Source organism: Allobosea sp. Root670, assembly GCF_001429415.1.
Lineage (GTDB): Bacteria > Pseudomonadota > Alphaproteobacteria > Rhizobiales > Beijerinckiaceae > Allobosea > Allobosea robiniae.
Window position 1 is genome coordinate 152,331 of the sequence record NZ_LMJU01000016.1, and the last position, 56,660, is coordinate 208,990.

The 56,660-nt window shown below is 65.3% G+C and carries 53 protein-coding genes and 2 tRNA genes; 30 read left to right on the plus strand and 25 right to left on the minus strand.

Annotation, left to right across the window (positions count from 1 at the left end):
- The 3 genes from ASE61_RS27215 to ASE61_RS16160 form a co-directional block, all read left to right on the plus strand.
- A partial coding sequence (locus tag ASE61_RS27215; protein WP_244492895.1) for a SulP family inorganic anion transporter occupies positions 1 to 675 on the plus strand: 675 nt, incomplete at both ends.
- Positions 676 to 734: 59 nt separating this feature from the next.
- Positions 735 to 860, plus strand: a complete 126-nt coding sequence (locus ASE61_RS27220) for a hypothetical protein (protein WP_413813544.1) — start codon at positions 735 to 737, stop codon at positions 858 to 860.
- Between the two features lie 412 nt (positions 861 to 1,272).
- A complete protein-coding gene (locus ASE61_RS16160; protein WP_061968578.1) occupies positions 1,273 to 2,091 on the plus strand; it encodes a transglutaminase-like domain-containing protein in 819 nt (272 codons plus the stop codon).
- A gap of 312 nt (positions 2,092 to 2,403) precedes the next feature.
- Here the strand turns inward: ASE61_RS16160 and rsgA are convergent, their stop codons facing one another.
- Positions 2,404 to 3,417, minus strand: coding sequence for a ribosome small subunit-dependent GTPase A (rsgA, locus tag ASE61_RS16165; RefSeq protein ID WP_061968579.1), 1,014 nt, complete (start codon positions 3,415 to 3,417; stop codon positions 2,404 to 2,406).
- A gap of 281 nt (positions 3,418 to 3,698) precedes the next feature.
- Here rsgA and ASE61_RS16170 point away from each other — a divergent pair, with 281 nt between their 5' ends.
- Entirely contained in the window at positions 3,699 to 5,252 is a 1,554-nt protein-coding gene (locus ASE61_RS16170; protein WP_061968581.1) for an EAL domain-containing protein, read from the plus strand.
- Between the two features lie 385 nt (positions 5,253 to 5,637).
- Here the strand turns inward: ASE61_RS16170 and ASE61_RS16175 are convergent, their stop codons facing one another.
- The 5 genes from ASE61_RS16175 to ASE61_RS16195 form a co-directional block, all read right to left on the minus strand.
- A complete protein-coding gene (locus tag ASE61_RS16175) occupies positions 5,638 to 6,090 on the minus strand; it encodes a DUF2721 domain-containing protein (protein ID WP_061968582.1) in 453 nt (150 codons plus the stop codon).
- A gap of 429 nt (positions 6,091 to 6,519) precedes the next feature.
- A complete protein-coding gene (locus ASE61_RS16180; RefSeq protein ID WP_061968584.1) occupies positions 6,520 to 7,752 on the minus strand; it encodes an HlyD family secretion protein in 1,233 nt (410 codons plus the stop codon).
- The gene (locus tag ASE61_RS26550; protein WP_320409878.1) at positions 7,745 to 8,107 is read right to left on the minus strand and encodes a hypothetical protein; all 363 of its coding nucleotides are present in this window, start codon (positions 8,105 to 8,107) and stop codon (positions 7,745 to 7,747) included. Before ASE61_RS26550 ends, ASE61_RS16180 begins: the two co-directional genes overlap by 8 nt.
- Positions 8,108 to 8,134: 27 nt before the next feature.
- The gene (locus ASE61_RS26555; protein WP_061968587.1) at positions 8,135 to 8,659 is read right to left on the minus strand and encodes an SH3 domain-containing protein; all 525 of its coding nucleotides are present in this window, start codon (positions 8,657 to 8,659) and stop codon (positions 8,135 to 8,137) included.
- An 89-nt stretch (positions 8,660 to 8,748) separates the two neighbouring features.
- The gene (locus ASE61_RS16195) at positions 8,749 to 9,063 is read right to left on the minus strand and encodes a cysteine rich repeat-containing protein (protein ID WP_061968589.1); all 315 of its coding nucleotides are present in this window, start codon (positions 9,061 to 9,063) and stop codon (positions 8,749 to 8,751) included.
- A 418-nt stretch (positions 9,064 to 9,481) separates the two neighbouring features.
- Here ASE61_RS16195 and ASE61_RS16200 point away from each other — a divergent pair, with 418 nt between their 5' ends.
- Both ASE61_RS16200 and ASE61_RS16205 read left to right on the plus strand, forming a co-directional pair.
- Positions 9,482 to 10,198, plus strand: coding sequence for a response regulator (locus ASE61_RS16200; RefSeq protein ID WP_061969131.1), 717 nt, complete (start codon positions 9,482 to 9,484; stop codon positions 10,196 to 10,198).
- A 50-nt stretch (positions 10,199 to 10,248) separates the two neighbouring features.
- Positions 10,249 to 11,550, plus strand: coding sequence for a sensor histidine kinase (locus ASE61_RS16205; RefSeq protein WP_244492880.1), 1,302 nt, complete (start codon positions 10,249 to 10,251; stop codon positions 11,548 to 11,550).
- Positions 11,551 to 11,863: 313 nt separating this feature from the next.
- Here the strand turns inward: ASE61_RS16205 and ASE61_RS16210 are convergent, their stop codons facing one another.
- The 5 genes from ASE61_RS16210 to ASE61_RS16230 form a co-directional block, all read right to left on the minus strand.
- Complete coding sequence (locus tag ASE61_RS16210; RefSeq protein WP_061968592.1) at positions 11,864 to 12,631, minus strand: anti-sigma factor family protein; 768 nt, start codon at positions 12,629 to 12,631, stop codon at positions 11,864 to 11,866.
- Positions 12,628 to 13,143, minus strand: coding sequence for an RNA polymerase sigma factor (locus ASE61_RS16215; protein WP_061968594.1), 516 nt, complete (start codon positions 13,141 to 13,143; stop codon positions 12,628 to 12,630). Before ASE61_RS16215 ends, ASE61_RS16210 begins: the two co-directional genes overlap by 4 nt.
- Before the next feature lies 1 nt (position 13,144).
- Positions 13,145 to 13,585, minus strand: coding sequence for a DUF305 domain-containing protein (locus ASE61_RS16220; protein WP_113584816.1), 441 nt, complete (start codon positions 13,583 to 13,585; stop codon positions 13,145 to 13,147).
- A gap of 12 nt (positions 13,586 to 13,597) precedes the next feature.
- Positions 13,598 to 14,983 carry a YncE family protein gene (locus ASE61_RS16225; RefSeq protein ID WP_061968596.1) on the minus strand — a complete coding sequence of 462 codons (1,386 nt, stop codon included), beginning with the start codon at positions 14,981 to 14,983 and terminating at the stop codon, positions 13,598 to 13,600.
- Positions 14,984 to 15,377: 394 nt separating this feature from the next.
- On the minus strand, positions 15,378 to 16,265 hold the full coding sequence (locus ASE61_RS16230; RefSeq protein WP_061968598.1) for a LysR family transcriptional regulator: 888 nt from the start codon (positions 16,263 to 16,265) through the stop codon (positions 15,378 to 15,380).
- A 142-nt stretch (positions 16,266 to 16,407) separates the two neighbouring features.
- Between ASE61_RS16230 and ASE61_RS16235 the strand changes: the two genes are divergently transcribed.
- From ASE61_RS16235 to ASE61_RS16265, 7 genes are read left to right on the plus strand one after another with little or no spacing between them, the layout of a single operon-like run.
- Positions 16,408 to 17,781 carry an acyclic terpene utilization AtuA family protein gene (locus tag ASE61_RS16235; protein WP_156407130.1) on the plus strand — a complete coding sequence of 458 codons (1,374 nt, stop codon included), beginning with the start codon at positions 16,408 to 16,410 and terminating at the stop codon, positions 17,779 to 17,781.
- On the plus strand, positions 17,778 to 18,158 hold the full coding sequence (locus ASE61_RS16240) for a hypothetical protein (RefSeq protein ID WP_061968601.1): 381 nt from the start codon (positions 17,778 to 17,780) through the stop codon (positions 18,156 to 18,158). Before ASE61_RS16235 ends, ASE61_RS16240 begins: the two co-directional genes overlap by 4 nt.
- Positions 18,155 to 19,558, plus strand: a complete 1,404-nt coding sequence (locus ASE61_RS16245; protein ID WP_061968603.1) for a dipeptidase — start codon at positions 18,155 to 18,157, stop codon at positions 19,556 to 19,558. Before ASE61_RS16240 ends, ASE61_RS16245 begins: the two co-directional genes overlap by 4 nt.
- Before the next feature lie 22 nt (positions 19,559 to 19,580).
- The gene (gene ggt, locus ASE61_RS16250) at positions 19,581 to 21,179 is read left to right on the plus strand and encodes a gamma-glutamyltransferase (RefSeq protein ID WP_200959659.1); all 1,599 of its coding nucleotides are present in this window, start codon (positions 19,581 to 19,583) and stop codon (positions 21,177 to 21,179) included.
- 43 nt (positions 21,180 to 21,222) lie between these two features.
- Entirely contained in the window at positions 21,223 to 22,800 is a 1,578-nt protein-coding gene (locus ASE61_RS16255) for an ABC transporter substrate-binding protein (protein WP_082617474.1), read from the plus strand.
- A 47-nt stretch (positions 22,801 to 22,847) separates the two neighbouring features.
- A complete protein-coding gene (locus tag ASE61_RS16260; RefSeq protein ID WP_061968607.1) occupies positions 22,848 to 23,816 on the plus strand; it encodes an ABC transporter permease in 969 nt (322 codons plus the stop codon).
- Position 23,817: 1 nt separating this feature from the next.
- The gene (locus ASE61_RS16265) at positions 23,818 to 24,717 is read left to right on the plus strand and encodes an ABC transporter permease (RefSeq protein WP_061968609.1); all 900 of its coding nucleotides are present in this window, start codon (positions 23,818 to 23,820) and stop codon (positions 24,715 to 24,717) included.
- Between the two features lie 102 nt (positions 24,718 to 24,819).
- On the opposite strand, the gene ASE61_RS16270 is transcribed toward ASE61_RS16265, so the two are convergent.
- From ASE61_RS16270 to ASE61_RS16295, 6 genes are all read right to left on the minus strand, one after another.
- Positions 24,820 to 25,665 (minus strand): inositol monophosphatase family protein, encoded by an 846-nt coding sequence (locus tag ASE61_RS16270; RefSeq protein WP_061968611.1) that lies wholly within the window; start codon positions 25,663 to 25,665, stop codon positions 24,820 to 24,822.
- A gap of 40 nt (positions 25,666 to 25,705) precedes the next feature.
- On the minus strand, positions 25,706 to 26,512 hold the full coding sequence (locus ASE61_RS16275) for an inositol monophosphatase family protein (protein ID WP_061968612.1): 807 nt from the start codon (positions 26,510 to 26,512) through the stop codon (positions 25,706 to 25,708).
- Entirely contained in the window at positions 26,502 to 27,230 is a 729-nt protein-coding gene (locus tag ASE61_RS16280; RefSeq protein WP_061968614.1) for an ABC transporter permease, read from the minus strand. Before ASE61_RS16280 ends, ASE61_RS16275 begins: the two co-directional genes overlap by 11 nt.
- A 2-nt stretch (positions 27,231 to 27,232) precedes the next feature.
- Entirely contained in the window at positions 27,233 to 27,931 is a 699-nt protein-coding gene (locus ASE61_RS16285) for an ABC transporter permease (RefSeq protein WP_061968616.1), read from the minus strand.
- A gap of 82 nt (positions 27,932 to 28,013) precedes the next feature.
- Positions 28,014 to 28,811, minus strand: a complete 798-nt coding sequence (locus ASE61_RS16290; RefSeq protein ID WP_061968618.1) for a transporter substrate-binding domain-containing protein — start codon at positions 28,809 to 28,811, stop codon at positions 28,014 to 28,016.
- Positions 28,812 to 28,822: 11 nt separating this feature from the next.
- A complete protein-coding gene (locus ASE61_RS16295) occupies positions 28,823 to 29,599 on the minus strand; it encodes an ABC transporter ATP-binding protein (RefSeq protein ID WP_061968620.1) in 777 nt (258 codons plus the stop codon).
- A 202-nt stretch (positions 29,600 to 29,801) separates the two neighbouring features.
- On the opposite strand from ASE61_RS16295, the gene ASE61_RS16300 reads away from it, so the two are divergent.
- The 10 genes from ASE61_RS16300 to ASE61_RS16345 all read left to right on the plus strand — a co-directional run bounded on the left by ASE61_RS16300 (position 29,802) and on the right by ASE61_RS16345 (position 39,656).
- Positions 29,802 to 31,286: a PLP-dependent aminotransferase family protein gene (locus tag ASE61_RS16300; RefSeq protein ID WP_061968622.1), complete on the plus strand. Its 1,485-nt coding sequence runs from the start codon at positions 29,802 to 29,804 to the stop codon at positions 31,284 to 31,286.
- A gap of 58 nt (positions 31,287 to 31,344) precedes the next feature.
- Positions 31,345 to 32,127 (plus strand): 2-keto-4-pentenoate hydratase, encoded by a 783-nt coding sequence (locus ASE61_RS16305; RefSeq protein WP_061968623.1) that lies wholly within the window; start codon positions 31,345 to 31,347, stop codon positions 32,125 to 32,127.
- 18 nt (positions 32,128 to 32,145) lie between these two features.
- Positions 32,146 to 33,351 carry a PLP-dependent aminotransferase family protein gene (locus tag ASE61_RS16310; RefSeq protein WP_061968625.1) on the plus strand — a complete coding sequence of 402 codons (1,206 nt, stop codon included), beginning with the start codon at positions 32,146 to 32,148 and terminating at the stop codon, positions 33,349 to 33,351.
- 61 nt (positions 33,352 to 33,412) lie between these two features.
- Positions 33,413 to 34,075: an RraA family protein gene (locus ASE61_RS16315; RefSeq protein ID WP_061968626.1), complete on the plus strand. Its 663-nt coding sequence runs from the start codon at positions 33,413 to 33,415 to the stop codon at positions 34,073 to 34,075.
- 102 nt (positions 34,076 to 34,177) lie between these two features.
- Positions 34,178 to 35,674, plus strand: coding sequence for a PLP-dependent aminotransferase family protein (locus ASE61_RS16320; RefSeq protein ID WP_061968628.1), 1,497 nt, complete (start codon positions 34,178 to 34,180; stop codon positions 35,672 to 35,674).
- A gap of 150 nt (positions 35,675 to 35,824) precedes the next feature.
- Positions 35,825 to 36,598 carry an ABC transporter ATP-binding protein gene (locus ASE61_RS16325; RefSeq protein ID WP_061968629.1) on the plus strand — a complete coding sequence of 258 codons (774 nt, stop codon included), beginning with the start codon at positions 35,825 to 35,827 and terminating at the stop codon, positions 36,596 to 36,598.
- Positions 36,599 to 36,629: 31 nt separating this feature from the next.
- The gene (locus ASE61_RS16330; protein ID WP_061968631.1) at positions 36,630 to 37,412 is read left to right on the plus strand and encodes a transporter substrate-binding domain-containing protein; all 783 of its coding nucleotides are present in this window, start codon (positions 36,630 to 36,632) and stop codon (positions 37,410 to 37,412) included.
- 45 nt (positions 37,413 to 37,457) lie between these two features.
- A complete protein-coding gene (locus ASE61_RS16335) occupies positions 37,458 to 38,156 on the plus strand; it encodes an ABC transporter permease (protein ID WP_061968632.1) in 699 nt (232 codons plus the stop codon).
- A complete protein-coding gene (locus ASE61_RS16340; RefSeq protein WP_061968634.1) occupies positions 38,153 to 38,884 on the plus strand; it encodes an ABC transporter permease in 732 nt (243 codons plus the stop codon). Before ASE61_RS16335 ends, ASE61_RS16340 begins: the two co-directional genes overlap by 4 nt.
- A complete protein-coding gene (locus tag ASE61_RS16345; protein ID WP_061968636.1) occupies positions 38,871 to 39,656 on the plus strand; it encodes an inositol monophosphatase family protein in 786 nt (261 codons plus the stop codon). Before ASE61_RS16340 ends, ASE61_RS16345 begins: the two co-directional genes overlap by 14 nt.
- Before the next feature lie 171 nt (positions 39,657 to 39,827).
- Here the strand turns inward: ASE61_RS16345 and ASE61_RS16350 are convergent, their stop codons facing one another.
- A complete protein-coding gene (locus ASE61_RS16350) occupies positions 39,828 to 40,259 on the minus strand; it encodes a hypothetical protein (protein ID WP_413813540.1) in 432 nt (143 codons plus the stop codon).
- Positions 40,260 to 40,777: 518 nt separating this feature from the next.
- Entirely contained in the window at positions 40,778 to 41,650 is an 873-nt protein-coding gene (locus ASE61_RS16360; protein WP_061969135.1) for a PhzF family phenazine biosynthesis protein, read from the minus strand.
- Positions 41,651 to 41,982: 332 nt separating this feature from the next.
- On the opposite strand from ASE61_RS16360, the gene motA reads away from it, so the two are divergent.
- Both motA and ASE61_RS16370 read left to right on the plus strand, forming a co-directional pair.
- Positions 41,983 to 42,840 carry a flagellar motor stator protein MotA gene (motA, locus tag ASE61_RS16365; RefSeq protein ID WP_061968642.1) on the plus strand — a complete coding sequence of 286 codons (858 nt, stop codon included), beginning with the start codon at positions 41,983 to 41,985 and terminating at the stop codon, positions 42,838 to 42,840.
- A gap of 28 nt (positions 42,841 to 42,868) precedes the next feature.
- Positions 42,869 to 43,744, plus strand: coding sequence for a flagellar motor protein MotB (locus ASE61_RS16370; protein WP_061968643.1), 876 nt, complete (start codon positions 42,869 to 42,871; stop codon positions 43,742 to 43,744).
- 386 nt (positions 43,745 to 44,130) lie between these two features.
- Here ASE61_RS16370 and ASE61_RS16375 read toward each other — a convergent pair whose 3' ends face one another.
- The 5 genes from ASE61_RS16375 to bcsN are packed head-to-tail and all read right to left on the minus strand — an operon-like array spanning position 44,131 to position 52,837.
- The gene (locus tag ASE61_RS16375) at positions 44,131 to 46,275 is read right to left on the minus strand and encodes a tetratricopeptide repeat protein (protein ID WP_082617477.1); all 2,145 of its coding nucleotides are present in this window, start codon (positions 46,273 to 46,275) and stop codon (positions 44,131 to 44,133) included.
- Positions 46,266 to 47,285 carry a glycosyl hydrolase family 8 gene (locus tag ASE61_RS16380; RefSeq protein WP_061968647.1) on the minus strand — a complete coding sequence of 340 codons (1,020 nt, stop codon included), beginning with the start codon at positions 47,283 to 47,285 and terminating at the stop codon, positions 46,266 to 46,268. The genes ASE61_RS16375 and ASE61_RS16380 overlap by 10 nt, the downstream gene beginning before the upstream one ends.
- The gene (locus tag ASE61_RS16385) at positions 47,282 to 49,738 is read right to left on the minus strand and encodes a cellulose biosynthesis cyclic di-GMP-binding regulatory protein BcsB (protein ID WP_061968648.1); all 2,457 of its coding nucleotides are present in this window, start codon (positions 49,736 to 49,738) and stop codon (positions 47,282 to 47,284) included. Before ASE61_RS16385 ends, ASE61_RS16380 begins: the two co-directional genes overlap by 4 nt.
- Complete coding sequence (bcsA, locus tag ASE61_RS16390; RefSeq protein WP_061968650.1) at positions 49,735 to 51,918, minus strand: UDP-forming cellulose synthase catalytic subunit; 2,184 nt, start codon at positions 51,916 to 51,918, stop codon at positions 49,735 to 49,737. The genes ASE61_RS16385 and bcsA overlap by 4 nt, the downstream gene beginning before the upstream one ends.
- Positions 51,919 to 51,943: 25 nt before the next feature.
- Positions 51,944 to 52,837: a cellulose biosynthesis protein BcsN gene (bcsN, locus tag ASE61_RS16395; RefSeq protein WP_162260110.1), complete on the minus strand. Its 894-nt coding sequence runs from the start codon at positions 52,835 to 52,837 to the stop codon at positions 51,944 to 51,946.
- A 612-nt stretch (positions 52,838 to 53,449) separates the two neighbouring features.
- On the opposite strand from bcsN, the gene ASE61_RS16400 reads away from it, so the two are divergent.
- From ASE61_RS16400 to ASE61_RS16410, 3 genes are read left to right on the plus strand one after another with little or no spacing between them, the layout of a single operon-like run.
- A complete protein-coding gene (locus ASE61_RS16400) occupies positions 53,450 to 53,779 on the plus strand; it encodes a DUF3489 domain-containing protein (RefSeq protein WP_061968653.1) in 330 nt (109 codons plus the stop codon).
- Positions 53,776 to 54,240, plus strand: a complete 465-nt coding sequence (locus ASE61_RS16405) for a DUF2924 domain-containing protein (protein ID WP_082617479.1) — start codon at positions 53,776 to 53,778, stop codon at positions 54,238 to 54,240. Before ASE61_RS16400 ends, ASE61_RS16405 begins: the two co-directional genes overlap by 4 nt.
- On the plus strand, positions 54,237 to 55,745 hold the full coding sequence (locus ASE61_RS16410) for a recombinase family protein (RefSeq protein ID WP_061968657.1): 1,509 nt from the start codon (positions 54,237 to 54,239) through the stop codon (positions 55,743 to 55,745). The genes ASE61_RS16405 and ASE61_RS16410 overlap by 4 nt, the downstream gene beginning before the upstream one ends.
- Positions 55,746 to 56,028: 283 nt before the next feature.
- Here the strand turns inward: ASE61_RS16410 and ASE61_RS16415 are convergent.
- Positions 56,029 to 56,103 (minus strand) — tRNA-Gln (locus ASE61_RS16415).
- Between the two features lie 148 nt (positions 56,104 to 56,251).
- On the opposite strand from ASE61_RS16415, the gene ASE61_RS16420 reads away from it, so the two are divergent.
- Both ASE61_RS16420 and ASE61_RS26560 read left to right on the plus strand, forming a co-directional pair.
- Positions 56,252 to 56,328, plus strand: a tRNA-Pro gene (locus tag ASE61_RS16420).
- Between the two features lie 21 nt (positions 56,329 to 56,349).
- Positions 56,350 to 56,595, plus strand: coding sequence for a hypothetical protein (locus tag ASE61_RS26560; RefSeq protein WP_156407132.1), 246 nt, complete (start codon positions 56,350 to 56,352; stop codon positions 56,593 to 56,595).
- Positions 56,596 to 56,660 lie beyond the last annotated feature (65 nt).

Below are 56,660 nucleotides of genomic sequence, written 5' to 3' on the forward strand. Positions count from 1 at the left end.
CGTTGTCGACGACCTCACCAAGACGCCGAGCCACAAGAACCGGGAATGCACCGGCCTCGGCCTCGCCAACATGGCGGCCAGCCTGTTCGGCGGCATCGCCGGCTGCGGCATGATCGGACAGACCGTCAGCAACGTGAAATATGGCGGGCGCGGCCGGCTCTCGACGCTGTTTGCCGGCGCCTTCCTGCTCGTGCTGATGGTGGCGTTGAAGCCCTGGGTCTCGCAGGTGCCGGTCGCGGTGCTGGTCGCGATCATGGTGATGGTCTCGGYCGATACCTTCAACTGGTCTTCGCTGAAGGCCGTCGTCGCCCATCCCCGCATGTCGAGCACGGTCATGCTGGCGACGGTGGCGGTGACGGTRGTGAGCCATAATCTGGCGCTGGGCGTCCTCGTCGGCGTCCTGCTCAGCGGCGTCTTCTTCACCTTCAAGGTCGCGAGGCTGATGCAGGTCAGGGCCGAACCGGATGCCGCGACGGGCAGGCTGACTTATCATGTCACCGGCCAGGTCTTCTTCGCCTCGGCCGATGCATTCATCGAGGCCTTCGATCTCGGATCGCACGACGAAACCAGCGTGCGCATCGATGTTAGCCAGGCGCATTTCTGGGACGTGACGGCGGTCGCCGCGCTCGACAAGGTGGTCGGCCGCTACCGTGCCAACGATATTCCCGTCGAGGTNCATCGATGTTAGCCAGGCGCATTTCTGGGACGTGACGGCGGTCGCCGCGCTCGACAAGGTGGTCGGCCGCTACCGTGCCAACGATATTCCCGTCGAGGTCGCGGGCATGAACCAAGCCACCGCAACGATCGTCGATCGCCTGACAAGTCACGACAAACGACGACCGGCGCTCTCGGAACGCTAGTCGCGTTCGTATCATGCACCTAGCCGACTTTGCGCGCATGCCGGGAGTGACGAACGACGCTGGCAGGGCGAGATGCGCCATAAGCTGACCNACCAAGCCACCGCAACGATCGTCGATCGCCTGACAAGTCACGACAAACGACGACCGGCGCTCTCGGAACGCTAGTCGCGTTCGTATCATGCACCTAGCCGACTTTGCGCGCATGCCGGGAGTGACGAACGACGCTGGCAGGGCGAGATGCGCCATGACCTGAATTTGCCAGGCCGCCTGAAAGCCGACATCCAGCTGGACCTGCCCCTTATATGCGATCCAGCCCAGCAGCCTCTATCGCGGTGGCCGGCAACATGCATGATGATCTGGCAGGTCGATCGACCAGCCAACGTTCGCGCGGTCTCCGCGCAGAAGGCATCGCGTGAAACTCAGGATCGGCTACCAGCTCGACTACGATTTTCCGCAACCGACACCCGTCATCCTAATGCTGAACGTGCATTTCAGCCGGGTATCGGACCTAGCCCAACCAGACCATATCCGCATCCAGCCTTCAGTTCCCGTCAGTGCCTATCGTGACGGCTTCGGCAATTGGTGCACTCGGCTGCTGGCGCCACAGGGGCTGATGCGGATCACCGCAGACGCGATCATCTCCGATAGCGGCCTGCCCGAAAGCCATGACCTCAATGCCGGACAGGTTCCCGTTGAACGGTTGCCGGAGGAAAGCCTCATCTTCCTGCTGGCAAGCCGGTTCTGCGACAGCGACCGCATGCTGGATCTCGCCTGGCAGCTCTTCGGGCATACCCAGCCGGGCGCGCCGCGCGTTCAGGCAATCTGCGATTTCGTCCACCAGCGCATCTCCTTCAACTACAATGACGCCAGCGTCACCCGCACGGCGACCGACGCCTATGGTGAAGGCCGTGGCGTCTGCCGCGACTACGCCCACCTCGCCATCGCCTTCTGCCGGGCGATGAACATCCCGGCGCGCTACTGCACCTGCTACCTCGGTGATATCGGTACGCCCCCGCCTTATCCACCCGGCGATTTCGCGGCGTCCTTCGAAGCGTATCTAGAAGGCGGCTGGCAGATGTTCGATCCGCGCAACAACGCGCCGCGCATTGGCCGTGTGCTGATCGCGCGCGGCCGTGACGCCGCCGATGTTGCCATCGCCACCACGTTCGGGCCGAACACTCTGACTGGGTTCAAGGTCTGGACCGACGAGGTGGTGGAAGGGGCGCTGTAACCGCGGCACCCAGAAACGTCCTGGACGGGCCAACACGTCAATCAATCATCCAGAGCTGGGACACCGCGGCAAAGGGCGGGCCCGGAAACGATTCGAGCGTAGGCAGCACTTGGTTGGTCGCGCGACCAAACTACTACCTGCCGCATATCCACCGCGGTCGGAATGGTTTTCCGGATCTGCGTCACAAAGCGATCGACCTGTCTGCTCGGTTCGCGGGCCGAGAGGCAGCCAGGTTTGCGGCTACTTGAGCCCGCCCAGCGAAAAAAGGCGCGAGCGGCCGAGGTTTGGGCTCGGGCGAAGCAAACGGCCCGCCTACCGCCCCTTCCCCCTCGGCCGCTTCACCCCCGGTGCAATTGCCCTGTTCTCTAGGTCGAGCTTGCGCCAGCGTGCCAGACGCTCAGGGTCGATCACGCCCTTGGCGAGTGCCTCCTGAATCGCGCAGCCGGGTTCGTGCTCATGGGTGCAGTCGCGGAAGCGGCAGAGCGGACTTAGTTCCGTGATCTCGGCGAACAGCGTTTCGAGACCAGACGCCGCATCGCTGACATGGAGCGTGCGCATGCCCGGCGTATCAATCACCCAGCCGCCGCTGGCAATCGCATGCAGCGAGCGCGACGTCGTGGTATGGCGTCCCTTAGCGTCGTGGGCGCGGATATCGCCGGTCTGCTGCGGTTCGCCCTCGATGGTGCCGGCAAGCGCGTTCACAAGTGTTGATTTGCCGACGCCCGACGAACCGACCAGCGCCAGAGTGCGGCCTTCACCACACCAGGACGCGAACGCAGCCGCCGCGTGAGGGTCGCGCGGATTGACGGTTGCAACAGCCAGCCCGCGCTGCAGGGCAGTGGCCTGGTCGATGTAGGGCTGCACGTCCGGGACGAGATCGGCCTTGGTCAGCAGAATGACGGGATCAGCTCCGCTCTCATTGGCCAGCGCAAGATAGCGCTCTAGGCGCGCGACGTTGAAATCGGCATTGCAGGAGGTGACAATGAACAGCGTGTTGATATTGGCCCCGGCAAACTGCGGCGTCTTGCTGCCCTCGGTGCGCCGCGCCAACACCGTCGCGCGCTCCAGCCTGCGCTTGAGCAGATACGTGCCGGGCTCCACCAGAACCCAGTCGCCCACAGTGAAGTCGCCTGTATTGGTATGGACCGGCAGCTTGAGTCTGATCGGCCCGTCGGGCGTGAGGGCGCTTATGCGAGCGCGGTGCACAGAGTCGACGCGCGCAGGCTGGAGGCAGGCGTCATCTGGTTCGCATTGATCCGCAAAGAAATCCGTCCAGCCCAGCGCCGCAAGTGACAGTGGTGCGGGGGCCGTGTCGCCTTGTGTCACAGTATCGCCCCACCGCTCGGCGTCCTCGTCATGGCGACGATAGAGCGGGGTTTAGCCCGGCTTGCAAGCCGGGAGGTAAGCTGGCAGCCGCGCTGCGCCATTTGCGGACATTGGAGCTTTGCCCGAGAGCGGGCGTTGGGCCCGTCTACCGTAGGGCCGGCGCGCCCTGTCAAAGGACACGCTGCGGCATTTAGACCCCATTAGCCGCATTCAACCAACCCAATAGAAAGTCCAGTCGTTTCTACGTAGCCTTCCCGCTACGAACGTTGCGAGGATCTTTCATGCGGCGGCGCCTGATCCTTCCTGTCGCAATCGGATTGGGCTTGATCGCGGGCCTGCTACCGCTCGGTGCCGCATTTTACCTGTCACGAGAACGTGCCGTCGCGACTGAGCAGGAGCACCTTCAGGATTACGCCCGCTGGACGTTGCAACGAGCTGACCTGGCCATCTCGCGAGCCAAGGCCGGGCTGCGCCGGCTGGTTATGGAAAATCACGACTTGTGCACGCCGCGCCATCTTCAGCGCCTGCAGCAAATAACGATGGATGTTCTCTCCATCGAAGACATCCGCGTCTTCAGAAACGACCGCCTGGTTTGCGATAGCCGGGGTCCGGCCCAACGGCTTGTTTCAATGGCGAAGCCCAATGTAATGATCTCGGACGACATCGGCCTCACCTTGGGATGGGGCATGGGATCGCCATTTCCGGAAATGCTGGTAGTGTCCTTTGGACCGTATCAGGCTCTCCTCAATCGAGACCGTTTGGTCGATGTCCTTCATGACACGCCAATGACGCTTGGGATCGCCACTCTCGACGGGCGGCTCGTCGCCAAATCCGGTGTGACGAACTCCAGGATGGTGGATCAGCTTTCAAGTTCGGAGATGGGCGGATCGACTGATCGAGAGGTTTTCGCGTCTGTTCGAGGCTCCGATTTCAGGGCCTTCGCTGTTTCGGAACGAAGCGTCGTTGACGCACGCACGAGCGAAGAACTTTGGAAGCTTCTTCCCATCGCGGTGGCCGTGTCCGCGCTCGTGATCGGCCTCATTATCTGGATGTCCCGCCAGCGGATGTCCCTTGCGGGAGAGCTGAGGACGGGCATTGCATATCGGGAATTCATCGCTCACTACCAGCCGATCATCGAGCTGGCGACCGGACGCTGCGTGGGGGCCGAAGCGCTCATCAGATGGCGGAAACCGGACGGCACATGGGTGCGCCCGGACCTATTCATCCCCTACGCCGAAGAGCATCATCTGATTGCTCCGATCACCGACATCATGATCGAGCGGGTGCTGGACGACATGAAAGCAGCCCTGCAATCAGATCCATCACTTCACATCGCGATCAATATCTCCGCCGAGGACATTCAGAGCGGTCGCTTTCTCAACGTCCTCGAAGAAGGTGTAAAGCGTACGGAGATCAATCCGGAGCAGATCTGGCTCGAGGCTACCGAGCGCGGCTTCATGGAAGCCGATGCCGCTCGCGGAACGATCGCGCGAGCTCGCCAGCTAGGTCATGCGGTCGCGATCGACGATTTCGGAACGGGATATTCGAGCTTGTCCCTTCTTGAAAGCCTACCCCTCAACGTTCTGAAGATCGACAAGTCCTTTATCGACGCCATCGGGCGTGAGGCTGCAACGAGCATCGTCACACCTGCGATTATAGAAATGGCGCACAGGCTAAAGTTCGTCCTCGTTGCGGAGGGCATCGAGACTGAGCAGCAGGATCGCTACCTGAAAAAGGCCGGCGTCGAGTTTGGACAAGGTTGGCTTTATTCGAAGGCGCTTCCGCCCAAGGACTTCCTGCTGTTCTACTCCACGCACAACAAGCCCTTTATCTGATTTAGAGCGCGATAGCTTCGGTAGTCCGACTGTGAGGGCCGCTCTCGATACATTGTGGACTTCAAAAAAGTTCCCCGTCAGCGTCGCGCCACAAGCGGACTCTGCCTCCTTGCCCGAAACCGGACGCTGCCCGTCTGACCGTGTGGATGCTCTCTCTTTTTACCCTTGGCAGACCAGGCAGCGGCTAACCGCAACGCCCGTCGCGCCAGATGCCCTTTCGGGATCCATGCCCTTTCGGGATCCGCTGCCCTGCACGGGTCAGCTCGCGAGATTACCCTCTGCCGTCGTTCTCCTAAGCTGGTTCAACGGGCCGGTTCCGCCTTGGTGCGGTCACCACCCTCGACGAGTCCCGGCAATCCCGCTCGCGCACCACCGCAGAGAAAAGTTAGTCCTGCCCGGCGGTTGTTCGAGCCATCTGCATCTGTCGCAACATGTTCCGTGCAGCAATGAGCAGCTCAACCAGGAATGCGGCAAGGGACCCGATGAGCAAGGCTATGGCGCCACCAAAGAACCAGAAGACATTCTGCTCGCGAAGACCGAACTGCAGTGCTCCGGCAAGCAGGTTTAAGATCGCACCGCCCGTGCAGAACCCTGCCCCTACGCCCATGACCAACGCTATCTCGAGCGCGAGCACTCGCCGCCGTAGATAGGCAAGTTGAACGAGCGACATCCTGTTCTGTTCGGTCCGGTCCGCGACATCGTTCAAGCGATCCGATACCCTGCCAAGACGCATCGCGAAAATATTTACAAAACCCGCCGTGCCCGCCAATAGGAACACGGGTGCGAGAGACGTTTGTATGATCGAAGCAAAATCTCTAACAACAGTCGGTGTGTCCATAAGTACCCTTTTTACCCCGAGCCTATGCCTAAGACAAAGGCGCGCAGTGCTTCCGTGCGAAATAACTTAGTCACCCTCCTTTTTGGCAACGAAGGCAACCGCCGTCGCCTTCGTCGAGCGGATCGCTCCGGCAACGGATCGGCCCCGCGAAACCAGAGTTTATCTAGCGTAGCTTCGCGACGTTCTCCTGGTTTATGGCAATTCCTCAGCGCGACCTCTCTGCCTCGAGACATAACTTCACGTTGAACCAATTCGACGAGGGGCACGCGATGTATCGTCCCTCCAAAGGTCCCGGAGCGCAGCGGTCGCCCCCTGAGCTGATATCCCCAACGCGCCGTCCGTTCGAGTGCGATCGCCCGGCGTGACCTGCAGGAGACGCTCTCGTGGTCTGCGGCCACGCTGGCGACGTTCCGCCGTGGTGTCTGGCCATCAGTGGCCGCTGAAGACGAGTGTCCGGATCGGCAGCACCAGCGCCTGGATTCGAAGCAGAAACGCGTGGACGATCCCGACCGCATCGACCGCATGCAAGGCGATCCGCCGCGAGGCGCCGGTCTCCTTCGCCTCGATCTCCTCATGGTTGCTGGAATAGGCGTTGGCGATACAGCTACTGCCTGGCTTGACGCCCTCGAGTCCACCGGCATACAGGGGTTCGAGGAAGGTCAGGATCGTTCCCGGCCGCGCCACCTGCCGGGGATCGATCAGGAGTTCACCGCCCCGGAACTGCCCGGCCGCGATATAGTCCTGGACATTGCTCACCACCATCGGGATGACCGTCCAAGGCTTGGACATGCAGGTCACTTCGGCGACCATACCCACCTTCATGACCTGCGCCTCGATCTGCGAGAATCCGGCCTGCAGGACCTTGCGCCCCGCCTCCTGTGGAATCAGTACTCCGGCGGGACGCATCACCGGGTTTACGAGATCTCCGACCCGCAAGACGAACTGCTCGACGCGTCCGTCCACCCCGGCGCGGATCACCCTCTTGTCGAGATCGACTTGAGCCTGGGCGAGCGCAGCCTCTGCGCTGGCGCGTTCGGCCGGAAGCAAGGTCGAGATCTTGACCTGGACGGTGTTGCGGGCGGCGACGGTCGCGTCCATGGCCGCCTGGCGTCCGGCGACAAGGTTTTCGAGCTTTTCGATCTCGCGGGTGGCGACGATATCGCCATTGCGACGCCGCAATTCCTGCTTCGTGCGCAATTCGTCGAGCGCCTGCTGATGCGCGCTCCTGGCTTCGAGGATCCTGCTCTCGCTCTGCAGGATCTCGACCCGCGCGACGACGAGGGCTGCATCGACCTCGGCGATCCTGCGCCGGGCTGTCTCGACGGCAGCCTCCTGCTTCGTGCTGTCGAGCCTGAAGATCGGCGCGCCCTTGGCGACCATGCCGCTGGTGCCGACATGGACCTCGGCGACCCGCCCGATCGTCTCGGGCATGATCGGGATCGTCCGATAATACAGCGTCGCACTGGTCGTGGACGGATGGTAGTAGAAGATCACCGTGATGAGCGCGATTGTCAGCATCACGCAGGCGGTAATGCCCCAGCGCAGCTCGAACCAGACCGAGTAGAGCGTGATCTCCTTACCGATCCGCTTTCCCTGACGAAACCGGCGATAGAGATAATCGGGGCAAACGGTCAAAAGCGCACAGAAAAGGAGCTCAAGCACGCGTCAGCTCCTCCGGAGCGTCTGCGTGATCCGCCGCGGAGTGCGAAGTGAGGTTCGGTGCCGGCTGGGGCAGCGCGACGTCTTCGTTTCGTCCGGACCTGACGCCTGCCATCTTCTCGAGCGCACCGGCCATGCGGCCGAACAGCCCGGAGAAATCGGGAAGGTCGATCAGGGCGAGCAGCAGGCCCGCGACCCAGAGGACATGAATATGCGTGAACAGGGCCAGTAGCCCTAGGACCGCGACGATCTCGAACTGGATCTTCTTCGATTTGTGCGCGATGCGCTCAGGCAAGGTGTGCAGATGTAGAAACAGCACCCCGACCAGGAGCACCGCCACCACCAGGAGCGCCGCCATCGCGACCATCGGATAGTCGGTCTGCCGTCAGGGCCGCGTGATGCGCCCGTGGCGCACCGTCGTGCCGTAGGGGCCCCGGCGAATCGCGCCGTAGCCGCACGCATTCGGTCCGCAAGTGGCGCCGCTGACCCGGCCGACCGGGGCTGGGTGCGGCCGGCCATAATAGCGATGCCAGGCGCCGTACCAGGGCTGGGCGGGATAGTGGGTCGCCCAATAGGCCCGGTTGAAGGCAACGATGGCGAGCCCGGCGCCCGCAATCACCGCTGGCGTCACCGCAACAGGGCGGCCGGCATGGAACAGCTGGATCATCGAGGCCGCCATCCAGCCCCGGTTCGGCCCCCAGGCGACATCGCACCAGCTGTAATTCGCGATGCAGCCGAAGGTGGTGATCCGGGTCCCGGCCGGAACGGTGACAATGGCCGGATAATGTGTGCCCGGACCGGCGCGCAGATTGACCGTGTTGACCGCACGCGCCGGGCTCGCGGCCTGTGCCGCAGCCGGCAACAGCGCCGTCGCCGCCAGGACAACTAAGTTCGTAATGAACCGGTTCATCGGCTTCTCGCTTCCTTGCGATGGCATATGGCATAGGGATTGGACGGGCGCGGGACCAAGGGGTGATGGATGGCCCGCGCCGGCCCCACTCACCGCGGCATGGCGCCGGCAGCGGTGGCTTTCGATTGCTGGGCTGCGCCCTCCGGCAACGCCTCGCGGCAGGACGAGGACAGGCGTTGGCGATCCAGCGCGCGCAGACAGGCCAGACTTCGCCCGCCGCCGGGTCGCACGCCGGAGCAGTGCCGGACATAATCCGGAGAACAGGCTTGTATGAAGGCTTTCGCTTCCGTCGGTATCGCCGGGTTCGCGCGCTGCTGGGCGCAGGCGGTTTCGGCGGAGCCGATCGTGAGGACAAGCGCTGCCCAGGCGAGGCGGAGGTCGGCGGGATGCCGGGTCGTGATCATTGGGAGTGCTCTTGCAGCACCGGCCGCGGGCATGAGGACATGGTCATGTCGCTCACCGCCTGTGATCGGCGAGGTTCCTTGTCAGCCGATGCGAGGAGGCCGATATGGTTGCGTCCGCACACCTCAGCGGCGCGCATCGGCGTGATCGATGGCCCGGGCAAGCCGCCGTGCGATGGCGACGCCGACGAAGGTCAGTGTGGCGGCGCCGGCTGTGAGCATGAGGAAGTGCGTCATGTCCGTGTCTCCTGTGATCGACGAGGGCTGGTCGTCGGCCGATGCGAGGAAACTGGCGTGGCTACGTCAGCAGCGTTTGAACGGCGCGCATCGTTTTGTCGGATCACGTCAACCGTCTGTAACGAAATGTAAAAGCCGGCCGGCGGTGCTTGCCATCGCGCTGCGTATCCTCAAGAACGTCATCATGATCATGAATGCTGCCACGATCCTGATCGTCGAGGATGATCCCGATATCCGCCAGCTCGTCGCGGAACTGATGCGCCAGGAAGGATACGTGGTGGATGAGGCCGAGGACGCTCCGGCCATGGACGCCGTCCTCGCCAGAAGTCGGCCCGATCTCATCATTCTCGACCTGATGCTGCCGGGCGAGGATGGCCTCTCGATCTGCCGACGCATCCGGGCCCGTGACGGGGTCCCGATCCTGATGCTGACGGCCAAGAGCGAGGAGATCGACCGCGTCGTCGGGCTCGAGATGGGAGCCGACGATTACCTGCCCAAGCCGTTCGGGCCGCGCGAGTTGCTGGCCCGGGTGCGTGCCGTATTGCGGCGCGGCTCTGCCGGCCCGGCTGCGCCGCCGACGCGCCGCTTCGGCTTCGAAGGCTTTGTCATCGATCTTGACGCGCGCCAGCTCACGGATGGCGGTGGCAGCATGCTGATATTGACCAGCGCGGAGTTCGATCTGCTCGCCTGCTTCGTACAGCGGCCGCGCCGGGTACTGACCCGCGACCAGTTGCTGGACGGGATGCGCGGGCGGACGGCAGACCCGTTCGACCGGACCGTCGACATGCTGGTCTCGCGCCTGAGACGCAAGCTCGACGCCGCCAGCCCTGGCTTGAGTCTGATCAGCACGGTGCGCAATCGCGGCTACCTCTTCACAGCTCCGGTGCGGACCCTGCCATGACGCCGCGCTTCAGCATCGCGACCCGCATCACGCTGATCGTCTTCAGCGCCGTGCTGGCGGTGTGGATCGTGTCACTGGGCTTCTACTACCGCTCGCAGGATGGCGAGCGCGAGGGCATGCCGCCCGCACCGTCCCAGGTCGCGGCGATGGCGGACCTGCTCGAGCGCCTCTCTGGCCGGGAGCGCGAGCTCGCGCTCGCCGCCTTCGGCAGCGAGTACCTCGGTGTAAGGCTGGAGGCGGCCGATATCCCGTCCGCACCGAACGAGAATCCGCCGGCGCGCGCCGCGATGCGGGAGGCCTACGGCGCCGCGCTCGGCGGCCGACCGGTGACCATCGTCTCGCCGGTGGTCGAGCGGCCGCGCAGCCTCCTCTCCCTGTTGATGCCCGGTGTCACCGGCCCGCCGACGCTGCGGATTACCCTCTCCACCGGGGAAACCTTGGTGATCGCCAGCCGCAGCCCGGTGCTGGTGACGAGTTTCGGCTTGCCTGTCGGCTTCGCAGCAGGGCTCGTCGGCACGCTGATCGCGCTCGTCGCGCTGTTGGTCATGCATCGCGCAACGCGCCCGCTGATGCGTCTGGCTGTGGCCTTCGATGCCATGGACCTCTCCGGCGACCCGCTGCCTCTGCCCGCCTCGCGGACACACCCGCCCGAGATCCAGGCCCTGATCAATGCCTATAACCGGCTTCAGGCCCGGCTTTCGCAGCTCCTGCGGGCCCGGATGGCCCTGCTCGGCGGCATCTCGCATGATGTGCGCACATTCGCAACGCGGCTGCGGCTGCGCGCCGACCATATTCCCGAGGGGGTCCATCGCGAGCGTGCCATTGCCGATATCGCGGCCATGATTCTGCTGCTCGACGATGCGTTGCTGGCGAGTCGCACCGGGGCAGGCGAACTCGCGCAGGAGATGGTGGAACTCGCCGAACTTCTGCGCCTGGAGGTCGATGATCGTCGGGGCGCCGGCATGCCCGTCGATTTACGCCTGAGCGGGGCGGCACGCGGCGCGACCGTGCTCGGCGACCGGCTCGCGCTGCGCCGCATCGCCGCCAATCTGATCGACAACGCGATCGCCTATGGACATGCCGCTCACCTCGTCCTGCACGCCGACGAGCCGCTGTTGACGCTGACCGTCGACGACGAAGGCACGGGCGTGGCGCCTGAATTGCGCGACCTCCTGTTCGAGCCGTTCGTCCGGGCCGAGAACTCGCGTAGCCGACGCACCGGTGGCGCCGGCTTGGGGCTGGCCATTGCACGCAGCCTCGTCGAAGGCCATGGCGGGACGATTGCGGTGGACGATGCGCCTGATGGCGGCGCGCGCTTCACGGTGAAGTTGCCGCGATTTGCGGCGGTATGAGCCTGTGCGAGACACGATGAAGGCTCCCGAACTCAGCCGCCTGGCTCTGATGTCGTCGATTATGACCATGGTCGGTATCTGGACGATGCCGACGCCCACCAGTGCGGCATGGCGCAACGCGACGAGTCCCAAGCCGCAGCTGGTTGTATTTGAACTGAGGGAGCTCACGATCGAGTACGCGAGACCAAATGGAAGAGCAGGCCGTTCGGTCGCTCGCGAAACGCGGCGCCATCGCCTGTGCGATGAGGTAGCGAGAGCCCTGGAGACGCGGCAATATGCGACCCACGGAAGGTTGCCATGGCTCAGCACCGCTTCATGAGGTGTTGCTCAACTGCTCGGCTGCCCGTTTGACGAAGGTGGAGCCGGGAGCGCCGAGCACCGCGTAGCCGAGCGCGCCTGTGAACCAGAAATAGGCAACGAGATCACCGTCGCGGCGCGAAGCCAGCGCCGCCTTGCGAGGGCTGGCGAGGGTCTTCACATAGAGCGCGACCTGCCCGCCGCTGGGCTCGTCATAAACGAACATGCCGCCCGGCCCCTCGTCGCTCGCGAGCAGGCGCCCACCGCGAAACGTCAGGTCGAGCTCCGAGAGATCGGGGATGGCGACGTCCTGCCGGAGATGATGGGATATCATCCGTTTCAACGCGACGGTCTGGGCCGCCGGGACCTCGACCGCGTCGCCGGCGCCCCCGGAGAAGGCACGGAAGGCGACGACCGCATCGGTCATCTGGGGCCGTGCCGTCGGTGTTTCCGCTTCCTGTCGGGGGAGGGCCATGCCGAGCACGGCGCCAAGGGCGAAGATACAGATGCCGGCCGCTATCCGCCGATGGAACGCCAAGCTTCCTGCCGCGCGTCGGCGCCTGACCTCGCTCAGCCGTAAGGAGGCCGGAATCGGCTCGGTAGAGCGGCGCTGCGTTGCAGCCCGCAGCGCCTGGGCATCCGCCCGGAACTGCTCGACGCGGCTCCACAGGGCAGGCTCCGATGCGAGGAAGGTTTCGACCTCCCGCTGGCGGGCCGGCGCGAGCCTTCCGTCGATGAAGGCCTGGATATCGTCGTCGCCGATCGGGCGCGAGCCTTGCGTCATTTCAGCCTCCGTAGCGGAGTCACATTGCTGCCTTCGAGCTCGGAGCGCAGACGTTCGCGCGCACGGCTCAGGCGCGACATCACAGTTCCGATCGGCACTTCGGTCACCCTGGCTACTTCTTCGTAGGTCATGTCCTCCATCGCCACTAGTTCGAGCGCGATGCGCTGATCCTGCGGCAACCGCGCCAGGGCCGCGAGCGTATCGCCGAGGTGCAAAGCCTGCGTCGGATCGCCGGTCGGGTCGGGATGGTCGGCACAGTCATCGTCGGTGAAGCGGGCGAGGTCGCGCTGGCGACCGCGCCCGCTGGTGCGGTGGAGATTGAACAGGATCTGGAACAGCCAGGCTCGGATGCTCTCCGGCCTCCGTAGCTGCCTCCAGCGCGAGAGCGCCTGCAGCAGCGTGTCCTGAACCAGCTCGTCGGCATCGTCGGGATTGCGCGCCAGCGAGCGCGCGAACCGCCGTAGCGCCGGGATCTGGGCCTCGATCTCGAGGTCGGACACGCAGCCGAACATGTCACGGTCCCCGGTTGCCGCTCAGCGAGGGATAGTCGTCGTCGCCACGACGCAAGGCTTCGAGGCGGCCACGCATACCCTGCATCTCGGTCTGCTGGCCGGCGAGGATGGCCTCGGCGATCTCGCGGACGATCGGGTCACGTCCGTCGCGCAATACCAGCCTCGCCATCTCGACCGCTCCCCAATGATGGGGGACCATCATGGCGAGGAAGTCGATGTCGGGGTCTCCGGACGGCGGGTCGGCGTGCATGTCCCGCATCATCTTCTCCATGCCGACATGCATGTCGCTGAGATAGGTATCATAGCCTTTCGGCGCGGCGGCGGCCGCAGCCGTGGTTTTGTCAGGCGAAGGCGGCATCGCCCCGCCATGATTGGAATGATCGTGCACCGGCACGGCTCCTCCGACGACCCGGGCCAACATGGTGTCCAGAGAAAATCTCATCTTGCGCTCCCGTCACGCTGTCTCGCTGCGCGCGCCGGGACGCACATAGACCAGGTTGATCGACTTCTTGTTGCGCAGCTTGCCGGATGGCAGGTCGAGCGTGCCGAGCGGAATCTGCTTGATGAAGCGCGGCTGCAGCGGGTCGCTGATATCGAACGCGCTGCAGACGGTCTGCCCGGCATGGGGCGAGCCGGGCAGCTCGTCGAGCTCATGGGCGACATAGAGCTTCGTCTTGGAGGGATCGGTCCAGATCCCGTGCGACTCGCGACCGTGGCTGAAGAAATGGCCGACGACGCGCCGCTTTCCGGCTGGCGCCGAGCGGTCGATGATCGCGATCCGGCTCGATGTCCGGCCTTCCGGGCCGTCATCGTCGACCCGCGCGAAGGTGGCGTAGGCGACGCTGCCGCGCGCGTTCTTGACGAACTCGACATGGTTGGGCCGGGCCTTTTCGCCCAGCGGCACGTGGTCGAGCAGCCGATGCTCCCCGCGGGCTTCGTAAACCGAAAGGCAATCCGCCAGCTTCTGGGAAACCCAGAACTCGTGGCCGTCCGGCGTGATCTTGACGAAGGGCGCGAAGCCGAAACGGTCCTGTGCGGAGGTGTCGATCGTCATCTTGCGCTCGGTCGTCGAGAAGCCCTGCGCGTCGTATTTGACGTTGTAGACCTCGATGCGAGGCTGCTTCTGCGAGATCAGGAAGGCGGTCTCGCCGCCAGCCGAGAACCAGACCATCGCCGGGCCGGGCAGGACGGGCATGAACCGGCGGATCGCCGCGCCTCGAGGGAGCTCGCCAGCGGATTCGGCGACGGCACGCTGAACGTCGATCACCGCGATTTTGCTCTCGCCGCGCAGCGCGACCCAGACTTCCTTGCCGTTGCGGGTGAAGGTCGGCTCATGCGGCTCGCGCCCGACCAGGATGCCGGAGGTCAGGATGTCCGGCGATGTCGTCGCGCCGGCCTGCGGGTTCGGCTGATTGCCGATGACCTTGAGCTTGGTCGTGTCGACGAGATAGAGATTACTCGTGCCGCGGCCGGCCGTCGCGAACATGCTGGAATCGGGCGAAGGCACGCAGCCATGGATCGAGATCGCCCCGTGATAGAGCGGCTTCTGGACCATCTCGCCATGGGTGGGAGTGACGTTGCCCGTCACGAAGCGGAAAGGAGGGCGCGAATCCTCGTCGAAACTGGTCAGGTTGACCGTCGGCAGGAGCTCGTCCGTCACCGGATCGATCACGCTTAACGTGTTGGAATCTTCGTTGGTCAGGAAGACCCGGTCGCCTGCGCGTGGCCCCGTTTCCGTGGATCGGCTCTGCGCACTGGCGATCGCCGGTGTCAACGCGACCGACACGGCTCCCTGAAGCACTGCGCGACGGCTCGGCTCGAACGGATAACTGCTGGACATGCCCTGCTCCTGGTTGAGCAGATGAGATGCGCGGCGGCGTCAATTATTCCGCTAGCCAGACCGACCTCACGCTTCCGTGACCACGACAGTCTAGTCCCCCTGTGGAGCGCTTCGCGTGCAGCTTTCCTTGCTGATCGTGGACCAACTCGGTGGCGCGACGTCTCCGCTTTGAAGTCCGCTTTCGGTCGGAGGGCCAATGCGCACCGTTGACGCGATCCGACGCTCAATCGGATCCACAGTGAGCGTCGGCTCTCCACCCAACCGAGGCCTTCGAGCCAACTAAGAGGCTCTTAGCTGCGTTGTGCCAAGAGCGGACCTTGGGGTAGTGCCCAGCAGCAGACATTCACGCCGCACAAACTGAAGAGCAAAGCCTGCGCAAGCTCGCCCGTCCAAACTAAGCGCGTCTGGCGCGCAAGACGGCGACGAACTTGATCGCACTGGCCGAGAGGGGCCGGTCTTTCAACCACGTCATGCCGATGCTGCGCTCGATGGTCGGCGCGATCAGCGGGATCACGGTCAGTTCATCGGCATTGAACATGGCGAACGTCATCGTTGGGAGCGCGGTTATACCAAGCCCGGCGGCTGCGAGCGCCGCAGCGCAAGAAATCTGATCGACCTCGTAAGCCGGCGCGGTCTGCAGATTGGCGTGGATGAAACCGGCATCGGTCAGGCGCCGGACGGAGGAGGACGTGGACATGGCGATAAATTCGAAAGCAGCCAGCTCGCTCCAGCCGACTCTGTCTCGCCCGGACAAGGGATGATGGCGCGACACCACCAACTTGAGCTGATCACTCGCGATCTCCTCGAAGACGAAGCCACCCTGCCACGCCGGTTGGCCGGCGATGACAAGATCGACGCTGCCGTCTTCGAGCATCGCCATTGCTCGATCCTGCAGGGCGTCGCGGACCGAAACCGCGATGCCCGGATAACGTTTGCGAAAGCTGCGTAACGCGGGCGGCAGCAAAGTACAGACCGCTGATGGCAAAGCGGCGATAGACAAGCGGCCATGGACCCCATCACCACGACGCGCAATCGCCTCGAAGGTGCCGGCCAGGCTTCGCATCGCTTCCCGAGCGCTGGCCACGACATGGTGACCTTCATAGGTCAAGGCCAGTTGCCGCGTCGTCCGGTCGACCAACTTGCAGCCCAGCTCGCCCTCGACGCGCCTCAAGGTTTCACTAACGGAAGGCTGGGAGACGCCGAGCTTCTCCGCGGCGGCGGTGAGGCTCAACGTATCGCCGATGGCGACGAGGATTTCGAGCTGGCGGAGGGTAAGATTCATCGTGGCGCCGAGGCGGGAGAAGTCCGCAATTCATAACCTAAGGCTATGTATAAATTAATAGCCATTATTTGACATTTTGCCATACGGGCGTTTCCTGCCTCGATCGCGTGGGACAAGGCGCAGGCGGGACGCTAACGCAGTGGTGGCACAGCAGGTTTGGATCGGAGCGGCGGCCGGTTTCGCAGGCGATCGTCCCGACTCTTCGGGTCCATTGATCGAGGCGCTTGCGCGTCACGACGGACCGCGCTTTCTGATTTTCGAGACCCTGGCGGAGCGCACGCTCGCGCTCGCGCAGCTCGACCGCCTTGCCGATCCGGCGCGCGGCGAGGTTCCGGCTTTGAAGCGCCTGCTCTGGCCGGCTCTGGCGCCCTGCGCAGCGGCGGGTATCAAGATCATCGGCAATTTCGGCGGGGCCAATCCTTTCGGCGCGGCCGCAAAGATCCAGGCTTGGGCTACTGAACTCGGCTGTGCCGATCTGAAGATTGCGATCGTCTCGGGCGACGACATGCGTGACACCTTCGCACCGGCCGATTTCGCCCGCATGGAGATCGATGGCGCCCTGTTAAGCAGTGAACCTGCGATCATTTCGGCGAATGCCTATCTGGGCGCGGATGCGATCGCCGAGGCGTTGGATCGGGGCGCTGATGTCGTCGTGACTGGGCGCGTCGCCGATCCCGCCCTCGTGCTCGGCCCGCTCAAATACAGCTTCGGCTGGGCGGATGACGATTGGGACAGGCTCGCGGCCGGTATCCTCGCGGGTCATCTCCTCGAATGCGGATCGCAGGTGACGGGCGGCTATTTCGCCGATCCCGGCGTCAAGGACGTGCCGGGGATGGATGTGCTGGGCTATCCGATCGCGGAGGTCGATCCGGACGGCATGTTCACGATCACCAAGCCGGCCGGGACAGGCGGATTGGTCGACCGCCGGACTGTCACCGAGCAGATTCTCTACGAAATCCACGATCCGGCCGCCTATCTGACGCCGGATGTGATCCTCGATCTCACGCAGGTCGAGCTGACGGAGGTCGGGCCCGATCGCATCCGCGTGACAGGCGCAAGTGGCCGTGCCCGGCCCGAGACCTTGAAGGCGACGGTCTGTTTCGACGGTGGGTTGCTGGCCGAAGCCGAGATCTCCTATGCCGGCCCGAACGCGAAATCCCGCGCCGCGCTCGCCATCGAAACGGTGACGAAGCGCCTGGCCTTCCTTCATCCGTCCTTGCATGTCCGCGCGGATGTGATCGGGATCGTCAGCGTCTTCGGCGATACGTCCGGCGCGCTGCTGAGTGCCGGGATTCCGGGTGTCCGCGACGGGGATCTGCGCGTCCGGTTCGCGGCCGAGACGGCCGATCGCGCCGCGGCGGAATGCCTGCTGGACGAGGTCGAGGCCTTGTATTGCGCCGGCCCCGCCGGCGGCGGTGGCGTCCGCAAGCGCCTGACCCCGCGGCTGCGCAGCGCGTCCTGCCTGGTCGATCGCAAGCGCGTCACCCCGCAGATCTCGCTTCTGGAGACGGCATGACCTGCGCGGTTTCTCTCTACGAGCTCGCCCATGCCCGCTCCGGCGACAAGGGCAACCGGCTCAATATCGCGGTTGTCTGCCGCGAGCCGCGGTTCTTCGAGCCGCTGCGCGAGCGGTTGACGGAGACGTTCGTCGCGGCCGTGTTCCGTGATCGCAAGCCCACCGCCGTCAGGCGCTACGAGCTGCCAAAGCTCCACGCCTTCAACTTCGTCCTCGATGACGTGCTGGATGGCGGCGTCAACGGCAGCCTCGGGCTCGACGGCCACGGCAAGACACTCTCGTTCCTGCTGCTCTCGGCCGAGATCGAGATGCCGGCGGGGCTGCTGTCTCTGGTCGAAGAGCCTGCTCCCGAACTCATGAGCGGAGGCTCGCGATGAGCGCCGAATCCGTCGTCGACTACCTGCAGCGCCGCCATGACGACGTGATGGCGCGGCTCGACGCCTTCCTCAGGCTGCCGAGCGTCAGCACCGACCCCGCCTATGCGCAAGGCATGGCCGACACGCGCGCTTTCCTGCTGGATTGGCTGAAAGGCATCGGCTTGACCGACGTCCAGCTTCTCGATGGCGGCGGGCAGCCGGCCGTCTATGGCGCCTGGCTCGGCGCGCCGGGTGCGCCGACCATCATCGTCTACGGCCATTACGACGTGCAGCCGCCGGACCCGCTGGCGCTTTGGCAATCGCCGCCCTTCGAGCCGACGATCCGTGACGGGCGCCTTTATGCGCGCGGCGCCTCGGATGTGAAGGGCTCGACCACGATCGCGATCGAGACGGTGGCGGCCTTTCTCGCCGTCGAGGGCCGCTGCCCGGTCAATATCAAGCTCTTCATCGAGGGCGAGGAGGAAACCGGCAGTCCGAGCCTGCACGAGATCGTCCGCCGCTATGGCGACCTGCTCAAGGCCGATGCGATGATCTCGGCCGATGGCGGCCGGGCGAGCCCGACCGTGCCCACGATCAATGTCGGCGCGCGCGGCCTGACCAAGCTCGAGCTCGTCGTCCGGACCGCCGACAAGGAGCTGCATTCCGGCCGCTATGGCGGCTCGGTCCGCAATGCTCTGCACGAGCTCGCAGCCATCGTCGCCTCCCTCCACGACGCGGAAGGCGCCATCGCCGTTCCCGCCCTGATGGATGCCGTCCGCCCGCTCTCCGAGCGCGACCGGCGCGATACGGCCGCCTTGCCGTTCGACGAGGCTGCCTTCGTCGCCGATGTCGGAGGTATCGCCGCCGGCGAGCCCGGCTACAGCATCCGCGAGCGATTGACGCTGCGCCCCGCGATCGACGTGAACGGAATGTGGGGCGGTTACACCGGCACCGGCTCCAAGACCGTGATCCCGGACGAGGCGCGCGCCAAGATCACCATCCGCCTGGCGCCGGGACAGGACCCCGATCAGGCCAGCGAGGCGTTGAAGAATCATATCCTCGCCACCGCGAGGCCGGGGGTTCAGGTCGGCTTTGAGGCGATCGGCGGCGGCTCGCCGGCTTCCACGCTCGCAGCCGAGCATCCTCTCGTCCAGGCGGCGACGGCCGTGCTGCGCCGGACCTCCGGGCAGGAGCCCGTCCATGTCCGGCTCGGCGCGACGGTGCCGATCACTGCGATCTTCAAGGAGACGATGGGCCTGGACACGCTGATGTTCGGCTTCAACCTGCCGGACGAGGACGTCCACGCGCCCAACGAGTTCTTCCATGTTCCTTCGGTCGCGCTCGGGCTCCGGGCCTGGCCGATGCTGCTGCAGGAACTGGCGCGATACGCCCCTGCCGCATTCCATCAGCAAGCCGGTTGAGGGGAGCGTTGCCGTGGCCGGAATGATCGTCGCCGCACAGCCTGAAGCCGTCGAGGCCGGAGCCCTGGTTCTTCGCCGGGGCGGCAATGCCGTCGACGCCGCGATCGCCTGCGCCTTCGTCCAGAGCGTGGTCGATCCGCAGATGACCGGCATCGCCGGCTACGGCTCGATGCAGGTCTACATGCCGCGGCGCGGCGTGCATGAGGTCCTGGAATTCTATGCGCGCAGCCCGCGCGCCACGCGCGCCGACATGTGGGCCGACAAGGTGCTGGGCGAGGCGCCGGACGGCTTTTCCTTCATCGTCGAGGGGCAGGTCAACGAGATCGGCTATCAGTCGATCGGTTCGCCCGGCAATCTGAAGGGCTATACGACGGCCCTGTCCGACTACGGCACGATGAATCTCGCCGACATCATGGCGCCGGCCATCGCCTATGCGCGCGACGGCTTCATGATCCGCCCCTACATGCACTATTTCATGGCGCTCGATCCATCGGCCATGGGCCGGGTGCCGAACGAGAAATTGCTGCGCTTCAGCGCGACCGGGCGCGACGTCTATTTCCGGGCGGATGGCAGCATGAAGCGGCCGGGCGACATCGTCGCCAATCCAGACCTTGCCCGCACGCTCGAACGCATCGCCGTCGCCGGCCCCGACATCTTCTATCGCGGCGAGATCGCCGAGCAGATCGCCGCCGACATGCAAGCCCATGGCGGCCTGCTCTCCTATGACGATCTCGCGCAATACGAATTGCGGCGCTCCGCGCCTGTCTGGGGTCGCTACCGGGACCACCGGATCGCCAGCGTCCAGCCGCCCGGCGGCGGCGTCTCGCTGATCCAGCTCCTGCATGTGCTGGAAGGCTTCGACATCGGCGCCCTCGAGCATAACGGCACGGAGCACCTGCGCATCCTCACCGAGGCGCTGAAGCGCGTCACCATCGACAAGGACACCCATATCGGCGACCCCGAATTCGTCGAGGTGCCGGTCGATCGGCTGTTGTCGAAGGACTACGCGGCGACGCTCGCCGACAGCATCCGGCGCGGAGAGAGAGCCTCGCTGGAGCGCATGAAGCTCAAGCAGGAGCCGAAGGACACCACGCAGGTCTGCGTCGTCGATCAGGACGGCAACGCCGTCACCCTTACGCACACGCTGAACATCCCGAGCGGCGTCATCACCGACGGGCTCGGCTTCATGTATAACGGCCTGATGAGCGCCTTCGACCCACGGCCCGGCCGGCCGGGATCGCTGGCGCCGAACAAGGGCCGCACCAGCTCGCAGATGCCGAGCATCGTCTTCCGGGACGATCAGCCCTTCATCGTCATCGGCGCCCCCGGCGGCACGGCGATCCTGCCGGCCATGGCGCAGGGCATCAGCAACGTCGTCGATTTCGGCATGCCCATCTTCGATGCCGTCGCCGCGCCGCGCATCAGCGTGACCAGCAACGCGATCGACGTCTCCAACCGCATCCCGCGCTATGTCACCGCCGAACTGGAGCGCGACGGCTACAGGGTCGCCCGTTCCTATCAGGGCTTCGCCTTCGCGGCCCTGCACGCGGTGCTGAACCGGGACGGGCGCCTGTCGGCGGGGGCCGATCCGCAGCGCGACGGCATGTGGCTGCGCGGCTGAAGCCGCAGCCGAGAGATTTCCAGAAAAGGATGGGAACGAACCGATGAAACAACTCATGCGAGGACTGCTCGTTGCCGGTGCCGTCATGGTTGGCGCAGGCACGGGCGCGGTTCAGGCCGAGCCGCTGCGGATCGCGATCGGCGGGGCCTTCACCTCGATGGACCCGCATTTCTACAACGCGACGCCGAACCACTCCGTCGCGATGCATATCTTCGACCGTCTTGTCGATCGCGCACCGGATGTCAGCCTGAAGCCGGGCCTTGCGCTGAGCTGGAAGACGATCTCCGACACGGTCTGGGAGTTCAAATTGCGGCCAGGCGTGACCTGGCATGACGGCAAGCCGTTCACCGCCGACGACGTCGCCTTCACCTATGAGCGTGCCCGCAACGTGCCGAACAGCCCCGGCGGCTTCGGCGGCTTCCTGCGGGCGGTAAAGAAGGTCGAGGTGGTCGATCCGCTGACCTTGCGCATCGACACCGGCGAACCGGCTCCGAACCTGCCGCGCGAACTCGCCTTCGTTCCGATCATCTCGCGCCATGTCGGCGAGAAGGCGACGACCGAGGACTACAACACCGGAAAGGCCGTGATCGGCACCGGCCCCTACAAGTTCGTCAGCTACACCCCCGGCGATCGCGTCGAGCTCACGCGCAACGATGCCTGGTGGGGGCCGAAGCAGGCCTGGGACAAGGTCACGCTGCGGATGATCACCAATGCCGGTGCACGCGTCGCCTCCGTCCTGTCGGGCGATGTCGACGTGATCGACACTCCGCCGGCTGGCGACCTGGAAAAACTGAAGACCGATCAGCGCGTCGCCATCGCGACGACAGAGGGCCTGCGCGTCATCTATCTCGCCGTGAACTCGCAGGAACCGGTCGCCGCGACGGTGACCGCCAATGACGGCAAGCCGCTGCCGAAGAACCCGCTGCTGGATCTCAAGGTCAAGCAGGCGCTCTCCATCGCCATCAACCGCCAGGGGCTGGCCGACCGCATCATGCAGAAGACGGCCCGCCCGACCGGCCAGTGGCTGCCGCCGGGCACCTACTCCTATGCCAAGAGCGTGGCGGTTCCGCCCTACGACCCCAACAAGGCCAAGGCGCTGCTGGCCGAGGCCGGTTTCCCCGAAGGCTTCAAGCTGACGCTGTTCTCGCCCAATGACCGCTATCCGAACGATGCCGCGACGGCGCAGGCGATCGCGCAGATGTGGACCCGCATCGGCGTGAAGACCGCGGTCGAGACGCTGCCCTGGAGCAGCTATGTCGGCCGTGGCGGCAAGCAGGAATTCGGTGTCGGTCTCTGGGGCTGGGGCAGCCCGACCGGCGAGGCCGGCTATCTGCTGTCGAACGTGGTCGCCACCAACACGCCGGCGCGCGGCCTCGGCGTCTTCAACTACGGCCGCTACAGCGACCCGGCGCTCGACAAGCAGATCGTCGAGGCTCTCGCGACGATCGACGACGCCAAGCGCGAGAAGCTCTTCGTCGCCGCGACCGAGACCTTCGCCCGCACCCTGCCGATCATCCCGCTCTACATCCTCGACAACGCCTGGGTGACTCGCAAGGGGATCAGCATCGACGCCCGCCGCGACGAGCGCACGCTCGCGATGGATGCGCGTCCCGCAAAGTGAGTATCGCCGGCGGGCTCTCCGGAGCCCGCCGCTGACAGGAAAGTCCCATGATCAGCTGGCTTGCCAAGCGCGTGATCCAGGCGGTGGCGGTCGTCCTTGCGATGACCGTCATCGTCTTCATCGGCGTGAACGTGATCGGAGATCCGGTCGCGGTGCTGCTGCCGCCCGACGCGACGCAGGATGAGCGGCTGCGCGTCATCGCCTCCTTCGGGCTCGACCGGCCCTTGTGGGAGCAATATCTCTCGTTCCTGGCCGGTGCGCTGCGTGGCGATCTCGGGCGCAGCTTCGTCTTCAGCGAGCCGGCGCTGTCGGTCATCCTGCAGCGGATGCCGGCGACGCTGGAGCTGGCGATCGCCGCCATGCTGCTGGCCGTGATCGTCGGCGTCCCGCTCGGTCTCTATGCCGGCGTCAGGCCGAACTCCGCTGGCGCCAAGGCCGTGATGGCCGGCTCGATCCTCGGCTTCTCGCTCCCGACCTTCTGGGTCGGTCTCGTCATGATCATGCTGTTCTCGGTCCAGCTCGGCTGGCTGCCCGCCGGCGGGCGCGGTGAGACGGCCGAGTTCCTCGGCGTGCGATGGTCGTTCCTGACCCTCGATGGCCTGCGCCATCTCGCGCTGCCTGCGCTCAATCTCGCGCTGTTCAAGATCTCGCTGGTGATGCGACTCGTACGGGCCGAGACCCGGGAGGTCGTGCCGCAGGACTATATCCGGACCGCGCGCGCCAAGGGCCTGTCCGAGGGCTCGGTGATCCGCACCCATGTCCTGAAGAACACGCTCATCCCGGTCGTCACGATCGTGGGGCTCGAATTCGGCTCGGTCATTGCCTTCTCGGTCGTGACCGAGACGATCTTCTCATGGCCGGGCATGGGCAAGCTGATCATAGACAGCATCCATCTGCTCGATCGGCCGATGATCGTGGCCTACCTGATGGTGATCGTCGTGCTCTTCGTGCTGATCAACCTGATCGTCGACCTGCTCTACACCGTGCTCGATCCGCGCGTACGGCTGGAAAACTGAGATGTCCGCAATCACTTCGGCCCCTGCGACCCGCACCCCTCTCCAGCGGACGCTCCGCGCCTTTGCCAGCTCGCCCCTCGCCATGCTCGGCCTTGCCGTGCTGGCCTGCATCGTCGCGCTGGCGGTGTTCGCGCCGTGGATCGCGCCGCAGAACCCGTACGACCTGATGCAGCTCGACATCATGGACGGCCAGTTACCGCCGGGATCGCAGGCTGCGACCGGCATGACCTATTGGCTGGGCACCGATGAGCAGGGTCGCGACATGCTCTCCGCCATCCTCTACGGGCTTCGCATCTCCCTGCTGGTCGGATTCTGCTCTGCCATCGCCGCCGCGGCCATCGGCACGACGCTCGGCCTGATCGCGGCCTATGCCGGCGGGCGGACCGACAACGCGATCATGCGCTTTGTCGACCTGCAATTATCGTTTCCAGCCATTCTCGTCGCGCTGATGATCCTGGCATTTCTCGGTAAGGGCGTGGGCAATGTCATCCTCGCGCTGGTGATTGTCGAGTGGGCGGCCTATGCGCGCACCGCCCGCGCCAGTGCGCTGGTCCAGCGGAAGAAGGAATATGTCGAGGCGGCGCTATCCTACGGATCGTCCCCGCTGCGCGTGCTGTTCCGCTATCTGCTGCCGAACTGCCTGCCGCCGCTGATGGTGATTGTCACGGTTCAGGTCGCCCGCGCCATCGCGCTTGAGGCGACGCTTTCCTTCCTGGGGCTTGGTGTGCCTGTGACGGAGCCCAGCCTGGGCCTCCTGATCTCCAACGGCTACCAGCATATGCTTTCGGGCAAGTTCTGGATCAGCTTCTATCCGGGCATCGCGCTGCTGATCACGGTCGTCGCCATCAACTTGATCGGAGACCGACTCCGGGACGTACTCAATCCGCGCAATGCGGATTGATCCAGAGGCACGCCCAGGCCGGTGCATGGCCGATACAAAGTACCGCGGAGCGCCAGCTGCAGACATTGAAAGGTGACTTCAAACCGGACTTTGAAATCGTGGCTAGGCAAGAGCGGTTTTGTTCGGTGCGCCTGTCGCACAGGTCGGACCAAAGATGTCGATGAACTGGCCATGGAACTGCCTGGGCGCGACGACGAGGCTGCGGCACCGGAGCGGATCGCCCTTGCCGTCGATCTCGGTCGCGAGGCAGCCTGCTTCCCGCGCGATAATCACGCCTGCTGCGAGATCCCAGAGATCGAGCTTGGCACCGGAGGTCCAGAAGCCATCGAAACGGCCTTCCGCGACATAGGCGATCTCCAGCGCGGCCGAGCCCGGGCTGCGGATGCCTGAGACGCGCGGCATGATCGCCGCCATCTCGCGAGCCGCCTTCTCGGTGTCACCCTTGCCATTATAGGGGAAGCAGGTTCCGACGACGGCATGCGCGAGGGACTTGCGGCTGGAGCCGTTCAGTCGCTTCTCGCCGAGATACGCGCCCTTCCCGGCCACGGCCCAGAACATCTCACCGCTCAGCGGATTGAAGGTCACGCCGGCTGTCACCTCGTCGCCCTCCATCAGGGCGAGGGAGGCCGAGAATTGTGGGATGCCATGCAGGAAATTGTTGGTGCCATCCAGCGGGTCGATGATGATCCTGAGCCCGTTGCCGGCATCGGGAGAGGCCGCCCCCTCCTCGCCGAGCACGGCGACTTCGGGCAGCTTCGCGTTGAGATGGGCGACGATCAGGCGCTCAGATTCGATATCAGCGGCGGAGACGAAGTCCGAGGGACCCTTTTCCAGGATGGGCAGCGCGGAGAGGCGCGCGAAATTCGCGGCGAGCGAGGCGCCGCCGATGCGCGCGGCCTCCTTCATGGCCTCGACGATCTCTTTGCGTGTCCGGGGCTTGATGGTCATGACGGCTAGCCTGGTTGAGTTGGTACACAGCTCGGACGGCTCACGCCGCCGACATCATTCCGGCGCGCGGAGCCGCGATCTGGGCGAGCGCCGCCCGGTGCAGATCGGAATTGGCCGCCGCGAGGCAGTGGCCACTCGAATGCAGGGTCAGCGGCGCGCCGTCCCAGTCGGAGATGACGCCGCCGGCATTAGCGATGACCGGGACATGGGCGAGCACGTCATGCGGTGTCGTGAAGCGGTCGATCGCGATATCGATCCCGCCTGAGGCGAGGCGCCCATAGGAGTAGCAGCTCCCGCCATAGACGCACCAATGCACCGACGTGCGCAGCGCCTCGAAAACCGGCAAGGTATCGGGATCGTAGAGCTCGATATTGCTGGTCGAGAGGACGGATTCCGGGAGGAGCTTCCGGCCCGAGGTCGCGACGCGGGTGTCGTTCAAGGTGGTCGGGTAGCCTTCGGCACCGATCCAGCGCTCGCGCGTCATCGGCTGGTCGATGACGCCCAGGATCGGGATGCCCTTGCGGGTGAGCGCGATCAGCGTGCCGAAAACCGGAATGCCGGCGACAAACGCCTTGGTGCCGTCGATCGGGTCGAGCACCCAGACATACTTGGCATCGGTCGCCTGCGCGCCGAATTCCTCGCCCTGAATGCCGTGATCCGGAAAGGCCGCGCCGATGCGGCGGCGCAGTTCCGTCTCGACGCCGCGGTCGATCTCCGTGACCGGGCTGTCGTCGCCCTTGGAAACGAAGGCGTTGTTCCGGCTGGCGGCCTCGCGAATGATCGTGCCGCTCGCGTCGGCCAGACCCTGGGCGAAGGCAATGAAGTTCCTGATGTCGCTAGTCGGCATGACGGACCTGTCCGGGGATCGCAGCACTGCTCTTGAGGGGGCGCCGGTGCTTGCTCAGCGCATATTCGAGGTATTTGAAGCAGCGCGTGATCACGAGCGTGATCGTGAGGTAGATCAGCGCCGCCATGATGAAGACCTCGTAGGGCTGGAAGGTGCTGGCGACGATGGTGTTGGCGACGCCGGTCAATTCCATCAGCGTGATCGTGCTGGCGAGCGAGGTGCCCTTCAACATGCCGATCGCCTGGTTGCTGTAGGCGGGCAGCATCAGCCTGAACGCGATCGGCAGCACGATGAAGCGCTGGACCTGGAAGGCCGACATGCCGCAGGCGCGCGCCGCCTCGACCTCGCCGGCCGGCACGGCCTGGATCGCGCCGCGCAGGATGTTCGTCGTATAGGCGGTGGAATGCAGCGCGCAGGCGAGCAGGGCGCAGACGAAGGGCTGGCGCAGCCAGGGCCAGAGGACGCTCTGGCGGACGAAATCGAACTGCGCGAGCCCGTAATAGACGATGAAGATCTGCACCAGCAGCGGCGTGCCGCGGAAGAAATAGACGAAGGCGTAGATCGGCGTGCGGGCGGCACGGCTGCCATTGGCATAGAGGATGCCGAGCGGCAGCGCGCAGATGAAGCCGATGAGCTCCGTCAGCAGCAGGAGCTTGAGGGTGAGGACGGCGCCTTCCAGCAGGCGCGGCAGGCTCTCGATCATGAGCGACATGTCCATGATCAGACCCTCCGGACGCCGCGGTTCGCGCGGGTCTCCAGCCATTCGATGCCGAGGGAATTGGCGATCGTCAGCAGGAGATAGATGAGCGCCGCCAGCATGTAGAAATGGAATGGGCTGCGCGTCACCGAGGTCGCGATGTAGCTGACGCGCATCAGCTCCTCGAGGCCGACCACCGAGATCAGGGAGGTGTTCTTGATCAGCGAGATCCAGATATTGCCGAGCGCCGGCAGGGCGTAGCGCCACATCAGCGGCAGGCGGATATGGATGAACAGCGTCAGCGGCGACATGCCGAAGGCCTTGGCCGCCTCGATCTGGCCGGGCGGAATGGCGAGAAAGGCGCCGCGGAAGATCTCGGCCGCGTAGCCGCCGAAGACGAGGCTCAGCGCCAGCACGCCGGCGCCGAGCGCCGGCATCTCGAAAGAGGTGTTCGGCCCGCCGATCCAGCGCAGCGCGGCCGACAAGGCGACAGTGCTGCCGAAATAGACGAGCAGGATGATCAGCAGCTCCGGCGTGCCGCGGATGCAGGTGGTGTAAAGGTCGCCCGCCGCGCGCAGAAACCGCGACGAAGAGAGCTTGGCGAGCGCGACGAGGAGCCCGATCACGAGCCCCGCCGCCAAGGCCAGGAACGCGACCTTGAGCGTGACCATCGTTCCCCAGAAGAGCTGGGTTCCCCAGCCCTGAAAGAGGTCTGCCGTCATATTGCGTTCCCGTCAGGGGAGGATGGCGCCGGGCATGGCCGGCACCTGCGGCATCGGACCATGCCCTTGCAGCCGGGGCGGCTCAGTCGGCCCAGACGCTCGGCATGACCGTGAACTTCCAGTATTTCTGGTTGATCGCCTTGAAGGTGCCGTCGGCGAACATGCCCTTCAGCGCTTCGTCGACCTTGGCCAGCAGCTCCGGCTCGTTCTTGCGCAGCCCGACGCCGACGCCCGGCCCGAAATACTTGATGCTTTCCAGCTCGGGGCCGACAAAGGCGAAGTCCTTGCCCTGCTTGTCCTCGAAGAAGCCGGCCATCTTGATCGGTCCGGCCATGATCAGGTCGACCCGGCCCGAGATGAGGTCGAGCAGCAAGGTCTCGTAATTCTCGTAGCGCGAGATCTGCACGCCGGGGAACAGCTCGGTGAAATAGCGGTCATAGGTGCTGGCGCGGATCATGCCCACGACCTTGCCGTCGAGCGCCTTGGGATTTGGCTTCCCATCCGCGGTCACAGGCTCCAGCTTGGAACCCTTCGGGCCGACGAAGCGGCCGGTCGAGGCGCGATAGGGAATGCTGAAATCGATGCTCTTCTGGCGCGCTTCCGTGATCGAAAGGCTGGCGAGGATGAGATCGAACTTGCGGGCCGAGAGGGCCGGTATCAGTCCCTCGAATGCCTGGCAGACGAATTGCAACTCGAAGCCCGCCCGCTTGCCGATCTCGCGGGCGAGGTCGACGTCGAAGCCGGTCAGCTCTCCGCCAGCCGTACGATAGTTGAAGGGCGGGTTGGTGCATTCGGTTCCGACCTTGACCTCGCGGGCGAAGGCGGAGCCGGCCAGCAGCAGCGCTGCGCCGGTCAGTAGGGTGAGTGCCGTCTTCTTCATGGTTCTTCTCCTCACAGAACCCGCTGCAGGAAGCGCCTGCACCGCTCGGACGTCGGATTGCCGAAGATGTTCTCCGGCGTGTCGCGCTCTTCGATCTTCCCCTCGTGAAGGAAGAGCACCTCGTTCGAGACTTCGCGAGCGAAGGCCATTTCATGGGTCACGACGATCATGGTGCGTCCCTCTTCCGCGAGCTGCCGCATGACGCCCAGCACCTCGCCGACCAGTTCGGGATCGAGGGCCGAGGTCGGCTCATCGAAAAGCAGGAGCTTGGGCTCCATCGCCAGCGCACGGGCAATGGCGCAGCGCTGCTGCTGGCCGCCGGAGATATGGGCGGGGTAGTGGAAGCGCTTGTCGAACAGGCCGACCTTGGCGAGCAAGATCTCGGCTCGCTCCTTGGCCTCCGCCTTGGGCACGCCCAGAACCTTGATCGGCGCGATCGTGACATTGTCGAGGACGGTGAGGTGGCTCCAGAGGTTGAAGCTCTGGAAGACCATGCCCATCCGGCTGCGGATGCGGTTGATCTGGCGGGCGTCCAGAGCCGCAGCGCCATTGCCACGGCGCCCGAGGTTCAGCTGCTCGCCTTCGAAGTGGATCGAGCCGGCTTCGGGCGTTTCAAGGAGGTTGATGCAGCGCAGGAAGGTGCTTTTCCCCGAGCCGCTCGCCCCGATCATGCAAATGACGTCGCGTTCGCGGGCTGCCAGGCTGACGCCCTTGAGAACCGGGAAGTCGCCATAGCTCTTGTGGATGCCGTCCGCCGTGAGGACGGTCTTCGCCTCGGGTCGAGACACGTTTTCCCCTCCGCTTGCGCTGGATGACCGGCTTTGTCCGATCGCGATTGGCAGGGACGGTACCGACGGCTAAAAACAGCCTCAAGTACCAATTCTTTCGAGTCGAGCATACCAATCCGGCGACATGCTTGACCGCTCGCGCGACGCGCCGCTCAATCGCCGAGAGCTACCGACCGGACCCGCCCCCCGACCGCGACAGGATATGAACGCGAGCTTCAACTACCCCTTCTGGAACACGATCGCGTTGGCGCCGGACGGGCCGGAGCCGCTCTATGACCAGATCGCCGGGCAAATTCGGGCGCTTGTCGTCGACGGCGCGATCCCCCGCGGCATGCATCTGCCGCCTTCGCGCAAGCTGGCCGACGAGCTCGGCGTCTCCCGCTCGACCATCGTGCTCGCCTATAACCGCTTGAAGAACGAAGGCTACGCGCATGGGCGTACAGGCGCGGGCACCTATATCGAGAAGGATCTGCCCGAAGACATGCACCGCCGGATCGGCGAGCCGTCGCCCGCTCCGCAGCCGCCCCCGCAGCCGCGCGTGTTGGCGGCGCGCGGCTGCGCCCTGATGGGGCTGCCACTGCCGAGCGAGCGCGAGCTCGGCTACGATCTCAGCCCCCTGCTGCCGGCGCTGGACGAGTTGCCGTTCGCGGATATCAGCCGCAGCACCGCCGAGTACTGGGGTTCGGAGCCCTGGCCCCAGTTCAATTTCAGCGAGCGCCTCGGCCTGCCCGCCTTGCGCCAGCAGATCGCGAAATATCTGGGGGAATACGAAGGCGTGCCTTGCCGGCCGGAGCAGATCGCCGTTGTCGCCAGCACGACGCAGGCCTTCATCCTGCTGGCGCAATTGCTGCTCGACCCTGGCGACGGCGTCGTCATCGAGGACCCCGGCTATCCGACGCGGACAGCCGCCATGGTGGCGAACGGCGCCCGCATCCTGCCGCAGCGCGTCGATCTGGAGGGGCTCTGCGTCGACCGCTTCGGGCCGGAAACGCATGATGCCCGCATGGTGATCGCTTCGCCGACCAACCAGTTTCCCTATGGCTCGACCATGTCGATGGAGCGCCGGCTTTCCCTGCTCGCCTGGGCGCGGGCCCGCAACGCCTGGGTGATCGAGTATGATTACAGCAGCCCGATCGGCATCAACCGCCAGCCGCTCGCCTCGCTGCTCTCGCTCGATGCCGACCAGCGCGTGATCTTCATCGGCAATATCAACCGCATCTTCTCGCCCTCGCTGGGCCTGACCTATCTGGTGCTGCCGCCGGACCTGGTCGAGCTGTTCTACCGGGCGAAGCTCGTCTTCTCCTGCTACCTGCCGCCGCCCCTGCAGCAGATGGTGGCCGACATTATGGGCCGCGGCGTTCTCGCCAAGCATGTCCGGCGCATGCGGCTGATCTATCGAGAGCGGGCAACCATCCTGGTCGACGCGCTGCGTCAGGCTCTCAGTGACCGGCTCCTCATCCCTGATGTCACCGCCGGATTGCACCTGACGGCCCACGCGCTGGGGCCGCTGGATGATGCGGCCGTCACCAATGCTGCGCGCCAGCGCGGCATCGATGCGCCTGCCTTGTCGCGCTACCGCTTGCAGGACCGCACGGCGACGGGTTTCGTCTTCGGCTTCGGCAATACCGTGCCGGAACGCATAACTCCGGCGGTGCGGCGCTTTGCCGAGATCATGGCCGCCGCCTAGGGCTTTTTGGAATCGATCGCTACCCGGGGCATCAGCAAGGCCGGGACAGGAGGACGGGATGATCGACACGGACGGATTGGCCAACAGGCTGATCGACGAGCATGACCGGAACGAGCAGTTCCGGCCCTTCGCCGCGGCGAACGGCATCGCCTCGCTCGAGGATTCCTACGCGGTGCAGGAGCGCTATGTCTCGCTGCTGAAGCCGCGCTGCGGCGCTGCCGTCGGCTACAAGATCGGCCTGACCTCGCAGCGCATGCAGACGATGTGCGGCATTCCCCATCCGATCGCGGGCGTTGTACTGGCCGACCGGCTGCATCATTCCGGCGCACGCCTCGCCATCGCCGATTACGGCCGCATGGGTCTCGAATTCGAGATCGCGGTGCGCATGGCCAGCGATCTCCCCGTCGGAGGCCCGGCCTGGACGCAGGAGAGCATCGCCGAGCATGTCGCCGGTGTCTGCGCCGCCATTGAGATCGTCGACGACCGGGCCGCCGATTATGCCGAGCTCGACGTGCTTTCGCTGGTCGCCGACAATTCCTGGAATGGCGGCGTGATCCTGTCGACATTCTGCAGCGACTGGCCGGCGCTGGACGCCGTCTCGGGCACGATCAGCCATAATGGCACGGAGATCGATCGCGGCTATGGTCGCGACGCGCTGGGCCATCCCTTCGCGCCGCTCGCCTGGCTCGCCAATGCGCTGGCGGTGAAGGGGCAGAGCCTGAAGTCCGGCGAGATCGTGATGACCGGCAGCCTCGTCACCACCCGCTTCCCCACCGAAAGCGAAACCTATCGCTTCGAGCTCGAAGGCATCGGCGCCGTCGAGCTCAACGTCACCGCCTGAGTGCCGGAAAGTACGATCATGACGTCTCGCCTCGCTGCCCGGATGAGCCGGGTCAAACCATCGGCCATCCGCGAGCTCCTGCGGCTCGGTGCCGATCCCAATGTGATCTCCTTCGGCGGCGGCTATCCCGACGCCTCGCTGTTCCCGATCGCGGGGCTCGACGAGGTCTTCCGCAAGACGCTGGCCGAGAACGGGCAGGAGGCGCTGCAATACACCGTCTCGAACGGCATGCCGCTGCTGCGCCGACAGATCGCCGAACGCATGACGCGCGACGGCGTGCCCTGCACCACCGACGAGGTGCTGATCCTCCAGGGCGGCCAGCAGGGGCTCGACCTCGTCGCCAAGATGCTGGTCGACAAGGACGACGTCATCGTCGTCGAGGACCCGACCTTCCTCGGCGCGCTGATCGCCTTCAACCCCTGCGAGCCGCGCTATGTCACGGTCGGCATGGACGAGGACGGCATGGATGTCGAAGCGCTCGACGCGGCTCTGAAGGCCAATCCGGGCGCGAAGTTCATCTACACGGTTCCGGATTTCCACAATCCGACCGGCGTCACCATGAGCCTGGCGCGACGCAAGCGGCTGGTCGAGATCGCCAACGCCCATGACATCATCATTCTCGAGGATTCGCCCTATCGCGAGATCCGCTTCGAGGGCGAGCGCATCCCGCCGATCAAGAGCTTCGATACCGAGGGCCGGGTGATCTATCTCGGCAGCTTCTCGAAGATCCTGGCGCCGGGTCTGAGGCTCGGCTGGGCCGTGGCCTCGAGCGAGCTGATCGAGCAGCTCGGCCTGCTCAAGCTCGCGGCGGACACGCAGACGAGCACGCTCAACATGGCGGTCGCCTCGCGCTTCCTGGCGGAATACGACATCGACGCGCATATCGGCACGATCCGCAGCGCCTATCGCCACAAGAAGAACCTGATGCTGGACACGATCCGGCAGAGCTTCCCACAGGAGATCGCCTGCACGGACGCAAGCGGCGGGCTCTTCACCTGGCTGACCTTCCCGGAAGGCTTCGACACGGCCGCCTTCATGCTCGACCATGCGCTGCCGGAGGCCCGTGTCGCCTATGTGCCCGGCGCCACCTTCTTCGCGCTGGACCAGCGGCCGAACCATGCCCGCCTGAGCTACTCGACCCAGACGGACGAGCGGCTCGTCGCCGGCATCACGGCGCTCGGCAATGTCCTGAAGGCCCGCATGGGATCGCGGCTGCGGAGCTGAAGCCGCCCCCTGTCCCCCCGACACCACCAGATCGCCACATCGCGACGATGAGGACTGCACCATGCCCGTGACCATCCATCCCGTTCCGCAAAGCGACCTGACACAGGCCGAGATCGAGCGCTGGCGCGCGATCCCCGTCGCGGTCGCTGTCGATCTCGGCCGCAATCTCAACCAGATCGACCATGCCATCCGCCCCCTGTTGCCGCCCGGTCAGCAGCCGCGCCTGTTCGGGCGCGCGGTGACGGCGTTCTGCGAGGCGCCGGATTTCGGCTCGGTCGTGCGAGCGATGGACGTGATCGGCCCCGGCGACGTCCTGGTCATCGCGGCGGCGGGGCATGCGGAGAGCGCGATGATCGGCGAGATCCTGGGCGGGCATATCCGCCGCAAGGGCGCCGTCGGCCTGGTCTGCGACGGAGCAATCCGTGATGTCGGAACGCTGGCGAGCTGGACGGATTTCTCGGTCTTCACGCGTTCGGTGACGCCACGCGGGCCGTCCTCGGCCGAGCGCGGCGAGATCAACCGGCCGGTGACGATCGGCGGCGCGATCGTCTCGCCCGGCGACCTCCTGATCGGCGACGATGACGGGCTGGTTGCCCTGACGCCCGCGACGATCCGCGCCCGCATCGCCGATGCCGAAGCCCGGCTGGTGCTGGAGGCGAAATGGGAGGACGCTTTGAAAGCCGGGCAGACCGCCGAGGCCGTCTTCGGGTTGAAAGCGCCGTAGGGCAGCCTCGGCCTCGTATTCGAACGCCGTTCCACGAAATCCGCTTGGAGAATCCGGCGCCCGCGTCCATTCGGAAGGAGTGTGTCAGCCTGACGAGGGCGAATGGCCAACCAGTTCAACTATCCCGTCTGGAACCTGATCAGGCTCGAGCGCGACAGTGAGATCCCGCTCTACGAGCAGATATTCGCCCGGTTCCAGACGGGCATCACCGAAGGTGTGATTCCGCGCGAGACGCGCCTGCCCCCCAGCCGCACGCTGGCCAAGGAATTGGCTCTCGCCCGCAACACGGTGGTTCAGGCCTATGACCGCCTGGAGGCGGAAGGCTATGTCCGGCGCGCCCATGGCTCCGGCACTTTCGTCGAGAAGGTGCTTCCCGAGGATCACCAGACGCGGGCGAGGCCCAATCCGTCCGCGCTGTTGCCCGGCAAGACCGCGTTGTCGGAGCGTGCAACGCAGCTCCTCGAAGCTCGCTTGCCGCCCGAGCGCTCCGAGACGCTGGGCCTCAGTCCAGGCGTGCCTGCCCTCGACGAATTTCCCTACGAGATCTTCAGCCGGATCGCGGCCCGGCACTGGCGTTCCCGCGCGATCTCGCAGACGGGCTACGGCGTGGGCCATCCGCGCGCCGGCCTCACCCACCAGATCGCGGCCTATCTCGCGGAAGCACGCGGCCTGGCCTGCGCGCCGGAACAGGTCATCGTCATCGGCAGCACGCTCCAGGCGGCGGCGCTCGTCGCCCATGTCCTGCTCGATGCCGGGGACGTGGTCGCGGTCGAGGATCCTGGCCACCTGACCGAACTTGCCACGTTCGAGCTCAGCGGCGTGCGAATCCACCCTGTGCCGATCGACGAAATGGGGCTCGACGCGGCCGCCCTTCCGACGCAGGCGGACGGAGGAACGCTGCCGAAGCTGGTTGTCGTCTCACCGGTCGAGCAGTTCCCGTACGGATCCTCGATGCCGCCGGCGCGACGCCAGGCTTTGCTTGCCTGGGCGCAAGCTCATGGCGGCTGGGTGCTGGAGGATGATTTCAACAGCGAGATCCGCTGGTTGGGACAGGCGCAGCCGCCGCTCTTCGCCACAGACACGCGAGAGCGCGTCATCTACACCAGCTCCTTCAACCGCGCCTTGGCGCCCGGTTTGAGACTGGCCTATCTCGTCGTGCCGCCGGGCCTTGTCGAGGCCTTCACCCAGGCGCAACGCGTCTTCTCGCTCTATGCGCCGCAGCCGGACCAGGCGCTGGTCGCGGCCTTCATGGCGGAGGGGCATCTGGCGGCGCATCTGCGGCGGATGCGGGCGATCTATCGGGAACGCTCGCTCCTGCTGGCAGACGGGCTGCAGCAGCGCATCGGCGACCGCTTCGTCATACCCTATGTGACGGCGGGACTGCACATGACGGTTCGGCCACGCATCTCGTTCGACGATGTCGCGGCCGCGACGGCGCTTCTGCACCGCGGCTTCGACTGCCCGGCCTTGTCGCGCTATTGCCGCGGGCCTGCACGGCAGGGATTGATCCTCGGCTTCGGCAACACCCTGACCGAAAAGCTGCCGGCCTGTGTCGAGGCGGTGGCCGAGGCGATCGATGCCGCCTGCGACGGGGCCTAACGCCGCGTGACGATGCAGTAGGCGCCCGCCACGGACCCAGCCTGCCGCCCTTTTGTGCGACGTCGGGAACTGGACCCTAGCGAAAGCTCCGAATTGGACCTTGGGGGGCCACGAACCGCCTCACATTCTGCCGTCAGCAGCGGAGCCCTCATGAACGTCGAACGCAGCACCGTCCTGGAGGTCAAGGGTATCCGGAAGAGCTTCGGGGACCTGGCCGTCCTCAAGGGACTGGACCTGACGGCCCGCAGCCATGACGTCGTGACGATGATCGGCGCCAGCGGCTCGGGCAAGAGCACCTTCCTGCGCTGCATCAACTTCCTCGAACTGCCCGATGCCGGCACCATCCGCTTCGAGGGCGAGACGGTCCGGCTGGCGCAGCAAGGCGGCGGCCGGGCCCAGCTCGACCGCAAGCAGATCAACCGGATGCGCAGCCGCATCGGCATGGTGTTCCAGAGCTTCAACCTCTGGACGCACCTGACCGTGCTGGAGAACATCGCGGTGGCACCGATCAAGGTGCTCGGCCTCAGCCGCAAGGAGGCGACAGAGCGCGCCGAGGCCTATCTCGAAAAGGTCGGGCTGATCGAGAAGCGCCACGCCTATCCCGCCCATATCTCCGGCGGGCAGCAGCAGCGCGTCGGCATCGCCCGAGCGCTGGCGATGGAACCGGCGCTGCTGCTCTTCGACGAGCCGACATCGGCGCTCGATCCCGAACTGGTCGGCGAGGTGCTCGCGGTGATGCGCACGCTCGCCGCCGAGGGGCGCACCATGATCATCGTGACGCATGAGATGGGCTTCGCCCGCGAGATCTCCAGCGAGGTGCTGTTCCTGCACCAGGGCGTCGTCGAGGAGCGCGGCCCGCCCGAACAGGTCCTCGGCTATCCGCGCTCCGAGCGCTGCCGCGCCTTCCTGCAACGCGTCCTGTGAACCGAGCCGTCAATTCAAAGGGGAGAACGACATGCTGAAGCCCATACTCGTCGCCGCCGGATTGCTCAGTGCCTTGACGACGGGAGCCGCGGCAAGAGACGTCAAGGTCGGCAGCGAATGCACCTATCCGCCGTTCAATTTCCGCGACGCCAAGGGTGAATTGCAGGGCTTCGACATCGACGTCGCCCGCGAGATCGGCAAGCGCCTGAACGTCAATCTCGTCTTCGTCTGCCAGCAATGGGACGGCATGATCCCGGCGCTGCTCGCCGGCAAGTTCGACCTGATCGTGGCGAGCATGTCGATCACCGACGAGCGCAAGAAGTCGATCGATTTCAGCGTGCCCTACCGCTCCTCCACCGCCCGCTTCGTCGGCGCCAAGACGCTGAACGTCCAGCCGATCGGGGCCGACGGCAAGCCGGACCCTAAGGCGCTCGCCGGCAAGACGGTCGGGCTCCAGCGCTCCTCGACCTATGAGCAGTTCATGACCAAGGAATTCCCCGGCGTGAAGCTCGCGCAATACGACACGGTCGACAACCTGCTGCTCGACCTGCAATCGGGCCGGATCGACCTCGCCTTCGCCGGGCCGATCAAGCTCGACGGCGATTTCCTGCAGAAGCCGCGCGGCGAGAAGTTCCATTTCGTCGGCCCGGAGATCAACAACATCGCCCTGTTCGGTCCCGGCGTCGGCGTGGCGCTCCGCAAGGAAGACAGCGCGCTGCGCGACCAGATCGACGCGGCGCTGAACGCCTCGTTCAAGGACGGCTCCTTCAAGGCGATCAACGATCGCTACTGGTCGTTCAGTGTCCTGCCCTGATCGCGCGACGAGGCAGCGGACCCGAGAGCGGCGGAGGTCGTGACGATGGATGTCCTGATGGGCTGGGGCGGCCAGCTCCTGCACGGCGCGTTGACGACCCTGGAGGTCGCCTTCGCCGCGCTGGCGCTCGGGCTCGTCTGGGGCATTCTCGGCGCGCTCGCCCAGCTCTCCCGCTGGTGGCTGGTCCGGCAGCTCGGCTTCCTGTTCACGCTGATCATGCGCGGCACGCCGGAACTGCTGATCATCCTGATCATCTATTTCGGCGGCTCGGTCACGCTGACCGGGCTCGCCAAGTCGATCGGGATGGCTGCGGGTTTCATCGAGATTCCCGCCTTCGCCGCCGGTGTCTTCGCGCTCAGCCTCGTCTTCGGTGGCTATGCGGCGGAGGTGCTGCGCGGCGCCTTCCTCGCCATCCCGAAAGGCCAGATCGAGGCGGCGGAGGCCTTCGGCTTCTCCTGGTGGGACGCCTTCATGACGGTGCGCCTGCCGCAGATCTGGCGCTTCGCCCTGCCGGGACTCGGCAATAACTGGATCTCGTTGATCAAGGACACCTCGCTCGTCTCGGTCGTCGGGCTGGAGGAGATCATGCGGGTCAGCGGCATGGCGACGGCTGTCACGGGCGAGCCCTTCCGCTTCTACCTGATCGCCGCGATCATCTTCTACGCGCTGACCACCAGCAACGGGCTCATCGTCGCGAAACTGGAACGCCGCGCCAGCCGTGGCGAACGGGAGCTGGCGCGATGAACCCGAGCCTCATGATCGAGAGCCTGCCGGCGCTGCTGGAAGGCACCTGGCTCAGCCTGCAACTCCTGACCGCCGCTCTCGTGCTCGGCATGGCGCTGGCCGTGCCGATGGCGATCGCCCGGCTGGAGGCGCCCGGCCCGGTCCGAGCGGTGATCGCCTTCTACATCTCGTTCTTCAGGGGCACGCCGCTCCTGGTCCAGATCTTCCTCGTCTATTACGGCCTGTCGCAGTTCGACTTCGTCCGCGAGAGCGCGCTCTGGCCCTTCATCCGCGAGCCGTGGTTCTGCGCCGTCCTGACCTTCTCGCTGCATACCGCCGCCTATACGGCGAATATCCTGCGCGGCGCGATCCAGGCGGTGCCGGCCGGCGAGATCGAGGCCGCCCATGCCTGCGGCATGTCCGGCCCGTTGGCCTATCGCGTCATCATCCTGCCGCGCGCCTTCCGGCTCGCCCTGCCGGCCTATGCCAACGAGGTCGTCAGCATGCTCAAGGCGACGTCGCTGGCGAGCACCATCACGCTCATGGAGCTGACGGGCACCGCCAATACAATCGTGGCGCGCACCTTCGCGCCCTACGAGCTCTTCGTGACAGCGGCTGCGATCTACCTCGTCATCGCCGCCATCCTGACCGCAGCCCTGCGAGCCCTCGAATACCGGCTCGCCAGACACCAGCGCGCGCCCGCCAGCACCACGGCGGTGATCGCCGGAGAAGCTCATGTCCAAGCCTGACATCCACGCCTTCGCCGGTTTCGCCGAGCGCCTCGCCGATCGCAGTGGCGCGATCATCCGCGAAGCCATCGCCAAGGGCCGCAGCTTCGACACCAAGGCCGATCACAGCCCGGTCACCGAGATCGACCGCCGAGTCGAGGACAGCCTGCGTCGCGAGATCGCCATCGCCCATCCCGATCACGGCATCCTCGGCGAGGAATACGAATCCATCGGGCTCGACCGTGACTTCGTCTGGATCATCGACCCGATCGACGGCACCAAGGCCTTCATCACGGGCATCCCGACCTTCGGCACGCTGATCGCTCTGGCCTACAAGGGCACGCCGATCCTCGGCGTCATCGACAACCCCGTCACGGCGGAGCGCTGGATCGGCGGCGACGGCCTGCCGACGCGCCGCAATGGCGAGACGGTCCAGACCCGTAAAGGGGCATCGCTGGCCGATGCCATCCTCGGCAACGGCAATCCCGAGCCATTCGACGCCGGCGAGCGTGCCGCCTTCGAGCGCCTGCGCAGCGATACGAAGTGGTGCGTCTATGGCGGCGGCTGCCACGCCTATGGCCGGGTCTCGGACGGCGCGCTCGACATCAGCCTCGATGGCGGGCTCGATCCGTTCGACTACTGCGCGCTGACGCCGATCGTGCGCAATGCCGGCGGCGCGATCACCGATTGGGAAGGCCGCGAGCTCACGATCCATTCCGGCCATCGCTGTGTCGTGGCGAGCGGCAGCCCGACACTGCATGAAGCGGTTCTCGACCGGTTGCGCCGCCATTGATGAACTGGATCGTCCGGAACCGAACTCTCCGGATGTCAGCAAGGGGTCAGCCTTGGCCGCCTGACTGCCGACCTCGCCAGACTGCCCCGAAGCAGACGTTCCAGACGTCGGCTACGGGTCAAGAGCGGACAGGGGGCCGGCCCGCTCGCGCGGCGCCGGGCCTTTTTCGTTTCAGCTTCTTGCTGGCCTCCATCCCGCGCGTTCGGCGTCCTCGGCCGTGCAGAACCAGCGCTCGCCGTGTTGCGGGCTGATATTGGTCTCGAGATAACGGCGTTGGCCGGGGACGTGGTAGATGCGTTCCCCCGTATTGATGCTGATGTTTCCCTTGACCTGGCAGGAAGGGGAAAGCCTGGCCCAGACGGCGTCTGACGCAGTCAAGCCACTCAGGCCGGCGAATCCCACTGCCGCCGCGATCCCGGCCATCGGAATCTTCATCGGATAGCACCCCGGTTCCCACAGCATCGATCCGGACGCATGCGTTTGCGCGTATGATGCAGCCACCGCGTAATTATCCAGTTTTCGGGGTGCGCTGCATTTGAGCTTCCTTGGCCCGGTCAGTGCTTGATTTTGGCTTGGCTCGATCGCTGACGCGGTGATGGGCACTTCGCCGCCGCTGGGCCGATCAAGTGGCAACGCGCCTCTCGCGCATCTACTTATGATGGCAGAGCTGTATCAGGCAGCCGCCGGCAGAACCCGCCCTGTGACCGCCAGATATCGATCACTGGAGTGCATCACCGCAACGACGATAGAAGTTCCGTCATCGCAAACGATATGCAGCCGATCCTGCAGCAATGCCGGGTCGAGTGCGGATGTGTCGCAGAGAAGATGGCCTGCGCGGGTATCGTCGTAGTCACTGCCAAATTGGAAGGTTGCGCCCATTGCGCAGGACCAAAGAGCCTTTTCCGGTATGCATGACAGGTCTCCGCCTAGGCGGCGTCAATGCGCGCCGCCAGCGGTCATTTCCAAAAGCGGATGGAGACAACTGCAGCGCCGAGCATGCTCCCTCCACATGGCTTGTCTATGTCTTTTGAGTGGCCGCCACTCATTGTAGCCTCGGAACTCCGGCTAGCGGGCTTTTTCGCGAGTTGTGTCCGCAATGGGTCGGAAGCGGACAGTGCGAGCTATGCCGCAATGAACCCATCTACGGTGGTGACGCACGCGCCGCCGACTTGAACTTGCCCCTGAGCATCGACCGTGACGCTGATCTTGCCGTCGCGACCGACGCGCCGACCCTGTTCAGCTTTGTAGTTTACGCCGCTCGCAGGAAGCAGCCCCCGGCTCGCGCGGAAAACGGCGACGCTGCCATTGCCGCTCCCGCACACGGGGTCTTCACTGACCCCGCATGACGGGGCAAAGGTACGGACTTCAATGTCCGGCGTGCTATCTGATCGCCCAGCGAACACGGTGATTCCGGTCGCGCCCTTTCGTTTTTCGAACTGAGCCGAGCGGATCAAATCGGGTTCCAGGCCCAGCACGGCGTCCACGCTGGCTAGTTGTGCGACGATCCAGACGGCCCCGACATTGATAATCGCAGGCGTAGCATCGCGCATAATCGGATGTCGCAGGATCGCTTCGACCTCGTCGATCTCTTCGCCGGTCAAAGAGGTAAGTGTCGCTGGTGGCAGCGAGAGGGTCAAAATCCGGTCAGGACCATCGCCATTCACCGCAACGTCCACCAATCCAACACCGCATTCCTGAATGAGCTTTCCATCCTTCGGCGTCGCAATGCCCGCTTCAAGCACAGCATGAGCACTCCCCAATGTCGGATGCCCGGCGAAAGGCATCTCCGCGCTCGGGTTGAAAATTCGCAGCAGATAGCTCGCATTCGGATTGGTCGGCGGCAGGACGAATGTGGTTTCGGAGAGGTTCGTCCAACTGGCGATGGCCTGCATCTCAGCGTCGGTCAGCCCCGAACCATCGAGCACAACAGCCACGGGATTGCCCAAAAGCGGCTTTGCCGAAAACGCATCGACGACTTTGAAAGCGCGAGACATGTCTTTCTCCATTCCGATCCTGTCGGCTCAACTATGCGAAGCGTCGCTACGAGCAAAGCTCGTCCATCACAAGTGGGCATGCCTTCACGTCAGCTTTGGGTCGATTGCTGACGTTCGCCGAGACCCGCCGGCTCGATCTCAATGCCCAAATCCGGGCACTCCTGATCACTTACCCTACCGACCCAAACTTCAAAGCCGTCGTCGAAGGACGGCGCTTACTAGCCTGTCGTCCACTGGTCATAAACTCGCCCTTAACCTTAATCGGTCAGTTCGTTGGGCTAGTTAGTGGCTTCGCGCGGGCTGTACCTGCTGCGGCGCGAGGGTGGCAGACCATGCGGCTGATCGTCGGCACAATAATCGTCTTCGTCTGCGTCTTCGGAAGCTACGCGGCGATGGGCGGCCACCTTGAGGTGCTTTGGCAGCCGTTCGAGTTTGTCATCATCCTCGGTGCAGCGATTGGTGCCTTCGTCATCGGCAACCCTGCGCCGGTGCTCAAGGCTGTGCCCGCCATGCTCGGCACGCTCATGAAGGGTCCCCAGTACAAGCAGGAATGCTACGTCGAACTGCTCGGGATGCAGTATTCCTTGTACAAGTTTGTAAAGCAGAAGGGCATGCTCGCTGTCGAGGAGCACATCGAAAATCCGAGCGAGTCGACGTTGTTCAATGCCTTCCCGACTTTTGCAGCGAACCATCATGCGGTTGAGTTCGTCTGCGACTACATGCGAATGCTGACGATGGGTGCCAACAACGTCCACGAGATCGACGCTCTCATGGACGAGGAACTGGAGACGCACCATCAGGAGCAGGAGCGTATGGTTGCGGCAATGCAGTCGCTTGCCGACGGTACACCGGCGCTCGGCATCGTCGCCGCCGTGCTCGGCGTGATCAAGACGATGGGGGCGATCACCGAGCCGCCGGAGGTGCTGGGACATCTGATCGGCGGCGCGCTCGTAGGCACTTTCTTCGGTGTCTTCGTCGCCTACGGCTTCTTCGGGCCCATGGCGCAGTCGCTCAAGGGCACGTTCGAGGCGGAATCCAAATACTTTCTTTCACTCAAGGCGGGTCTCCTCGCGCATATCGGCGGCCAGCCGCCGGTGATGGCGGTAGAATTTGCCCGCAAGGCTCTGATGAGCGACGTCCGCCCAACGTTCAACGAAGTGGAAGCGGCAACCGCCGGCCTCCCCGCCTAGATCTGATCCAATCTCCGGCAGAGACTCGATGACTAAGCCCACCCAGCCGACGATTATCGTCAAGAAGGTCAAGAAGGCCGCTCATGCGCACCACGGCGGGGCTTGGAAGATCGCCTATGCGGACTTCGTAACCGCCATGATGGCGTTCTTTCTGCTGATGTGGCTGATCAGCATGACGACGCAAGAGCAGAAGATCGGCTTGGCGGAATACTTTGCGCCGGCATCTGTGAGTCCGACGACCAGCGGCTCTGGTGGCGTCCTGATGGGCAGTGCCCTGGACAAGTCAGGCAACAGGCCCTCAGTGCCCCGCGACGCGGCGAGGGGGACTTCCGGGCAGGACGACAAAGCGCGCCCGACCAGCTCGGGCCGCGCCAGCGACCGCGAGGCCAGCCGCCCGGCCGCCGACATGCAGGCCAACTACAGCGCCGTAGCCAGCCTGCGGCAGGCGCTCCAGAAAATGCCCGAAATTTCCGAGTTGTCGCGCAACATCGTGATCGAGCCGACCAAGGAGGGCTTGAACGTTTCCCTTGTGGACGAGTACGGCCGCTCCATGTTCCCCGAGGGCTCGGTCCGGCCCTACGAGCGCACCCGTCTCGTGCTGGAGGCGCTCGCGCCCACCCTGCGCCGGCTGCCCAACCAACTGTCTGTCGCCGGCCACACGTCCGCCGCGCGCCCGGGTTCGGTGCAGGCCACCGATTCCTGGGCCCTCACCGCCGGGCGCGCACTCGCCGTGCGCGAGATCCTGTCGGGAGCCGGGCTTCCCAGCAACCGCTTCGCTTCCGTGGTGGGACACGCCGACACCGAGCCGCTCTTCATCGACGATGCTTACAGCCCGTCTAACCGACGCGTTACGATCACGCTCCTCAATGCGGAGCCACCGCTACCCCCGGGAACCTTTCCCTGACGGCAAGGCGCGTCGATCGCCTCAGTGACCGTTTGAGATTGAGTTCAGTGGCTGGCCTGCAAACGGGGACCATCGCGACGCGGATCAAGGCCTCGGAAACGTCGATGTACTGCGCGAAGCTACGGGCAGGGCGCCGCTAGCAATCATCGACGCGACGCTCGAAAAGGGCTTCGAGGTCAGTGATGCGAGCCTGAAACAGGGGGCGCTTCATGAGGCTTGCAGGCTCGCATCCATCGTTCAACGTTCAGAGCGACTTAGCCATTTTAGTCGGAAAAAATGCAATCATTAGCCGTCGTCGCCAATCACGGAGAAGATTGGCATGTTGCGCTAGGAAGCCGACACACATTCCCGGAGATGTCGGTACGAAGCTTCGCATGACGCCGTGATCACTGGGCGTTGCGCTTGGTGACATCACGGATCGCCGTCAGGCCGGACAGGGCCTCGGGCGACTTGTTGGCCTTGTACAGCGCCTCGAAGATGTGCGCGGCATCGTCGTAGCGGCCGAGATTGTAATAGGACCATCCGCGCATCAGCATCAGGTCGGTCGTCTCGGGCGCCAGGCGGCGGCGCTGCGACAGGGTGATGAGCGCGCCGTTGTAATCCTTGGCATCATACTGGGCATAGAATTGTTCGGCGAGGAGCAGCGTGGACAGCTCCTTGCGGCGCGCCGGCGGCAGGTTGGCGGCGCTGGCCGCGACGGTCGCTTCGGCCGTCAGCCCCTGCTGCATCTTGGCATAAGCCACGCCTGCGGCGGCATCGGAGGCGATCTGCGCATTGCCGCCGCGCCGTGCGGCTTCGAAAGCCTGCGCTGCTGCGACCGGCCGCTTGAGATTGAGGAGACACCAGCCGCGCTGCAAGGCGGCGGCGCCTGAGCTGCCACCTCCGCAATTGCCACCGGTCGCGCGGGAAGCGTCCGACCGTCTCGCCGGCTCCGGAGCCGCGTCGTGTGCGATCGGCTCGTCGGGGCCGGACCTGACGATGGGTGTTGGTCGGCGATGGGCCGATTCCGCCGCCGGCATCTGACGTGTTTGGCGCTCATGCTCGGCTGTCGGGGCCGAGCGCGGGCGCCGGGGATTGAGGATGTCCGCGATCCTCTGCGAGCGGCTGCCCCATTCGGCAACGAGCGTGCGCAAGCCAGCCTGGTCGCGCAGGCGTTCGCGGACAAGGGCCAGCCCGTAAGCCGCCGGCTCATTGCCACGATCCCAGGAGAGCGCCGTCTCGAACCAGGTTCCCGCCGGGCTGATCTGCCCGGCGTTGTAGGCATACCAGCCGAGCGCTCCGGCGCCGGCGGCGTATTTGTCCTGCCCCACGGTTTTCACGATGCGCTCGATCACGGCGCGGTCCAGGCGTGGCGGAGGCTCCTGGGTGAGCAGGGCGGTGATGGCATCGAGATAGGCCTTGCGATTGGCCGCGCCGGCTTCGAGCCACTGAGCGCCGAGCGTTTCGGCCTCCTGATACTTCTTGGTGTCGCCCAATGCGAGCACCGCTCCCTCGGCCGCCTTGGCCCCGCCGTTGCGCGCGAGCGCCGTCTGGAACCAAGTCGCGGCCTTGGCCGGCTCGTCATGGTGGAGCGTGTAGAAGCCTAGCAGGATGGCGTCATCGGGCGTCGAGGCCGCATTGGCTAGGGCTTCGATGCGCTGGATTTCCGCGGGCGTCGCCTTCTGCGTCGGATCGTCGGCGGCCTTGCCGATATGGCGTCGTGCCATCTCGTCGCGGATGCTCGCGAACTCGTTCTGCTGTTCCTGCGACAGCAAGGCTTCGACGAGATTTTCCGGTAGGGTGGCGAGCGCCTTCTGCATCGTGCCGGTGCGCTCGGCCGGTTTGGTGCAATTGGTCAGGACATAGGCATAGGCGTCGCGCGCACGCTCGGGCTTACCGGTCTGGACGAAGGCCTCGGCGACGCGCCAGAGCGCATCGACACTGGCGCAGGTCAGCATGGCCGGGGTCTCGGTGCCCAGACGGATGACCTGTTCCCATTGCCGGGCGTTCGACGCGTTGACGAGGCGCTGACGTGCCTCGGCGGTGTCGAGCTGGGCTGTTAGGTCGGCCGGAGCGCGCCAGTTCGGATCGGTGCTGCCCCGCTGGGCGATCGCGGCACGGACCTCGCCATATTTGCCTTCGGCGAAGAGCCGCCACATCCGCTCTAGCTCAGGATCGCCGGCCTGTCCCTTCCCTTGCGAGCTCAGGTCCGTCGGCGGCTTCCAATCCGGATAGAGCGCCCTGAGCCGCGCGAGCTCGGCCTCGTAGCGGCGGGTGTCGCCCTGCCCCGCGAAATAGCGCAGCGCGGTCTCGTCGACCTTCGGCGCAGCGGGTTGGGCGGCGGCGGGGCGGTCCGGGGCCTTGGCTTGCGCGACATCGTTCGGTGCCGGCACAGCCTCGGCCGGCGCCTGCGGAGGCTGTTGTTGCGCCAGTGCCGGCTGGATCACGGGCTGCACGGCTTCACGCGAGGCGATGTCATGGCCGTAGCGGCCCAGCGTGTAAAAGGCGAGACCCGAGACGGCGACGGCGATCAAAATGGATTTCACAGACATTGCGGATACCTCTCGCCAAGCATCGAGAGGGAGAGGAGATGCAGCGTCGACGGGTAATAGGCGGTAGGCTGGAAGGCCTTGAGCTCGGCGGGAATCGGCGTGCCGTCGAGTGCGCAGGCGAGCGACGCGGAGAGGATGCGGTAGCCTGCGTCCGGCAAGGGCTCGACCGGCTTGCCACTGGCGACATCGACGACCGCCGTGCCGCCAGCCCAGGCCTGTCGGAACGGCGCGAGCCGCGCCTTGTCGCCCAGCCCTGCGCGCAGCAGGTAGAGCGGGATGCGGATGGCGTTGTAGCCGAACTGGGCCGGAAAGCCCTCCGCCGGCCGAGGCTCGGCCTTGACCGAGAGCCATTCCGGCGCCGGCATCTTCCGCTTGGCGAGATCGTCCAGCAGCTTCAGACCGCTGGTCTGGACCTGCATCCAGCGCGGGTCCCCGGTCAGCTTCGCCAAGGTCGGGAAGGCCTCGAAGATCCAGTAGGACGGATTGATCACCGGCCCGTCGGCGCGGTCCTTCTCCGAGAAGCCGACAGCGCCCGGCATGAGCCAGGTCTGTCCGGCGTGCTGGCGCAGCGCGACCTTTGCGAGGGATGTCGCGATCTGGCGTGCGGCGGCGCTGTGGGCCGGCATGTTCCAGCGCGTGCCTGCGCAAGCGAGGGCATCGGCGATCAACAGGTCGCCGTCGCTGGCATTGTTGATATCGGTGACGTGCGGGCTCGCCTTCGGGTCCCAGCGCCAGGCTGCGAGTCCGTCATCGCGGATCAGAAGCTCGGTCCGGGTGAAGGCGAAGATGCTGGCGAAGGTCGTGCGATCATCGGCCAGGCAGGCCAGCAGCAGGCCGTAGCCCTGGCTCTCGCTATGGCTGATGCCGCCGTTGAGATCGTCGACGACCCGCCCTTCCGCAGTGACGAATTTCTGTCGGTAGAGCGCCCAGGCATCCGCAGGCACGGCTGCGCGCACGCCCGGCGCCAGACCGAGGAAGGTCGCCATCATCGCTGCCAGCGTCCATCTCATGATCGCCGACCCAACCGCCCGAGCATCAGGGAGGTTCCAATGCCGAGCCCGATGCAGGCGATCAGCAGCGCCAGCGCGTAGATGCCGATATTGCTGGACATCCAGTTGGCGAAGACGAGCCGCATATTCGCGAGGCTGAAGGGCCGCGTCATGACGAAGGAGGTGCTGTCGGCGGAAATGACATGCGCGTCCTGGGCGCCGCGGAAAGCGGTGATCCGGCCGGCCATGCCCGCCCAGTTGCCCGGCGTGACGATCCGGTTGACGGCGCTCTGCAGGGTTTCATCGCGGCGGGCGATGAAAGCGGTCCAGACCTGCCGCGTCTCGGGATCGGCGGCCTGAGCCGCGATCAGCTCCGTCCCTTCCGCCGGCTCGTAGAGCGAGGCCGCGCGCGATGGCGCGCGCAATTGCGCGAAGGAGAGATCGAAGGTGTGCTGGAGCCATTGGTCGAAGCCGATGAAATAGCGCGCCAGCGGGCCGCCGAGCGAGCCGCGCCAGCGATCGCGGACCGCTTCGGTGGTCGGAGCCACGCCGCCGGAGGCCTCGGGCGTGGCCTCCCGGCCCTGCAGGCGGTTGATGACGGCGTCGAAGACGGCCGCACCCTCGGCATCCGGCGTCACCACCACGGCATCGGCACGCTGTGGCCAGGTGGCGCGGACATTGTCGGCGACGCCGACCCGGGGCAATAGGCCGGCCGGCATCTGGCCGGCGGCGCCGACGATCAGCGCCGGCCTGTCGCCCACGGCCGCTGTCCCGGCGAGAAGATCGATGGCAAGCGGGCGGCTGGCATTGCGGGCGATGCGCGCAAGCAGCGTCGCTGCCGCGCTGAGATTGGCATTGTCCTGACGGCCCATGACCAGCGCGACGCGGGAGGCGACCGAATACGGGAAGCCGGTGCCGGCGATGGCCCCGAGATTGGGGCTGACGCCGATCTTCGCAAAGTTCGGGATCGACAGGACGGTGGTGTCGAACAGGGCGAAGCGGCTCTTGCCGGCCAGGGTCGCGCCGGGGCCGCAGGTGAGATCGGACTTGGCCAGCGTCACCGCCTCGAACCAGATCTCGTTGATCCCCGGCCGGAAATGCCGCAGCGGGATCGTGATCGGGAACTGCTGGAGCAACCCGCCCGTCGCCGCATTGAGCGGCACGGTTGCCGCGACGTTGCCGTTGACGAAGACCTCGATATGGCTCTCGCCCGGCAGGACCTCCTGTGAATAGGCGCCGTCGAGATAGAGCGTCGCCTCGCCATAGGCATTGGCGTAGAAATCGCCGGGCATCGCGACGATGGCGCGCACGCGCATGCGCCGGCCGGTCGATTCCTGGGTGGGAATGCCGAGCTCGGAGAAGCGGATCGCCTCCTTGTCGGAGATGAAGGGCGCGTCCGGCACGTGCCAGCTCGCGGTATCCATGGTCTTGCGGTTGATATTGGCCGGCCGGGCGACAGGCGCGGTCAGGAACTTGGCGATGAGGGTTTCAAGATCGGGCCAGCCTTCGCCGGTGACGAGCAGGAGATCGGCGCCTTTCTGCGGATTCGGGACGAAGCCGACGAAGCTGCGGCCACCCGCATCGGCCGGTAATGCGCCGAGCAGCGCGCGCATCTCCTCGCTCGTGCCGAGCGCGACGGTCAGCGTGCCCGGCCGGATGCGGGCGGGCAGTTGCTCGGTTACGCTGACCGTGACCTGCCCATAGCGGCCGCGCAATGCCAGCGCCTGGGCGACGGCAAGGATGCTGTTCGCGGCGCTCGCGCGCGCCGCGCCGGGCGCGACGATGGCGATCGTCGTCAGCCCGTTTTCGTCGGCGCCGACAGCGGGCAGATCGTCGAGACTCCGCAGGGCGAAGGATCGGGTGTTCGCATTCCTGAAAGCCAGCCGCGTGCCGGCGCCATCGATACGCGTCCAGAGTTCATAGGTCGAGCCGACTGTGCAATCGATGCGATGGCGTTGCACGGCCTCGAAGCTGATCGTGTTCTGTCCGGTCCGGAGCAGGCCCTTGCGCAATGCGATGGAGCTGCGCTTCAGGCGGTCGGAGGAGGCGATCGGCATTTCGCTGACGCGTTCGCCATTGATGCGCACCGTCAATCGCGAGGCTTCCGGCATCACCACGAGGGCGTTCTGAAAGGCAATGTCGAGGTTCAGATCGGCTGTCGCCTCGTCCTGCGTCAGGTAGAACCCCCAACTGCGGACATCGCTCTCGCCTTCCAGCGTGACGCGCCCCGCCGGCAGCAGCGGCTTGAACAGCAGCGAGGCTGGCGTCGGGCTGGTCTCATGTACCGGAACCGGAGCCGGCTTCGCGGAAGGCGCAGGGCTCGTCGGAGCCGGGGACGGCGCGGGCGGCGCGATCATGAAGGGTGCCGGGCCGGGCTGGACGACCGGAGATTCCTGTGCCGGGAGCGGCGAGCCGACAAGGAGCGCGCAGGATGTGAGCGCGGCGAGATGGGCCTGGAACCGGAGGCGCTTCATTCCGCCGCTCCCGGCCGGGTGGTCGAGCGGGACAGGCGGTAGAGACCGAAGAGATAGGACAATCCTCGGCTCGTCTGGAAAATGGCGAGCCGCAGGAAGCGTAGCGTCCCGTAGATGACGCCGGGATTGTGGCGCCGCGCCTTCTGAAACCGGCTCCAGTTCTCGGCATCGGAAAAGGCGAGGTCGGCGATGATGCGGTTATGCACCGGCTCCGCCGGCTCGTAGCTGCAGCCCAGCAGTAATCCCTTGTCGTCGGGCGCGAGGCGGCGGACGCGCACAGGCAGGGCGCCCCGGGGCATGTCGATCGTGGTCTCGACGGTAATCTCCCCGGTCGAACCGACCGGAAGTTTATCGAATTCCTTCGACATGACGCGGACGGCGATACCGTCGACGGAGACGTTTTCGGTGACGATCCGGGCCTTGCGTCCGTCGATGGTAATCTCACCCCGACGCTTCACGGCGAAGCGCCGCGCGCCGCGACCCTCCGGCCGCTCCGAGACCACGCCAAGCGCGCAGCCGGCCATCAACAGGTTCAGAATGTTCCACAGCCCGACGACCAACGTGATGTCTGCATTGTAGGGCTCGGTGAGCATGCGCCAGTAGGTGGCGACGACACCGAGCGAGAGCACCGCGAAGATGATGAAAAACGGCCGGCCAAGCTCCGACACTTGCCGGGTCTCCAGAGACTCGTTCTTGGCGGTGACCTTGAAGGTCGGCTTGGTCGGATTGATGAGCACCGAGACCACGGCCGGCAGCAGGTAGACCGACTGGATGAACTCGTAGAGCTCCGAAATCCACGGCCAGCGATAGCGACCATAGAGGTAGTTCTGCATCATCAGGTTCACCACCATGTAGCTCAGCACATAGGCGATGAATTCCGCGCCGGAGGCGGTGAAGATCTCCAGGCCGAAGAACAGGTAGAACAGGGGCGCGACCAGGAAGGTCAGCCGCGCGAAGGGGAAGAGCCAGAACAGCGCCGAAGAGGAGTAGCAGAGCCGCTGCGGCAGCGAGAGGCCGCGCTTGAACATCGGACGGTGGAACATGAGAATCTGCATCATGCCCTGCGCCCAGCGCGAGCGCTGGCCGATGAAACTGGTGAAGGTCGCCGGCTGAAGCCCGGCGATCAACGGCTTGTCGACATAGACGCTGTGCCAGCCGGTGGCGTGCAGCGTGATCGCCGTTTCCGCATCTTCGGTGATGCTGCGTCCGGAGAAGCCGTTGGTGGTTTCCAGTGCCGTGCGCCGGAGGACGGCGGCCGAGCCGCAGAAGAACGAGGCGTCCCATTTGTCGAGACCGCGCTGGATGATGCCGTAGAACATCTCGTTCTCGGACGGCATCGAGCGGAATGTCTGGAGATTGCGCTCCAGCGGGTCCGGATTGATGAAGAAATGCGGGGTCTGGACCAGGAAAAGCTTCGGGTCCTGCCCGAAATAGCCGATCGTCTCGGTCAGGAAGCTGCGTGCAGGGGCATGGTCGGCGTCGAAGACGACAATCAGCTCGCCTTGCGAGTTGGCGATGCCGTTATTGAGATTGCCGGCCTTGGCGCTGAGATTGCGCTCGCGCGTGAGATAGGTGACGCCGAGCCCTTCGCAGAGCTTCGTCAGCGTCGCGCGGCGCTCGCGGGCGGCGCTGGCCGCGGCGAAATCGTCGGCGTTGCATTTCTCGTCGGTGCCGCCGTCGTCGAGCAGGAAGATGTTTAGGCGCCCCGCGGGATAATCCATCGCCAGCGCAGCCGCGAGCGTCGTCGCGAGCATCTCGGGCTCTTCGTTGTAGGTCGGCACGAAGACGTCGACCGTCGGTGCGTTGGCGAGGTCGATCGGCGGCGTCTTGCGCTTCGGCAGCGGCATCGCCACGACGAAGAGGCTGAGGCCCAGCATGCCGATATTGTAGAGCTCGGCGAGGTAGACGATCAGCCCCGGGATGAAATCCTCGAGCTGGTTGACCGGCGGCAAGGTGCTGGTCGTGCGCCAGTAGACGTAGCGCAGCACGATCGCGGTGCCCAAGCCGAGCGCGATCAGGCGCCAGACGCCATAAGGCCGCAGGAACTTCAGGACCATCATCGCGCCGACCACGATCGCCCCGGCAATCAGATGCGCCTGCAGGCTGATCGGCAGGGTGATCAGCGCGATAACGACCATCGCGATGACGGCCCAGAAGATGACGTAGCTCGCAGTTCGCATCGGGCTTTCGGCAATCCGGGTGGGTTCAGGGCGCGGGCGGCGGCGGGACGGTGGGATATCCTTCGAGTGGTTTGGTCGAAATCGGTTCGGGAGCCTGAGGTTCCGCGCGAACCGCACTGCGCCGGCGCTCCGGCCGGGGGCGGACGGCTTGCGGGCGCGGCGGGGTCTCGCCGAAGGAGGACTGCGGCGCCTGCGGATAGATCGGAGCGCCGGCCTGGCCGAGCTCAGGCGCCGGCGCGGGTGCATCGCCGATCGGATTCCAGCCGGGCCGCTTCAGCTTGGCGTTGAACGCGTAGCCATAGGCCAGGCGCAGAAGCGAGGCCTCGGTCGCGGTGGGGTCGCAGACGCGCAGGCGCACCGAGATCATGCCCGATTTCGGGCGGAAGAGACTGTCCTTGCCCGCCAGTCGCTGCCAGGCGTAGAGGCAGGCCTCGCCGCCGGTACCGCGACCGAAAGCATAGCCGAATGGACCGTAACTGTTCTGGACGAAAACGGCGGAAGGGGCCATCGCGACACCGGGAAGACGTTCCTCCATCTCTTTGCCGATGGCGAAGTCGTCGATGCCGGGCTCCTTCAGCAGGTTGCCCTCGACGCCGGTGGCCTCAGGAACATCTGCCGCCGTGAAAAAGGCGACATGGATTGCGTTCTCGCCCGGCGTCCGGCCACGGGTTGCCAGGGAGACGGTCTGCGAGACGGCGTTCTCATAGGTTCTCTGGGAGACTGCGGTCACAGGCAGGCTGCCGGGCGGAGGCAGCGCCAGGGCGCGGCCCACGTCGACGGTTATCGCGCGCGAGGCCGACACGAGTTCATCGCTCGACAACCGTTGCTCGCCGCAGCCTGTAAGGAGGAGAGGTAGTCCACATGCCGCGAGCATCCCTGCAAGGGGCCCAGACACATCACGGAGCCTGTCAGAAGACATCCGATTGATGAAGCTCCAGGCCCTCATAGGCACGCGTGCCGATGTCGGTACAGCATCGTCATGTCTTCACCATTGGTTAACGCCGGTTAACGAGCGGTTACTCTCGTCGAAGGGGCGCTGAGGCGCCCGCGCATGGCTGCGGCACCCAGTACAAGTGATTCGCGAGGTTATTCCAACCTGCGGTTGTATAAATGCTCCCGTCATCGGGAAACGAGCTATCTTCACCACAATCAAAGGCGAGCAAGGTCCTGCCGTCCCGAGCGGCCGGTGCGGCCCAGTCCCGGGAGCCATTCACCCGCGCCAGCAGCGAAGGGCAAGGTCCGGCTGCTCACCCGCCGCCTTCATCGCACTGCCCATAAGCAGCCCTTCGCAATGTCAGCAAAGGGCCAGCTCCGGAAGCGCCGACCTTACGCCAGCCCGCTGGTTCAGGCTGCGCCGGCCCCCCGGGTTCATCGCCGTCATCCGACTGGACTTCGCTGGCAGAGCACGCATTGGTGTCGTCGGCGGCGCAGAGGTGACGCGCCGATCTTCTCGAGAACCCCGCCGGCGTTGAGCCGAGGCGGGGTCGCGCTGGTGCGGGGATGACCCCGCAAGGACCGCGAGGAGATCGCCATGACACGCCGCAGCCGCAAGGCCAATCCAGATCCTGCCATCGGCCAGTCCGCCGCTTTCAAGGTTGAGAACGCCTCAACGTTGGCCCCCGAGTGTCCTTCGCCGCCCCGTCCCGACAGCAAGCTCAGGATCGTGCTCGGCCTGCTTCAGGCAGACGAGGGGGCAAGCCTCGCAAAGCTTACTGCCGTGACGAACTGGCTGCCGCACACGACGCGGGCCGCGTTGACCGGGCTTCGAAAGCGCGGCTACCTGATCGCGACCGACAAAGTCACCGATGCCGACGGAGCAAAGCGCTCGATCTACCGCATCGTGACGGGGCAAGCACGATGAGCACGCTGCCACGCCGTCACGGAGCCGGGCTCGCACCGCTGGGACTGGCTGACGCGCTGCTCAATCTGGCAAGCCTCAGCTTTGACGAGCTGCGAGCCCGCTATCGCCGACTGTATCGACGAGCGGCCCCGGCTGGCCTATCGCGTGATTTGATCGCTCGGCTTGTCGCCCATCGCCTGCAGGAGCAGCAGCTCGGCAAGCTCGACGACGAGCTGGCCCGATATATGGCAAAGCTCGCGCGAGGTCAGGAGACCCGTCGGCGCATCAAGACCGGCTCAGTCCTGGTCCGCGAACATGACGGGGTCAGCCATGAGGTTGTGATCGTGCCCGGTGGCTTCCTCTGGAATGGAGAGACGCATCGCAGTCTCTCGACGCTGGCCAGGCGGATCACAGGGACCACCTGGAATGGCCCGCGCTTCTTCGGCCTGCGGCAGCAGCAGCCTGCGAGGAACACACCATGAACCGCGAGCCCGCGACCAAGCCACAGCGCTGCGCGATCTACACGCGCAAGTCGACCGAGCATAATCTCGATCTCGCCTTCAACTCGCTCGATGCGCAGCGAGAAGCCTGCGAGGCCTATATCAAGAGCCAGGCCCATGAGGGCTGGAGCCTGGTCGGTGATCGCTTCGACGATGGCGGCTTGTCGGGTGCCTCGTTGGAGCGTCCAGCCTTGCAGGAGCTTCTCGATGCGGTGCGCGTCAAGCGGATCGACATCATTGTCGTCTATAAGGTCGATCGCCTGACGCGTTCACTCGCGGACTTCGCCAAACTCGTCGAGCTCTTTGATGAGCACGGCGTCTCCTTCGTCTCGGTGACGCAGTCCTTCAACACGACAACGAGCATGGGAAGACTGACGCTGAACGTGCTGCTCTCCTTCGCCCAGTTCGAGCGCGAGGTCATCGGCGAACGTGTTCGCGACAAGATCGCTGCATCCAAGACCAAGGGGCTCTGGGTCGGCGGCCCGATCCCGCTGGGCTATCGCAGCGAGAAGAAGCAGCTTATCGTCGTCGAACAGGATGCCGCGCTCGTCCGCCGCATCTTCCAGCTCTATCTCGATCTGGGCTCGGTGGGGGCCGTGGCTGAGACCTTGGATCGTGACGGCATCCGGACCCGGCAGGGCGCCACGTTCAGGGTGGGCATGCTCGCGCATTTGCTCAAGAACCGCTTCTATCTTGGCGAGATTGTCTGGCGCGGTGCGTCCTATCGCGGCGCGCATGAGCCGATCATCAGCCCTGAGATGTTCGATGCGGTGCAGCGCGGCATTCAAGCTGCAGCGATCGCCCGCAAGGGCAGGACGGCCAACACAGCCTTCAGCCTCGCGGGCCTTCTCCATGATGATGCCGGGAACCGGATGAGCCCGAGCCATGCCCGCAAGAATGGTGCGCGTTATCGCTACTATGTCTCGCAGGCGCTGATCCAGCATCGCAAGGCCGAAGCCGGATCGATCGCCCGCATCTCCGCGCCCGAGATCGAAGCCGCTGTCCTGGCCGCGTGTCCAACTCCCGAGAGCATCACGCGCGTGACCCTGCATCGAGACTGTCTCGCGATCGCGTTTCAACCCCAATCCGATGCCGATGCCGATGCCGATGCCGATGCCGGTACGACCACCACGGTACCGTTCGCCTGGCAAGCTCAAGGACGGCGCAAGGGCATCGCGCATGAACCCGCACGGAAGCCACGCCTCGACCATGATACCGCGCAGCCGATCCTGACGATGATCGCCCGGGCCAGCCGCTGGATGGGACAGCTGATCGATGGCTCTGTCGCATCGACCGATGAGATCGCCGCTCGCGAAGGCGTGGGTGAACGCAATATCCGAAAGCTTCTGCCGCTGGCCTGCCTCTCGCCGAACATCATCCGCGCCATAGCCGATGGCACCGCTCCCGCCAATCTCACCATCAGCCGGCTCTGCGCAGCCCTGCCCCACGACTGGATGGCCCAGGAGCAGGGCATCCTCGTGCCCTGACACTCACCAAGAACGCTGCTCAAAAAGCCCGCCACGCCGGCGGGCTTTTTGCTGCCCGAGATGCATGTCGAACCCGTCTCGCAATGATCAGATGCAAACCGGTCTCAGCTCCGATCGCCGCGGAACACCAAAATGGGATAGTCCAGACATGGGCCGAGAAATCAGCCTGATCCTGCGAGAGCGGGCGAACATCGCGCTTCACCAGACCGACTTGGCGACCTAACTCTCGACACTGTCGCAGGAATTGCTCTGCTGTCTAAAAGTGTCGGTTCAGCAGCCTGCGTGGCTGGGGCGGGAGGATTCGAACCTCCGAATGGCGGTACCAAAAACCGCTGCCTTACCACTTGGCGACGCCCCAATATGCGGCGCCTTCTAGAACGCGGCGGCGCAGCGCGCAACCGGCAAGCGACCTCGCCCCGCGCCTTGCCGGAAGAATTCCTCCACAACCTGCAAAGAGCCTGTTGCACAGGAGCCGCGCGCTGGCTATAAGCCGGCCACCAGCAGATCGGAGTGTGGCTCAGCCTGGTAGAGCACCTCGTTCGGGACGAGGGGGTCGCAGGTTCAAATCCTGCCACTCCGACCAAAATTTCCCGAGATATTTCAAGTGACGAACGAATGGCCCTCACGGGCCATTTCTTTTTCCGGCGAGGACCCAACCGGTTCGCTCGCCTGGTCCCGGCTGCATCGCCGGAACCGTCACCCATCTGTCAAACGGCACGACTATTGCGTCGGCTCCGAAACGGAGGCGACCATGCTGCGCGACTGCCCGCCCGACGCCAAGGCCACCCTTGCCCTGATCGCCCTGTCGGCGATCTGCATCCTGGGCTGGCTTGCCGATCTCAGCCTTTGAGTGCGCGCTTTCCGACCGAATTGCCCCTGTCGTCCAACACCCACAGCCACTAGACTACCGCCTCA

Bases quoted from the DNA above. Each gene is read 5' to 3' on its own strand.
- ASE61_RS16170 (WP_061968581.1), top strand. From the start codon at position 3,699: ATGCGGCGGCGCCTGATCCTTCCTGTCGCAATCGGATTGGGCTTGATC.
- ASE61_RS16175 (WP_061968582.1), bottom strand. From the start codon at position 6,090: ATGGACACACCGACTGTTGTTAGAGATTTTGCTTCGATCATACAAACG.
- ASE61_RS26550 (WP_320409878.1), bottom strand. From the start codon at position 8,107: ATGGCGGCGCTCCTGGTGGTGGCGGTGCTCCTGGTCGGGGTGCTGTTT.
- ASE61_RS26555 (WP_061968587.1), bottom strand. From the start codon at position 8,659: ATGAACCGGTTCATTACGAACTTAGTTGTCCTGGCGGCGACGGCGCTG.
- ASE61_RS16195 (WP_061968589.1), bottom strand. From the start codon at position 9,063: ATGATCACGACCCGGCATCCCGCCGACCTCCGCCTCGCCTGGGCAGCG.
- ASE61_RS16200 (WP_061969131.1), top strand. From the start codon at position 9,482: ATGATCATGAATGCTGCCACGATCCTGATCGTCGAGGATGATCCCGAT.
- ASE61_RS16210 (WP_061968592.1), bottom strand. From the start codon at position 12,631: ATGACGCAAGGCTCGCGCCCGATCGGCGACGACGATATCCAGGCCTTC.
- ASE61_RS16215 (WP_061968594.1), bottom strand. From the start codon at position 13,143: ATGTTCGGCTGCGTGTCCGACCTCGAGATCGAGGCCCAGATCCCGGCG.
- ASE61_RS16220 (WP_113584816.1), bottom strand. From the start codon at position 13,585: ATGAGATTTTCTCTGGACACCATGTTGGCCCGGGTCGTCGGAGGAGCC.
- ASE61_RS16225 (WP_061968596.1), bottom strand. From the start codon at position 14,983: ATGTCCAGCAGTTATCCGTTCGAGCCGAGCCGTCGCGCAGTGCTTCAG.
- ASE61_RS16230 (WP_061968598.1), bottom strand. From the start codon at position 16,265: ATGAATCTTACCCTCCGCCAGCTCGAAATCCTCGTCGCCATCGGCGAT.
- ASE61_RS16240 (WP_061968601.1), top strand. From the start codon at position 17,778: ATGACCTGCGCGGTTTCTCTCTACGAGCTCGCCCATGCCCGCTCCGGC.
- ASE61_RS16245 (WP_061968603.1), top strand. From the start codon at position 18,155: ATGAGCGCCGAATCCGTCGTCGACTACCTGCAGCGCCGCCATGACGAC.
- ggt (WP_200959659.1), top strand. From the start codon at position 19,581: ATGATCGTCGCCGCACAGCCTGAAGCCGTCGAGGCCGGAGCCCTGGTT.
- ASE61_RS16255 (WP_082617474.1), top strand. From the start codon at position 21,223: ATGAAACAACTCATGCGAGGACTGCTCGTTGCCGGTGCCGTCATGGTT.
- ASE61_RS16260 (WP_061968607.1), top strand. From the start codon at position 22,848: ATGATCAGCTGGCTTGCCAAGCGCGTGATCCAGGCGGTGGCGGTCGTC.
- ASE61_RS16265 (WP_061968609.1), top strand. From the start codon at position 23,818: ATGTCCGCAATCACTTCGGCCCCTGCGACCCGCACCCCTCTCCAGCGG.
- ASE61_RS16270 (WP_061968611.1), bottom strand. From the start codon at position 25,665: ATGACCATCAAGCCCCGGACACGCAAAGAGATCGTCGAGGCCATGAAG.
- ASE61_RS16275 (WP_061968612.1), bottom strand. From the start codon at position 26,512: ATGCCGACTAGCGACATCAGGAACTTCATTGCCTTCGCCCAGGGTCTG.
- ASE61_RS16280 (WP_061968614.1), bottom strand. From the start codon at position 27,230: ATGGACATGTCGCTCATGATCGAGAGCCTGCCGCGCCTGCTGGAAGGC.
- ASE61_RS16285 (WP_061968616.1), bottom strand. From the start codon at position 27,931: ATGACGGCAGACCTCTTTCAGGGCTGGGGAACCCAGCTCTTCTGGGGA.
- ASE61_RS16290 (WP_061968618.1), bottom strand. From the start codon at position 28,811: ATGAAGAAGACGGCACTCACCCTACTGACCGGCGCAGCGCTGCTGCTG.
- ASE61_RS16300 (WP_061968622.1), top strand. From the start codon at position 29,802: ATGAACGCGAGCTTCAACTACCCCTTCTGGAACACGATCGCGTTGGCG.
- ASE61_RS16305 (WP_061968623.1), top strand. From the start codon at position 31,345: ATGATCGACACGGACGGATTGGCCAACAGGCTGATCGACGAGCATGAC.
- ASE61_RS16310 (WP_061968625.1), top strand. From the start codon at position 32,146: ATGACGTCTCGCCTCGCTGCCCGGATGAGCCGGGTCAAACCATCGGCC.
- ASE61_RS16315 (WP_061968626.1), top strand. From the start codon at position 33,413: ATGCCCGTGACCATCCATCCCGTTCCGCAAAGCGACCTGACACAGGCC.
- ASE61_RS16320 (WP_061968628.1), top strand. From the start codon at position 34,178: ATGGCCAACCAGTTCAACTATCCCGTCTGGAACCTGATCAGGCTCGAG.
- ASE61_RS16325 (WP_061968629.1), top strand. From the start codon at position 35,825: ATGAACGTCGAACGCAGCACCGTCCTGGAGGTCAAGGGTATCCGGAAG.
- ASE61_RS16330 (WP_061968631.1), top strand. From the start codon at position 36,630: ATGCTGAAGCCCATACTCGTCGCCGCCGGATTGCTCAGTGCCTTGACG.
- ASE61_RS16335 (WP_061968632.1), top strand. From the start codon at position 37,458: ATGGATGTCCTGATGGGCTGGGGCGGCCAGCTCCTGCACGGCGCGTTG.
- ASE61_RS16340 (WP_061968634.1), top strand. From the start codon at position 38,153: ATGAACCCGAGCCTCATGATCGAGAGCCTGCCGGCGCTGCTGGAAGGC.
- ASE61_RS16345 (WP_061968636.1), top strand. From the start codon at position 38,871: ATGTCCAAGCCTGACATCCACGCCTTCGCCGGTTTCGCCGAGCGCCTC.
- ASE61_RS16360 (WP_061969135.1), bottom strand. From the start codon at position 41,650: ATGTCTCGCGCTTTCAAAGTCGTCGATGCGTTTTCGGCAAAGCCGCTT.
- motA (WP_061968642.1), top strand. From the start codon at position 41,983: ATGCGGCTGATCGTCGGCACAATAATCGTCTTCGTCTGCGTCTTCGGA.
- ASE61_RS16370 (WP_061968643.1), top strand. From the start codon at position 42,869: ATGACTAAGCCCACCCAGCCGACGATTATCGTCAAGAAGGTCAAGAAG.
- ASE61_RS16375 (WP_082617477.1), bottom strand. From the start codon at position 46,275: ATGTCTGTGAAATCCATTTTGATCGCCGTCGCCGTCTCGGGTCTCGCC.
- ASE61_RS16380 (WP_061968647.1), bottom strand. From the start codon at position 47,285: ATGAGATGGACGCTGGCAGCGATGATGGCGACCTTCCTCGGTCTGGCG.
- ASE61_RS16385 (WP_061968648.1), bottom strand. From the start codon at position 49,738: ATGAAGCGCCTCCGGTTCCAGGCCCATCTCGCCGCGCTCACATCCTGC.
- bcsA (WP_061968650.1), bottom strand. From the start codon at position 51,918: ATGCGAACTGCGAGCTACGTCATCTTCTGGGCCGTCATCGCGATGGTC.
- bcsN (WP_162260110.1), bottom strand. From the start codon at position 52,837: ATGTCTTCTGACAGGCTCCGTGATGTGTCTGGGCCCCTTGCAGGGATG.
- ASE61_RS16400 (WP_061968653.1), top strand. From the start codon at position 53,450: ATGACACGCCGCAGCCGCAAGGCCAATCCAGATCCTGCCATCGGCCAG.
- ASE61_RS16405 (WP_082617479.1), top strand. From the start codon at position 53,776: ATGAGCACGCTGCCACGCCGTCACGGAGCCGGGCTCGCACCGCTGGGA.
- ASE61_RS16410 (WP_061968657.1), top strand. From the start codon at position 54,237: ATGAACCGCGAGCCCGCGACCAAGCCACAGCGCTGCGCGATCTACACG.